The sequence below is a fragment of the Stappia sp. TSB10GB4 genome, from assembly GCF_900185745.1.
GTDB lineage: Bacteria > Pseudomonadota > Alphaproteobacteria > Rhizobiales > Stappiaceae > Stappia.
The window spans coordinates 56,171-111,346 of record NZ_FYAV01000041.1; the positions used below are offsets into that span (position 1 = coordinate 56,171).

Sequence of the window (55,176 nt, forward strand, 5' to 3'; positions counted from 1 at the left end):
ATCGAAGCGCGACAGGCGGCCAGGGTCGAGACGGCCGAGCGAGGTGCCGGTGGGCGTGACCAGCAAGCCGCCGTCGGAGAGGCGCAGCGAGATGTTTCCCGAGGCGCCGCCGGTCAGACCGCGGTCGAACAGAGAGCGGGCGAGCGTGCACAGAAGCTCGCGTTGCCGTGCTTCCTCGCTCATGCCGCGCCCTTTTCGGACAGGATCGCCAGCGCGCGCTCGAAGAAGTCCTCGCCGCCGAAATTGCCGGACTTCAGCGCCAGCGCCAACTCGGCCCCTTCGACGCGCAAGGCCGGCACGCCCGGATCGATCTCCGGCCCGATGCGCAGCGCCTCGCAGCCAAGGCCGCGCACCACCGCGCCCGAGGTCTCGCCGCCGGCAGACACGATGCGGCCGATGCCGGAGCGGGCGAGCTCGCCAGCAAGATCGGCGAACAGGGTTTCGATGGTACCTGCCAGCGTCTCCGTTCCGTAGACGCCCTGGGCGCGCCGCACCTCGTCAGGATCGGCCGAGGAATAGACCAGCGGCGCGGCGTCCCGGTTCTCCAGCACGAACGCGCGCAGGGTCGCGACGGTGGTCTTGCCGGACATGACATCATCGGCGGTGACTTCCAGCGCAGGATGGTTCGCCTTGTAGCGCGCCACCTGGGCGCGGGTCGCGCGCGAGCAGGAGCCCGACAGCACGACGCCCGGCCCGTCGACCCCGGCAAAGCTGTCGCTGCCGCCGGCAAGCTCTCCCGCACGACGGAAGTTCTCCGGCAGGCCGAGCGCAACGCCGGAGCCGCCGGTGATCAGCACCAACCCTTCCGCCGCCGCGCCGATGGCGTGAAGATCCGCATCCGTAATCGCATCGACGACCACCGGGCCGGCACCGGCCGCCAGCTCGCGGGCAAGACCCCTGGCTATGCCTTCCGCCCCCTTGGCGACATCGGCATGGGCGACATGGCCGACCTTGCGCGGCGTCTGCAGGGCTAGCCAGCGGCGGATGTCCGGATCGGTCATCGGCGTCAGCGGGTGATCCTGCATGCCGGACTCGCTGAGCAGCCGGTCGCCGACGAAAAGGTGCCCCTGGTAGAGCGTGCGGCCCGTACCGGGAAAGGCCGGGCAGACGATGGCGGTCTTCGCCCCGAGCCGGTCCATCAGCGCATCGATGACCGGGCCGATATTGCCTTGCGGCGTCGAATCGAAGGTCGAGCAGTATTTGAAGAAGATCTGCCGGCAGCCCTGCGCCAGCAGCCAGTCGAGCGCCGCCAGCGACTGTTCGACCGCCTCGGCAACCGGCACGCTGCGGATCTTCAGCGCGACGACGCCGGCCTCGACGCCCGGCGCGGCCGGACCTTCCGGCAGGCCGCAATACTGGGTCACCGCCATGCCGCCCTTGACGAGCGTGTTAGCCAGATCCGAGGAGCCGGTGAAATCGTCGCCGATGCAGCCGAGCAGCATGGTCAATCCTTGTCCCTGGAGGCTCCACCCGATGCCGGAACGCCCGGCAGGGCGATGTTGCCCTCACGGGCATAGATCTTGGCGACCGCCACGTCGCCCTCGCGGCCGAGACCGGCATCGTGCGCGGCCCGGAAGCGGGCGAGCGCCGTTTCCGTCAGCGGCACGGAGAGCCCGCCGGCGGAGGCCGCCTCGGCGACGATGCCGAGATCCTTGACGAAGATATCGACGGCCGAATGCGGGCGATAGTCGCCGCCCGCGATGAACGGCCCGCGGTTCTCGAACATCCAGGACGAGCCGGCGCAGCGGGAGATCACCTCCACCATGCGTGCCACCTCGATGCCCTGGCCGACGCCGAAGGTGAGCGCCTCGGCGGTGGCAGCGATGTGGACGCCGGCAAGCAACTGGTTGACCACCTTCATCGCCGAACCGGGGCCGGCGCGGTCGCCGAGCTCGAACACCGTCTCGGCCATCGCATCGAGCGCGGGCCGGGCCGCCGCCAAGGCCGCCGCGGTGCCGGAGGCCATGATCGACAGGCGCCCCTCGGCGGCGCGGACCGCACCGCCGGAGATCGGCGCGTCGAGATAGAGCAGGCCGGTTTCGGCCAGCTTCGCCTCGAAACGCACGGCGTGTTCAGGGGCGAAGGTTGCGCAGGAGACGACGACGGTGCCGGGGCGAAGATGCGGCGCGATGCCGTCCTCGCCGAAGAGCACGGCCTCGGTCTGGGCCGCATTGACGACGACGAGCACGACCGCCGAGGCGTTGCGTAGCGCTGCGTCGCGAGCCGCGCGATCGGAAGCGATGCGCCCGCCATCCGCCTCGAAGGCGGCCATGGCAGCCGGCTCCCGGTCGATGCCGGTGACGGCAAGGCCAGCGCGCAGCAGCGAGCGCGCCATGCCGAGCCCCATGGCGCCGAGGCCGATGACGACGATGGGACCGGTTTTGCTCATGACGCCGCTCCCGCGTCATCCTCAAGATAGGCGATGATGATCGCTTCGATAGAGGCATCGCCCGCAAAGCCGAGATCGCGCGCGCGGCGCGTGTCGAAGGCCTTCGGCCAGGTGGAGATGATCGCCTCGATGGCGGGATCGGGCTGGTGACGGATCAGCGCGACCGCCGCATCGCCCGCCACCTTGCGCAGCGCCTCGATCTGCTCGCCGACGGTCACCGAAACGCCGGGCAGCGTGATGTTGCGACGCCCGCCCATGGCGGCACTGTCGAGATCGCCGGCATGGACGAGATAGCCAACGGCCGCGCGCGGGCTGGCCAGCCAGTGGCGCACGTCGGTGCCGACCGGCAGCACGGCTTCCTTGCCGGCGAGCGGCTCGCGCAGGATGGAGGAGAAGAAGCCGGAGGCCGCCGCATTGGGCTTGCCCGGCCGGACGACGATGGTCGGCAGGCGCAGGCCGATGCCGTCGAAGAAGCCGCGGCGGCTGTAGTCGGCAAGCAGCAATTCGCCGATGGCTTTCTGCGTGCCGTAGCTCGACAGCGGGGTAACGACGTAGTCGTCGCCGATGACATCGGGCAGCGGAATGCCGAACACCGCCAGCGACGAGGTGAACACGACGCGAGGGCAATAGCCCGAACGCCCATGCTCGGCGCGAATCGCCTCGAACAGGTTGCGGGTGCCGTCGAGATTGATCCGGTAGCCCTTGTCGAAATCGCGCTCCGCCTCGCCGGAAACGATCGCGGCGAGATGGTAGATGACGTCGGGACGGGAGGCGACGAGACGCTCCGCCTCGCCGGGCGCGCTGAGGTCGCCGGTCTCGATCGCAACCGGGATGCCGCACTCCGGCGCGCGGGTCGGGACGACATCGAAAAGCGTCATCTGCGAGAGGGCGCCACCGGCGAGGGCTCCTCGCGCGGCCAGCGCCCCGGCCAGCCCCTGGCCGAGCATGCCGCCACCACCGATGATGAGGCAGGTCGTCATTGTCACTCTCTCCTTGCGGGCGGCAGGGCCGGACGCGACATCCGGCGCCGCACCCGATGCGGGCCGCGCCGGATGTCTTTCATGGGTGCATCAGATGCAGCGACCGCCGTCGACTTCGAGCAGCACGCCGGTGATGAATTCCGCCTCGTCGGAGGCGAGGAAGCCACAGGCCTTGGCAATGTCGAGCGGGCGAGACAGGCGGCCGAGCGGAATGCCGGCGATGATCTTCGCCCGCGTCTCCGGCGTGTCCTCGCCCGGCAGGAACTGGTCGGTCAGACCGGTCTCGCCCATCACCGGGTTGATGCCGCAGACGCGGATCTTGCGGTCGGCGAGTTCCACGGCCATGGAGCGCGTGATGGCGATCGCCGCACCCTTGGTGCCGTTGTACCAGGTCAGGCCGGGACGCGGACGCACGCCGGCGGTCGAGGCGATGTTGATGATGACGCCGCCGCCGTTCTTCTCCAGCACCGGCACCGCGTGGATCGCCGCGTGGTAGAGCGACTTGACGTTGACCGCATAGACCTTGTCGAAGGTGGCCTCGTCGACCAGCAGCATCGACTGGTTCTTGTGGGTGGTGCCGGCATTGTTGACGAGGATGTCGAGCTTGCCGAAAGCGTCGAGCGCCGCCTGCACCATCGCCTTGGTGGACTCGCCGCTGGTGACGTCGGCGGTGCAGGCAACGGCGGCGGCGCCGATGTCGCTTGCGACCTTCTGCGCCGCGTCGCCGCGGATGTCGGCGACGACGACCTTGGCGCCCTGCTCGGCGAAGTAATGGGCAATGCCCTCGCCATAGCCGCCGCCGGCGCCGGTGACGATGGCCACCTTGTCCTTCAGTTTCATTGCAGTCTCCCGAAAAGAGGCAGCGCCATCGCTACCTGTAGAACAGCTCGACAAGGCCGAGCGAAATGAACGGCACGTAGGTCACCAGCAGCACGCAGCCCATCACCACCAGCACCATCGGCACCAGGGCCGGAATGATCTTCTGGATGGAGATCTTCGCCACCGCGCAGGCGGCGAAGAGATTGACGCCGACCGGCGGCGTAAACATGCCGAGCGCCAGATTGACCACGATGATCAGGCCGAAATGCACCGGATCGACGCCATAGGCGATGGCAATCGGCGCGAGCAGCGGCGCCAGCACCAGGATGGCCGCGGACGTCTCGACGAACATGCCGACGATGAACAGGAAGACATTGACGGCGATCAGGAAGCTGACGCGGTCGGTGAACACCTGCTGCACCCACTCAGCGATGATCGCCGGAAGGCCAGAGCGGGTGACGAGGAAGGAAAAGAGGCCGGCGCCGGCGATGATCACCATGATCACCGCGCTGGAGATCACCGAGGTGCGCAGCGCCGCGTGGATCTTGGCAAGGCTCAGCGAGCGGTAGACGAAGAGGCCGACGAACAGCGCATAGACCACGGCGATGGAGGAGGCCTCGGTCGGCGTGAAGATGCCGCCATAGATGCCGCCGAGCACGATCACCGGCATCAGCAGGGCCCAGAGCGCATGGACCAAAGCGCCAAAAAACGGCTTACGCCCGTCGCCGTCCATCTTTCCGTAGCCCTTCACCCGGCACAGGATGATCAGGTAGACGAAGAGCGCGCTGGCCACCAGGATGCCGGGGCCGATGCCGGCCAGGAAGAGCTGGCCGATCGAGGTCTCCGTGGCAACGCCGTAGAGGATGAGCGGGATCGACGGCGGGATCAGCACGCCGAGCTCGGCCGAAGAGGCCTGGATCGCGGCGGCAGTGCCGACCGGATAGCCGTGCCGGACCATGGCTGGAATCAGAATCACGCCGATCGCGAAGGTCGTGGCGACCGAGGAGCCGGAAACCGAGGCGAAGATCATGCAGGTGACGACGCAGGTGCAGGCCAGCCCGCCCTGGATGCCGCCGACCATCGATTTCGCCAGTTCCACCAGTCGCTCGGAGATGCCGGCCGCCGCCATCAGATTGCCGGACAGGATGAACAGCGGCACGGCGAGCAGCGGGAACGAGTCGAGGCTGGCGAAGATCCGCTGCACGGCGAGCAGCAGCGGCACAGTCGAGAAGAACTGGATACCGAAGGCGCTGGCAAGGACCAGCGACACGCCGATCGGAACGGCGACGGCAAAGAGGATCAGCAGCGAGAAGGCAAGGGCCGCGTTCATACCTGGCCCTCCACGTCCTTGAGCTCGCCGGAGCGGGCATCATCCTGACCGGTGAAGCTGACGATGGTGCGCGCGATGACACCAGGGACGGCGAGCGCCGCGCCGACCGGCAGCGCCGCATAAACCCAGGCGATGCTGACATCAAGGCCGGCGAGGTTCTGCCGCTGCACCCTGAACGCCATGGCCGTGCCGTACCAGATCAGCAGGGCGAGGAAGATCAGCGACGCGGCGGCAATCACGATGGTGAGCACCTGGCGAAGCGGCTTCGGCCCGACATCCATCAGAAAATCGACGGCGATCATCGCGCCCTGGCGGAACGCGGCGGCGAGACCGAGGAAGACCATCCACATCATCGCGGAGCGGGCGGCGACTTCCGACCACGCGGAAGGATGCCCGAACACGAAGCGCGTCACGACCTGGTAGAAGGTGAGAGCGACGATCACCGCCAGGGCGACGATGGACAGCTCAAGAGCGACGCGGGTCACCCGGCGCTCGGCAGCGAAGAACCATTGCATGATCGAACTCCTGCCGGAGAACCGCTGGCGGCCGCGACGGCGGCGCCACCTGCGGCCGACCGGGGAACGCCATCAGGGGCGACCGCTCGCGGCCGCCCCAGGGACGCCGGTCGCGAGACGACCGTGACCAGTCGCCTCGCGGTGCCCGGCGGGCGGGGCCTTGGGAGGGCCTTACTGCTGGGCGGCCTGGATGCGCTTCAGCATCTCGTCGCCATACTTCGCCTTGAAGCTGTCATAGGCCGGGGCGACGGCCTGCTGGAAGGCAGCCTGATCGACCGTCTCCACCACGTTCATGCCGTTCTGGCGCAGCAGGGCGACGCCGTTGGCCTCGTCGGCCTCAACCTTGGCGCGGGTCGCCTCGACGGCCACCTTGGCGGCCTCCTCGAACCAGCCCTTTTCCTCGTCGGACAATCCGTCCCACAGGCTCGGCGAGGCGAGGATGATGGCCGGCGAATAGACGTGGCCGGTCAGGGTCAGGTTGCTCTGCACCTCCCAGAACTTCGAGGCGGTGATCACCGGGATCGGGTTCTCCTGGCCGTCGATGACGTTCTGCTGCAGGGCGGCGAAGACCTCCGGGAAGGCCATCGGCGTCGGCGAGGCGCCGGCCGCCCGGAAGGCTTCCATATGCACCGGGTTCTCCATGGTGCGAATCTTCAGGCCCTGCAGGTCGGCGGGCGTGTTGATCGGGCGGCTGGAGTTGGTCACGTGGCGGAAGCCGTTCTCCGACCAGGCAAGGGCGACAAGGTTGTTCTCGCTGACCTTGTCGAGCAGTTCCTGACCGATCTCGCCGTCGAGCACGCCGCGTGCCGAGGCATAGTCCTTGAAGAGGAAGGGCAGGTCGAGCACCAGCGCTTCCGGCACGAAATTGCCGAGCGGGCCGGTCGAGGAAATGGTCAGTTCGACCGAGCCGATCTGCAAGCCCTCGATCACGTCACGCTCGCCGCCGAGTGCGCCGGCGGCCTGCTCGCGGATCTCATACTTGCCGCCGCTGAGCTCGGACAGCTTCTTGCCGAACGCCTGGACGCCCATGCTGTAGTGGGAATTCTGCGCCGTGGAATGCGCGAAGTTCAGAACGGTCTGCGCCGTGGCGGCACCCCCCATCGCCATCGAAAGGGCGAGCGTGGACACGACAGTCAAGCTGCGGAAACGAAACATAGCGATATCCTCCCTGGTGTCTCCTGCACCGGTCGCGAAGTTTGGCGGCGATCGATCATCCAGTCAACACGTTTTACAACTTAACTCTAACTGGTATGATGATCACCCGCAAGCTGGGGCCTGGCAATTGCCGCAATAAAGCGTCGGCGCCCGGCGATATTGACCGGACGGCAGGATTGACCAATAAGTCGAGACATGGACAAGGCCGCACCGACATCGCGGTCGGGGGAGTTCACCTTCGCCGACCTCCAGCAGAGCAAGGCCGATCGGCTGGCCGACCGGGTCTATGAGAACCTGTTCCATGCCATCGTCACCGGCATGATCGCGGCAGGCACCAAGCTGCCGCCGGAGAACGTGCTTGCCGGAGAGTTCGACGTGTCGCGCCCCGTCCTGCGCGAGGCGCTGGACAAGCTGCGCGAGGACGGGCTGATCTCCTCGGTGCGCGGCTCGGGCAACTATGTGCAGAACGCCCTCGGCGCCAGCCCCGAGCGCGCCACCGGCGACGACGACCGCGACGCGCTGGAGCGTATCGGCGACATGCTGAACGGCATCGAACTGCGCCTGATCGTCGAGCCGCAAGCGGCCTATCTCGCCGCCAAGCGGCGCGGGCCGGCGGATATCGAGCGGCTGCGCGAGGCGCTCGATCGCTTCTCCGAGGCAATGCACACCAACGCGATCATGCACTATCACGACTATGCGTTCCACGAGGCGGTGGCCATCGCCACCTGCAATCCGCGCATCGTCAAGACGCTGAAATCGCTGGAATATGACGTCACCCGCTCAGTGACCCTGATGCGCTTTCTGGTGAAGTTCCAGCCGCTGGTGCGCGCCGAGGCGGTGCAGGCAGAGCACGAGGACATCTTCCGCCATATCGAGGCGGGCGCGGCGACCAAGGCCAAGCGCGCGATGCGCAATCATATCGAACACGCCCGCACGCGAATGATGAACAGCCGCCCCGGATTCTGACCCCTCATCGCTCTCGGCCAAACGAAACGGGCGGCACCCGAAGGCCCCGCCCGTCCGATCTTGTTGCGATATCCGCGGCTCAGCCGTGCTTCAACACCACGGTCTTGATCGTGGTGAAGCTGATCATGCCCTCGAAGGCCTTCTCGCGGCCGTAGCCGGAGCGCTTCATGCCGCCGAAGGGCAGTTCGATGCCGCCGCCGGCGCCGTAATTGTTGACGAAGACCTGGCCCGCCTCGATGGCATGGGCGCAGCGCATCTGCCGGCCGCCATCCTGGGTCCAGACCGAGGCGGTGAGCCCGTAGGGCGTGCCGTTGGCGAGGCGGATCGCCTCGGCCTCGTCATCGAAGGGAAAGGCCGCCAGCACGGGACCGAAGATCTCGTCGCAGGCGAGGCGGCTGTCGGGCGCCGCACCGTCCAGCAGCATCGGCGGGAAGTAGTAACCGCTTTCGGGCGCGTCGGGTTTCACCTGCCCCTTGGCAACGACCTGTGCGCCGTCGGCGAGCGCCGCCTCGACCAGTTCGGTGACCCGGCGCAACTGGCGGGCGCTGACGATGGGACCGCAGTCTGGATCGTCGATGCCGGGACCGACCTTCAGCGCGGCAAAGCGCTCGGCGAGCCGCGCCATCACCTCCGGATAGATCGAGCGCTCGATGAGCACGCGGCTGCCGGCCGCGCAAGTCTGGCCGGCATTCTGCACGATGGCGTTGACGACGACCGGCAGCGCCGCGTCGAGATCCGCATCGGCAAAGAGGATCTGCGGCGACTTTCCGCCGAGCTCCAGCGTTACCGGCACGTGGTTTTCCGCCGCCGCCTTCGCAACGGCGGTGCCCGTCTGGGGCGAGCCGGTGAAGGAGATGTGGTTGATCCCCGGATGACCGGCGAGCGCTGCACCCGCCTCCATGCCGAGGCCGCAGACGATGTTGAGCGCCCCGGCCGGAAGGCCCGCCTCCAGCGCCAGTTCGGCAAGGCGCAGCGGCGTCAGGCAGGCATCCTCGGCCGGCTTGACGACGCAGGCATTGCCGGCCGCCAGGGCGCCGCCGACCGAGCGGCCGAAGATCTGCGAGGGATAGTTCCACGGGATGATGTGGCCGGTGACGCCATGGGGCACCCGCAGCGCCAGAACGGTCATGCCCTTGGAATAGGGGATCGTCTCACCATGGTGCTTGTCGGCGGCCGAGCCGTAATATTCGAAATAGCGGGCGGTCGCGGCGATGTCGTTGCGCGCCTGGGTCAGCGGCTTGCCGGTATCGAGGCATTCCAGCTCGGCGAGCTCCTCGGCATGATCGAGGATCAGCGCGGAAAAGCGCATCAGGATGCGGCCGCGCTCCAGAGCGCTCTTGGCGCCCCATTCGCCCTCGAAAGCAGCGCGCGCCGCTTCCACGGCCCGGTCAACCTCGGCCGCGCCGCCGCGCGGCAGGCGGGCGAACACCCGGCCGTCGGCCGGGTCGACGACGTCGATGCCGCCCTTGTCCGCGCGGTCGACGACCTTGCCGTCGATGATGTGGCCGAAGGCCGTGATGGATGTCCTGTCGAGCATCGTACTTGCTCCTGAAAGTGGCTGAAACCGGGGAAAGGACCAGCCGACAACACGCACCGGCTGGTTCTGCCAAAGGATCAGGCGAGCGCCTCGGCGATGGCCTTGCCGGCCTCGATCGTGCCGGCGCTGCCGCCGAGATCGCGGGTGCGCGGACCACCCTGCGACAGCACCGTCTCGATCGCGGTCTCGATGGCGCGGGCGGCCTCCAGCTCGCCGAGATGCTCCAGCATCATGGCGCCGGCCCAGATCTGGCCGATGGGATTGGCAATGCCCTGGCCGGCAATGTCGGGGGCAGACCCGTGCACCGGCTCGAACATCGAGGGATTGGCGCGGGTCGGGTCGATATTGCCGGACGGTGCGATGCCGATGCTGCCCGCGACCGCGGGACCGAGATCGGAGAGGATGTCGCCAAACAGGTTGGAGCCGACGACCACGTCGAACCAGTCCGGATGGTTGACGAAGTGCGCGGTCAGGATGTCGATGTGGAACTTGTTCGCCGCAACATCGGGATAGTCGGCCGAAATCGCCGCGAAGCGCTCGTCCCAATAGGGCATGGCGATCTTGATGCCGTTCGACTTGGTGGCCAGCGAGACCTTGTTGCGGCGGGTGCGCGCCAGTTCGAACGCATAGCGCAGGATCCGGTCGGTGGCGCGGCGGGAGAACACCGATTCCTGAATCACCAGCTCTTCCGGCGTGCCCTGATAGAGAATACCGCCGGCGGAGGAATACTCGCCTTCCGAATTCTCGCGGACGATGACGAAGTCGATATCCTTGGCATCGCGGCCGGCGAGCGGCGAGGTGATGCCCTTGAGCAGGCGGGCCGGCCGCAGCGCGACATAGAGGTTGAGCTCGCGGCGCAGGCGCAGGATCAGGTCCCAGGTGGAGATGTGGTCCGGCACGGTGGGCCAGCCGACCGCTCCGAGGAAGATCGCATCGGCGCCGCGCACCTGGTCGACGCCGTCTTCCGGCATCATCCGCCCATGGCGGGCATAGTAGTCGCAGTTCCAGTCGTAGTCTTTCCAGTCGACCGTGAACCCGAAGCGCCGCGCGGCCGCCTCCACCAGCCGCTGGCCCTCGGGCACGACCTCCTTGCCGATGCCGTCGCCCGCAATCACCGCGATATCGTAATTCCTGCCCATGGAGCACCTCCCGAGACGTCTTTAATTCCGGCGGCGACCATGCGGCAAAGCGCCAGATGAGTCAATTGAGTTTACAACTATACAAAACGTCTCAGGCATCCTCGCGGTGCTGATAGAGAAGATCGCTGCGGTCGAGATGGATGCCCATGGCGGCGGCGGCGCCCTCCTGGTCGCCGGTGGCGAGCCGGTCGACAATCACCGCGTGCTCGGCCAGGGTCTTGGTCTCGCCGCCGGACCACAGCAGCAGCTCCGAATGATAGTTGAACAGCCAACTGAGCATGGCATCGCCGACGGCGGCGAAGATCGGGTTGCCCGACAGCGAGGCGATCTTGCGGTGGAAGGCGATATCGGCGGCGATGAAGGCCTCGGCATCGCCCAGTGCCTCGCGCTGGCGGTCGACGAGCCGGCGCAACTCGGCGATATCGTTCGCCGTGGCATTGGCCGCGGCAAGACGCACCATGCCCATTTCGAAAAAGCGGCGCGCCTGCTTCAGGTGCTCCAGATTGTCCGGCGAGGCCGACAGCATCAGGCGGGCCACCCCGTCGATCTGCCGGATCACCGTGTCGGCGGTGAGCGCGCTGACCCGGGCCCGCTCGCCGTGGGAGATGCTGATCAGGCCCATCGTGTCGAGCGATTGCAGCGCCTCGCGCACCGCCGGCCGGCCGACGCCGAAGCGCTCCATCAGATCGCGTTCGGACGGCATCAGCTCGCCGGGCAGCACCTCGCGGCGGGTGATCATCTCCAACAGCCGTTCCAGCACCTGGTCCGACAGCTTCCGCCTGACGATCTTGTCGCCCTCGTCCGTTTTCGTGCCGCGCTTGCGCATTCCAGCTCCCTCGCCCAGGCCATCCACCTCCTATAGCAATGCTGGAGTGCGGCTGCCTATATGGCAGCCGCAAACGTCGTCCCGAACGCCGTCAGGTGATGGCGCGGATGCTCGCCGCGATCTCCTGCGGCTCGAAGACGCCGCGCCAGTCGTCGCGCATCAGCCGCGGCTTGCCGTTGGCGATGGCCTTGTTGCAGGCATCGGAGAACGCGCCCTGCACCTCGCCCATGACGACGGCACCGAGGATGTTGAGATGGCCCAGCAGGAAGTCGCGGGCCGCGACCGGATCGACGCCGCGCGCAACGACCTCGTCCATCGCTTCCTTCATGACCACGAGCAGCGTGGCGCAGACCGTCTCCGACAGGCCCGGCTCGAGCAGCGCCATCTGCTCCACCGTGACCCGGTGCGAGCGCAGGATCGGGCCGTAGATGGTGCGGGCGATCTCCTCGCCGACCGCGTAGTGCTCCTCCGGTCCCTGCATCAGGGCGCTGACGATGGCCTGCTTGGCGGCGACGCCGCCGAAATAGTCGCGCTTGGCGGCCATCTCGGTCTCGTCGTTGAAGATCGGCGGATGGCAGGGATGCGAGACGAAATAGGTGACGTCCGCGCGCTCCGGGAAGTGGCCGGCAAAGGGCGCGGCCGCATCGAGCGCCATCACCAGCGTGCCGGGATTGAGCTTCGGCACGACGGTTGCCGCGACCGCCTGGATCGCCGTGTCCGGCACGGCGAGGATGACGGCGCCGGCCCCGGCAAGGGCCGCGTCCATGTCGACGCATTCGACGCCGAGGACCTCGCGCAGGCGGGCGCGCCCCGCCTCGCCGATTTCCACATGCGCGACCTCATAGCGCGAGCCCTTGAGGTTGGTGGCAAGACGCACGCCCATCTTTCCGCCGGCGCCAAGCAAAGCAATCTTCATCAGTCGACCTCCTGTTTGGCCGGGATCAAACCCGTCAAACATCATGTTGTCAACTGGTATGATGAGATGATATCGAACCTGCCACCGAATGCCGGCATGTGGCAGGGATGCGAGAGAGGACGCGGCAGATGGAACGGCTTTACGCACGCTACGAACTGGAGAGCCCGCTGCCGCTGGAGGATGCCGCGGCGGTGATTGCCGGCGAGCAGTCCTGCGGCACCTTCCTGCGTCTGCCGGGCGAGACCGACGAGCTGCGCGAGCGCTCCGGCGCGCGAATAGAGAGCATCATTGAGACGGGAAGCTCGTCGACCCCGGCCCTGCCCTGCCGGATCCGCTCGGACCGCTACCGGCGCGGCGAGATGGTGCTGTCCTGGCCGCTGGAGAATTTCGGCCCCTCGCTGACCAACGTTCTGGCGACGGTCGCCGGCAACCTGTTCGAGCTGGCGGAGGTCTCGGCGCTACGCCTTCTCGACATCACCTTCCCGCCGAGCTTTGCCGGCGCCTATCCGGGCCCGGCCTTCGGCGTTCAGGGCACGCGGCGTCTTGCCGGTGTTGAGGATCGGCCGATGATCGGCACGATCATCAAGCCGAGCGTCGGCCTTGCGCCCGACGAGACGGCGGCGATGGTCGAGCAACTGGTTGCCGGCGGCATCGACTTCATCAAGGACGACGAGCTGCAGGCCGACGGCCCGCATTGTCCGTTCGAAGCGCGCGTCGATGCGGTGATGCAGGTGGTCGAGGACCATGCGCAGCGCAACGGCCGCAAGGCGATGGTCGCCTTCAACATCACCGGCGAGATCGACGAGATGAAGCGGCGCGCCGATCATGTTGTGGCGCGCGGCGGCACCTGCATCATGGTCAGCCTGCATTCGATCGGGCTTGCCGGCCTTGGCGCCATTCGTCGCCATGCCAGCCTGCCGCTGCACTGCCACCGCAACGGCTGGGGCCTGTTCTCCCGCTCGCCCGACATCGGCATCTCATATGAAGCCTGGCAGAAGTTCTGGCGCATCGCCGGCGCCGACCACCTGCATGTCAACGGGCTGGCCAACAAGTTCTCCGAGAGCGATGCCTCCGTGATCGCCTCGGCGAGAGCCGTCGGCGCGCCGCTGTTCGGGAACGGGCTGCCGGGGTTCGAGGCGCTGCCGGTCTTCTCCTCCGGGCAGACGGCGGCCCAGGTCGCCGACACCCATGCGGCGGTCGGCTCGCCCGACTTCCTCTACTGCGCCGGCGGCGGCATCATGGGCCATCCGCATGGCATTGCCGGCGGTGTGGCGAGCCTGCGCCAGGCGGCGGATGCGGCGATGGCCGGCATCGACATCGACACCCACGCCCTGACCCATCCCGAGCTTGCCGCCGCCCTTTCCCTGTTCAAGGACAAGCGCTGATGGCCGGCGACCTGCTGCTCTCCTATTACGGCGACGACTTCACCGGCTCGACCGACGTGATGGAAGCGCTGACCTCCAACGGCATCGAGACGGTGCTGTTCACCCGCAAGCCGGACGATGCCCTGCTCGCGCGCTTCGCCGGCTGCCGCGCCATGGGCCTTGCCGGCACCAGCCGCAGCCGATCGCCCGACTGGATGGACGCGGAACTGCCGCAGGTGTTTGCCTGGCTGAAGTCGCTCGGCACACGCTTTTGCCATTACAAGGTGTGCTCGACCTTCGACAGCGCCCCTCATCGCGGCTCCATCGGCCGGGCGATGGAGATCGGCCTTGCCGCCTTCGGCCAGCACCGGCTGGCGCTCGTCGTCGGCGCGCCGCAATTGCGGCGCTACACGTTCTCCGGCCATCTCTTCGCCGCCTGGCGCGACACGCTGCACCGCATCGACCGGCACCCGGTGATGGCGAACCATCCGGCGACGCCGATGGGCGAAGCCGATCTGCTGCTGCATCTCGCCGCCCAGACGGCGCTTCCCTCCGCCCTGGTCGGCCCGACCGATCCGGCGCTGGGACAGGCGCCGCCGGACGAGGCCCGCATCGTCCTCCTTGATGTCTTCGACAAGGCCTCCCAGGTGGCCGCCGGCGCCTATCTCGAGGACGCCGGCCGGCAGAACGGCCCGCTGGTCTTCGGCTCGTCGGGCATCGAGTATGCCTTGCTCGAGGCATGGCGGCAGAGCGAGGCGGGGGTACGGCCTGCGCGGTTCGAGCCGCTGACGCGGCAGGAGCGGATGGCGATCGTCTCGGGCAGTTGCTCGCCGACGACCGAACGGCAGATCCGTACCGCGCTCGATGCCGGTTTTACCGGCATCGAGATCGACTATGCGGCGCTCGCCTCCGGTGAGGGTCGCGAGGCGGCGTTCGAGGCGGTGCTGGCCCGCGCTGAGGGCGTGCTCTCCTCCGGCGGCAGTCCGCTCGTCTATACCGCCCTCGGCCAGACCAGCGTGGTGGCGGCCGGTCACGACCAGGGAGGCGACGATGCGGTGGGCGAGGCGCTCGGCCGGCTGCTCGCCGCGCTGCTCGTGCGTCACGGGCTTGCCCGCGTGGCGGTGGCCGGCGGCGACACGTCGAGCCACGCGCTCGGCGCGCTCGACATTCACGCCCTGACCCTGCGCCATCCGATTCCCGACAGCCCCGGTTCGCCGGTCTGCAACGCCCATGGCGCCGACGGGGAGCCGGGTGTCGAGCTGATCCTCAAGGGCGGCCAGATCGGCAAGGACGACTATTTCGTACGCCTGCGCGACGGCACTCTGATCGGCTGAACCTCAGGTCGTCTCGCCGGGGATCAGCTCCAGATCGAGGCACAGGCTGGACGGCAGCCTCCCCTCGCTGCGCGGGTCCAGCCGGTCGACGATCATCTCGCCCGCATGGGTGCCCATGGCATGGCTGTCGAAGGAGATGGTCGACAGGCGCGGCGACAGCTCACCGGCCAGGTCGTTGTCGCCGAAGGTCAGCAGAGCGAGATCGTCGGGGATGCGCCGTCCCTGCTGGCGCGCCTCCAACAGCGTGCCGAGGCCGAGCAGGTCGTTGGCGCAGAAGATCGCATCGAAGCCACGCCCGCCCTCCACCAGGCTGCGGTAGGCCTGGCGCCCGTCAATGACACTGTCGACCTGTTCCACCCGGATCGTCTCGACGATCTCCGCCCCCAGCTCCGCCGCCCGCTCGGCAAAGCCGGAAAGGCGCAGGGCGCCGCGGCCGCCGCTGCGGCCCATGAAGGCAAGCCGCCGATAGCCGCGTTCGACCAGGTGGCTTGCCGCCAGCCGGCCGGCATCGGTGTTGGAGAAACCGACCAGCATGTCGAGCGGATCGGGCGGGTAGGCCCAGCTCTCGACGATCGGGATGTCGAGTTCGCGCAGCAGGCCGCGGTTTTCCTCCAGCTCGATAACACCGGTGAAGAAGACCGCGGCAGGCCGCAGCGAGCGCAGCGACTGGATGGCGCTGAGCTCGCGCGAATAGGAGTAGGAGGTCTGGCCGACCATCAACTGGTAGCCGTGCTGCTCCACCACCCGGGCGCAGGCGCGCACTGCCTGGCTGTATTGCTGGCTGAGCAGGTTGGACACGAAGGCCGCGACGATGCTGGAGCGGCCCGAGCGCAGGGCCGAGGCATGCGGATTGGACCAGTAGCCGGTCGCCTCCACCACCTGCAGGATGCGGTCGCGGGTCTTCGGCGAGACCATATCGGGCGTGCGCAGGGCGCGGGACACGGTGATCGGCGAGACGCCGGCCTGGCGGGCGACATCCTCGATGCGCGGCGGGCGGGCCGGGCGGGCGGCAGCCCCCTCCGGCCTGTCGGGTGCAAGGCGCAGCACGGCATCATGGGTGTGTGCCGTCAGATCGGTCGCTTTCGCCATGCTGCCCCGTTCTCCTGCGCCGTCAGGCCATTTCGTCCTCCCGCAGGGGACGCGCCGCCTGCATGAGACAATCGCCGGCCTGGCTGTCGCAATGCAACCGCCGCGACAGCACGATGCCCGCCCGAGCGAAGCGCAGCTCCTCCTCCGGCAGGTCGAGCCGTTCGAAATCGTGATACCAGCCGGCGAGATCGCCGGCCTCGACCCTGTCGCCCAGCGCCACCGCCGGCTCGAACCAGCCCCGCCGAACCGCATAGATCGCCTGTGCGTGGCTTTCAAGGGCCAGCACGGTCATTTCCTTGCGCGACAAGGGCTTACGGGACAGCAGGGGAGCATCGATGACGCCCAGCTCGATCAAGACGTTGTCGATGGCGCAGGCCGTCGCCTGCATGGACTCGGCCGTCACCGTGCCGCCGCCGCCGAACTCGCCGCTGAGGCCGATGGCCCCGGCCCGCGCGGCCGCCGCCATGGAAGTCGGTGCCGCCGCACCGTTCTCCGCGACGAAGCCGTAGGGGAGCCCGGTCGCCCGCATGAGCCGCAGGGCGGCGGCGAAGCGCTCCGGCGGGCCCTGGCGCTCGATCAGCGCGCAGTGCAGGTGCTCCATCGAAGTGCCGCCCGAATGCAGATCGAAGACCACGTCATGGACGGGGAACAGCTCGTGCTCGAGAAAATGCGCGATGCGGGCCGTCGGTGTGCCGAGCGGATCGCCGGGGAAGGCGCGGTTGAGATTGCCCTCGTCGAGCGGCGAGCGCCGCCGCGCCGCCATCACGGCGGGCGCATTGGCGAAAGGAATGATGGTGACCTCGCCGCGCATGCGCTCGGGCGCCAGCTCGCGCGCCAGCCGCGCCAGCAGGATCTCGCCTTCGTATTCGTCGCCGTGGTTGCCGGCCATCAGCAGGATGCGCGGTCCCTCGCCGTTGCGCAGGCGAACGACAGGGATCTTCGCCTGGAAGTAGGGCGAGCGGTCGATTGAGAACGGCACGGACAGGCGGGCAAGCCGCCGGCCCTGTGCCGTCAGGTCGAGATCGTGGAAAACGCCAGTGTGCATGGTCGCCCGGCCTGGGAGGGAAGGATCAGAGGGCGGCGATCGCGGTCATCTCGACGCGCAGGTCCGGATCGGCGAGGCGCGCCTCGTAGCAGGCCCGCGCCGGCGGGTTGGCCGGATCGATCCAGGCGTCGTAGACGGCGTTCATCGCGTCGAAGTCGATGATATGCGGCAGCAGGACGGTCACCGCGACGAGGCGCGAGCGGTCGCTGCCGGCCTCAGCCAAAAGCGCATCGATCTTGGCCAGGACCTCGCGGGTCTGCTCCTGAAGGCTGCCCTTGCGGTTGTCGGCCACCTGGCCGGCGATGTGGACATGGCCGCCCGAGACGACGGCCTGGGACATGCGCGGGCCGACCTGGAAACGCGTGATCATCGACTTTACTCCGTGACTGTCGAAATACTTGAACGCCCGGACGGACGAGACCACGCCACAGGGAACGCGATCCCGCCCGTCCGGGAGGAACTCACATGTTGGGAAGCGGCGTCGCTTCCTTGAACCACTTGACCTGCAGCGCCTCGAGCTTGCCGTTCATGCGGTTGAAGAACAGGTCCGTGTTCAGCCACTGCAGCAGGTTGTGCTCGCCGTGGCGGACGGCGGCATGGGCCGGCGACTGGCGGATCAGGAACTTCAGCTCCACGTCGGCAGAGCCGGAGGCGTTGAGCGCGATGGCGCTGTTCTCGGCGAAGTATTCGGTCTGGCCGGCGAAGAAGGCGGCGAGCGCGCTGGCCGCATCCTCGAAACGCACGAGATTGGCGCCCGTCGCGTTGTCAGTCAGCCAGACGTCGAGCGTGGTGCCGCGGGCAACGGCAATCGACTTGCCGGCAAGCTCTTCCGGGCTGGAATAGGCGGGCGTGCCGGCCTTGCCGTAGACGCCAAGCTGGACCGCGACATAGGGCGAGGTGAACATGACCTGCTGCGCGCGCTCAGGGGTGGCGCCAGCGGCCGCGACGAGCACGTCGATCTGGTCGGAGAGCAGGCTCGGCAGGCGGGCCGCGCCGGTCACCTCGACGATCTCCAGATTGACGCCGAGATCGGCGGCAACGAGGGCGGCGAGTTCCACGTCGAAGCCGGTGAGCTTGCCCTCGCCGTCGCGGAAGCCCCAGGGGGCGGAATCCGCAAGCACGCCGATGCGCACCTTGCCGGCATTGAGAATGTCTTGCAGCTTGTCGGCGAAGGCCGAGCCGGAGGTGAGCGAGACGGCAGCGATGGCTGCTGCCGCGAGAGCCGTCCTGAAGAAGTTCATGGGGGTTCCCCTTTCCTTTGGAAGAAGCCGGCCGTCAGCGGACCGAGCTTATGAAATTCGCCAACTCCGGCGTTGCGGGATTGGCGAAAAGATCGGCGGGCCGGCCTTCTTCATGGACCATGCCCGCATGCATGAAGACGAGCTTCGAGGCGACGTTGCGCGCGAAGTTCATCTCGTGGGTGACGAGGATCATCGTCATGCCCTGGGTGGCGAGGTCCTCCATGACCTTCAGCACTTCGCCGACCAATTCCGGGTCGAGCGCCGAGGTGACCTCGTCGAACAGCATCAGATTGGGCGACATGGCCAGGCACCGGGCGATCGCCACGCGCTGCTGCTGGCCGCCGGAAAGCTGGCCGGGATAGGCATCGATCTTCTCCTCCAGCCCGACCTGGGCGAGGACCTTGAGCGCCAGCTCGCGCGCCGCATCGCCCTTGGCGACCCTGCCGGTCAGCACCGGTGCTAGGGTGATGTTGCGCGCCACCGTCATATGCGGAAACAGGTTGAACTGCTGGAAGACGATGCCGACATGCTCGCGCAGCTTGCGCAGGTCGGTGGAGCGGGAATGGACGCGCTCGCCGGCGACGAGGATCTCGCCACCGTTGATCTGCTCCAGGCCGTTGATGCAGCGCAGCAGCGTCGACTTGCCGGAGCCGCTGCGGCCGATGATGGTGACGATCTCGCCCTTCTCGACGGCAAGATCGATGCCGCGCAGCACCTCGACCTCGCCGAAGGACTTGTGGACGTTGCGGATCTCAACGAGCGCCATTGAGCTTGTCCTCCAGGGAACGGGACCAGAGCGTGAGCGGGAAGCACAGGGCGAAATAGATCGCCGCCACGCAGGCATAGGAAAGAAGCGGCTGGAACGTCGCCGCGCTGGCGAGCTGCCCGGCACGGGCCAGCTCGACGAAGCCGACCACCGAGGCGAGCGACGTGTTCTTGATGAGCTGGACCAGGAAGCCGACCGTCGCCGGCAGCGCGATGCGGAACGCCTGCGGCGCGATCACATGGCGGAAGGTCTGCCAGCGGGTCAGGCCGAGACAGGCCGCCGCCTCGCCTTGTGCGACATGCACCGCCTGAATGCCGCCGCGCCAGATCTCGCCGAGAAAGGCGGCGGTGAAGATGGTGAAGGCCGCGCCGACCGAGACCAGCGCCGGAACCTTGATGCCGAGGAACACCGGCATGCCGAAATAGAAGAACATCAGCAGGCCGAGCACTGGCACGCCCTGCACGAGTTGCAGGATGCCGGTGGCGAGGAGCCGCGCGAGGCGGCTGCGCCCGGTGCACATGCGGGCGAGCAGCAGGGCCAGCGGCGCGCCGAAGGCCAGCGCCAGGACCACCAGCGTCGCCGTCCACTGCACGGCGGCCAGCATGGTGAGGACGTCGGAAATCGTGAAACCGCGCATCGTCCCGCCTCCTATCGACCGGTCGGCCAGCGGAAGGCGATCCGGCCGATGCCCGCGAAAGCCAGCCGGAATGCCAGGACCAGGGTGAAGTAGATCGCGCAGACGACCGCATAGACCTCGAAGCTGCGGAAGGTGCGGCTCTCGACAAAGGCGGCGGCATGGAACAGTTCCGGCGCCGAGACCTGCGAGGCCAGCGAGGTTCCGAGCAGCAGCAGCACGATCTGGCTGGTGATCGAGGGATAGATGTTGCGCAGGGCCGGCGGCAGGATCACATGGCGAAACACCTGCCAGCGGGTCAGCCCGAGGCATTGCCCGGCCTCGATCTGGCTGCGCGGGATCGAGGCGAGACCGCCGCGAATGATCTCCGACGCATAAGCGCCCATGTAGATGGAGAGCGCGGCGGCGGCGGCATAGACCGGTGGCAGCCGCAAGCCGGCATAGGGCAGCACGAAGAAGATCAGGAAGAGCTGGATCAGCGCCGGCGTGTTGCGGATCACCTCGACATAGCTGCGCACGAACAGCCGCAGCGCGGCGAAGCGGCTGCCGGCGGCAGCGGCGCCGGCAAGACCGATCGCCAGACCCGCCAGCGTCGCCACGAGGGTGAGCAGCAGGGTCAGCGACATGCCGTGCAGGAACTCGTCCTGATAGCGCCAGAGCTGGTTGAAATTGAGCTGGAGCATGTGCCTTCCGGCGTCCTAGCTGAAATGGGTGGGATAGGCGGCGGCGATCCGGCCATCGGTGCCGCGCCCGAGGATCACCCGCCAGCGGTCCAGGCAGGTGCAGGGATGGGAGATGCCGAAGGCGACGATGTCGCCGATGCCAAGATCGCTGCCTTCCGGCAACCGCAGGAAGGCGTGCTGGTCGTTGAGCTTCACCACCTTGCCCAGGGCATCGCGGCTTGCTGTTTGCACCCCCTCGCGCCAGGCCGCAAGCGGTACCGGCAGATCCTGGTCATAGGAGACGTCGCGCATGCCCATGCCGCAGATCGCGAGCCCCGGCTCGGGCCGCGACAGCACCTCGGCCCAGACGGTCAGCGCCGGACGGAAGGCGTCGAGCGCAGCGACGCCCGTCACCGCGGCAAAGCCGGCCCGCGCATCCATCGCGGCGAGCGAGCGCTCATAGACCCCGTGGTCGTGAAAGAAGATCGCGCCGCTGCGCAGCACCAGTTCGGTGTTGCCGTCCCGGCGCGCCAGCGGCTTGAGATCACCGACGACGAGATCAAAGAAGGAGGACCCGCCGGCGCTGAGGATCAGCGGACGGCCCGGCGCGGCAGCGCGCAGCAGGGCATGCACCTCGCCGACCAGCGCATCAAGCGCGGAAATCGCCCTCATCGTTTCCTGCGGATCGGCGGTTGCAGCAGCCCCCTCATAGGCGGCGACGCCGGCAAGCTCGACATGGGACAGGCGGGATGCGGCGTCGATCACGGCGCAGGCGGCGTCGAGGCTGCGCGCACCGGCACGGCCCGCCCCGACCTCCACCAACACCGGCACGGTGCGTCCGGCGGTGCGGCCGACATGATCGACCGCCTCCAGGCTCTCGGGCGCGTCAGCGAAGAAGACGAGCGTCGCGTCGGGAAAGCGCTGCAGGAGCGCGGCGAACCGTTCGGCCGAGCGAAGGCCGCCGATCTGGTTGGCGACGAGCAGGCGGCGGGCGCCACTCTCGAGGAACACGCGTGCCTGCTGCAGGTTGGCGACGGACAAGCCCCAGGCACCGCGATCCAGCAGGCGCTGCGACAGTTCGGGGGACATCGGCGTCTTGGCATGCGGGGCGATGGAGACGCCGGCCTTCTCCACATAGGCGAACATCGCCTCGACATTCGCGTCGAAGGCCGCCTCGTCCAGGGTCAGGACCGGCAGGGCGAGCTCTCCGCGCTCCGGCGACAGGCCGAGGTCCGGACCGCCGGCGCCTTGTGCAGCACTTGCCTTGAGGATCCCGTCTTCCCGCATCGTTCCGTCCCTCGCGCGGCTCCCGCCACGCCCTCCCGCCTGGATTTCGCTGCCGGGCCTCCGGTCGGCTGGCCTTTCACCACCCACCGGCGCACCGAACCGATCCGTTCCATCGGCCCGTTAATCACCGCATGACAACGTTGTCATTGCCACTAACATTCGAATGACAACGTTGTCAAGAACACCAAGAGCAGGAGATCCGGCTAAATGTTCGGCCCTCCGCCCGCAGCAGAAGGACGGCGGAAAGGACAGCCTTCCTGCAAGGCCTCGCGCCTCGCTATCGGCACAGCCGACATCTTGAGGGAATCGCAGCCAGAGGGCAGGAGGCCCCGGCGAGGCGCCCGAGGACAGCGCCCAGGGAGGATCTCCTATCCGGCAGGTGCCGACCGCGCCCGCACGGCCTCAAAGGCCCTGGTGAGTTCCGCGAGAACCGGCGAGACAATGGCTCCGCTGGCGCCGGCGACGGGGTCGTCCAGATGCAGGCGGCGCAGGTCATCCATGAAGGCGGTCCACATCGGCTCGCCGCCCTCTTCCAGAAGCTGCGCGCGGATCGACAAGTCCTCGCTGACCGGCAGGTGCCGGCGCCCCCAGGCGCCAAGCATCGCCAGCACCGGCACCAGTTGGATCGCCGGTTCGGCCAAGCTGTAGATCGCCTTCTGGCTGTGGCTCGGATCGTCCCGCCTCGTGACGAGGCCGAGCGCGACCAAACGCTTCAGCCGGGCCGCCAGGATGTTGGAGGCGATGCCTTCCTCCGAACGGGTCAGCAACTCGCGGAAATGCCGGCGGTTGCCGAACATCATGTCGCGGATGACGACGAGGCTCCAGCGATCCCCCAGCACTTCCATCGCCAGATTGATCGGGCATCCCGACCGGCGCTCGATGTCCTGCATGCCGCCTCCGTCAAAACCGGTTGCAATCTAGGAGCAGTCGTGACACAAGACAACTGCTTTCGGTTTGCAATCGGTTTGGAGGAACCCATGCCCAAGCTCCGCGTTCACTGCTTCAGCCTGTCGCTCGACGGCTTTGGCGCCGGCCCCGACCAGAGCGAGACGGAGCCGATGGGCGTCGGCACCGAGGCCCTGCGCGAGTGGGTGTTCGACACGCCAAGCTTCCGCCGCCGGGTGCTGGGCGAGAGCGGCGGCACCCCCGGCATCAACGAGGATTTCGTCGCCCGCAGCTTCGAGACGGTCGGCGCCTGGATCATCGGGCGGAACATGTTCGGCCCCGTGCGCGGTCCCTGGCCGGATGAGAGCTGGACCGGCTGGTGGGGCGACAGCCCGCCCTTTCACACCGAGGTCTTCGTGCTGACGCACCACCCGCGCCCCAGTTTCGAACTGGCCGGCGGCACCGTGTTCCACTTCGTCACCGACGGCATCCATGCGGCGCTGGAGCGCGCAAGGGCCGCGACCGCGACGTGCGGGTCGGCGGCGGCGTCTCGACCTTGCGCCAATATCTTGAGGCCGGCCTCGTCGACGAGATGCACCTTGCGGTCGTGCCCGCGGTGTTCGGCAAGGGCGAAAACCTGCTGCAGGGGCTGGACCTGCCGGCCTGCGGGCTCGGCAGCGTGACGGTTACCGCCGGCGAACACGGCATCGTGCATTACACGCTCCAGCGCTCCGCCACCTGAGCGGATCGGCGCGCGGAGGCGCCTTCCCTCAATGAAAGTTCCTCCCCTTCGGCAGGACGCGGGTGTCGCGCGGGTGCCGCCACAGGCTCGCCCCCGAAAGCTTCGGCCCCTCCTGCGGCGGCGGCTCCTTCGACAGCGCGGCCATCAGCTCCGGCGTGATGTCGGTGAGCTGCCGCGCCACCAGATGGATGACGCCGTCCTCCTTCTGGATCGCACCATCCACCAGGACGGCGCGCGCGCCCATGACGATCCGCCGGCTGCGCTCGAAGAGCCGGCTCCAGACGACGACATTGGCGATGCCCGTCTCGTCCTCCAGCGTCAGGAAGGTGACGTTCCTGGCGGTCTGCGGCCGCTGGCGCACCAGCACGAGACCGGCGACGCGGACGAACCGGCCATTACCCTGCGACGCGAGATCGGCCGCGCGCAAGCTGCGGCAGGCATCAAGGCGGGCGCGCAGGAAGGCGAAGGGATGCGCCTTCAGCGACAGGTGCAGGCTAGAGTAGTCTTCCACCACATGCTCGCCGGGGCGCATGCGCGGCAGCTCCACCTGCTCTTCCCGCGCGGCAAGCAAGGCCAGTCCCTGCCGCCCGCCGAACAGCGGCAGGTCGTCCTGGCGGCCCGCGCGCCCGAGCCGGCCGGCCAGTCCCTTGATCTCCCACAAGGCCTGGCGCCGGTCGAGGCCGAGCGAGCGGAAGGCATCGGCATTGGCCAGCGCCACCTGCGCCCGGCTGTCGAGACCGGCCCGGCCATGCAGGTCGGCGAGATCCGCAAAGCCCATGCCGCGGGCGGCCGCCAGCGCCTCTCCCGCTTCCTCGCCCAACCCGTCGACCTGACGCAGGCCGAGCCGCAGGGCGAAGGCATTGCCGCCCTCGCCCGTCTGCGCTCCGGGTCGCTCCGCCGCCTCCAGCGTGTGGTCCCAGTCGCTGTGGTTGACATCGACCGGCAGCACGCGGCCGCCATGGGCACGCAGGTCCCGCACGATGGAGGCGGAGGAATAAAAACCCATCGGCTGCGAGTTGAGCAGAGCGCAGGCGAAAACCTCCGGATAGTGGCACTTGAGCCATGAGGAGGCATAGGCGAGCAGGGCGAAGCTTGCCGAATGGCTTTCGGGAAAGCCGTAATCGCTGAAGCCCTTGATCTGCTCGAAGCAGCGGGCGGCGAAGTCGGGCTGATAGCCCTTCGCGATCATGCCGGCGACGAATTTCTCGCGGAACTGCTCGATCGTGCCGATGTTGCGGAAGGAGGCCATCGCCCGGCGCAGCCGGTCCGCCTCGTCCGGCGAAAAGCCGGCCCCGACAATGGCGATCTTCATCGCCTGTTCCTGGAACAGCGGCACGCCCAGGGTCTTCTTCAGCACCGCCGCAAGCTCGGGCGAGGGATAGTCGACCTGCTCCAGCCCCTTGCGCCGGCGCAGATAGGGATTGACCATGTCGCCCTGGATCGGTCCGGGGCGGACGATGGCAATCTGGATGACGAGATCGTAGAAGTTTTCAGGTCTAAGGCGCGGCAGCATCGACATCTGCGCCCGGCTCTCGATCTGGAAGACGCCGACCGTGTCGGCCCGCTGGATCATCGCATAGGTCGCCGGATCGTCGCGCGGCACGCTCGCCAGCCCCATGTCGCGGCCGTAATGGCCGCGCAGCAGGTCGAAGCTCTTGCGCAGGCAGGTCAGCATGCCGAGCGCCAGCACATCGACCTTGAGGATGCCGAGCGCGTCGAGGTCGTCCTTGTCCCATTCCACCACGGTGCGGTCCTCCATCGCCGCATTGGCGATCGGGACCACCTCGTCGAGGCGCTCGCGGGTGATGACGAAACCGCCGACATGCTGCGACAGGTGGCGGGGAAAGTCGATCAACTGGCGGACGAGGCGGATCGTCTGCGTCAGGCGGGGATCGCGGGCATCGAGCCCGGCCTGGCGGATCTCGCCTTCCGCCGGCGCGCTGCCCGACCAGCCCCAGATCAGGCCGGACATGGCGCCGACCACGTCGGTCGACAGACCCATCGCCTTGCCGACGTCATTGACAGCGCTGCGGGCGCGGTAGCGGATCACCGTCGCGGCAAGGCCGGCGCGTTCGCGGCCATAGCGCCGATAGATGTACTGGATCACCTCCTCGCGCCGCTCATGCTCGAAATCGACGTCGATATCCGGCGGCTCGCCCCGCGCCGCCGAGACGAAGCGCTCGAACAACAGGTCGATCTCGGTCGGATTGACCGAGGTGATGCCGAGACAGTAGCAGACGACGGAATTGGCCGAGGAGCCGCGCCCCTGGCAGAGGATCGGCGGATCCTGGCTGCGGGCGAAGCGGACAATGTCCTGCACCGTGAGGAAATAGGAGGCGAAGCCGAGTTCGCCGATCAGCCGCAGTTCGCGCGCGATGTTCGCCTGCACATCCGGTGGGATGCCTTGCGGAAACCGGTTTTCGGCCCCCAGCCAGGTCAGCCGCTCCAGCTCCTGCTGCGGCGTCGCGCTCTCGCCGGCCGGCTCGTCCGGATAATGCGGTGACAGCTCGTCGAGGCTGAACCGGCAGCGCTCGGCGATCTCCAGGCTGCGCTCCAGCGCCCGCTCATGGCCGGACAGCAGCCGCGCCATTTCCCGCGGCGGCTTCAGGTGTCGCTCCGCATTCGGCTCCAGCAGAAAGCCGGCCGCGTCGATGGTCACATGCGCGCGGATGCAGGTGAGCACATCCTGCAAGGGGCGGCGCTCGGGCGCATGATAGAGCACGTCGTTGGTGGCAACCAGCGGCGTGCGGCAGACCCCGGCAAGCTCCGCCAGACGGTCGAAACGGGCCCTGTCGTCGCTGCGATGGGCGGGCGACAGGGCCAGCGAGACGGATCCGGCATAGCCCTGCCCCAACTCGGCAAGGCGCGCGGCGAAGGCGGCGTCAAGGCTGCGCGGCGGGATGACGATGAGCTGCTGCCCCTCCCTGAGCCCGCCGAGATCGGCGAAATCGAGATGGCACTCGCCCTTCGGCGCGCGCCGGTTGCCGAGGGTGAGCAGCCGGCTCAGCCCGCCATAGGCCTCCCGGTCCTGCGGATGGACGACCAGCTCGAACCCGTCGCGCAGCACCAGCCGCGCGCCGACGATCAGGCGAATGGGATGCTCGCGCGCGGCCACATGCGCCCGCACGACGCCGGCCAGCGTGTTGCGGTCGGCGATGCCGATGGCGGCGAGCCCCAGCCGGGCCGCCGTTTCCACCAGCTCCGCCGCATGCGAGGCGCCGCGCAGAAAGCTGAAATTGCTGGTCGCCACCAGCTCCGCGAAGGTCGCGCTCATGCGAACAGCCCATGGACGAACCAGCGCACCGTGTCGCCGGGCCGGTCGTAGAGCCCTTCGCGGAACAGCCAGAAGCGCCGGCCGTCCGTGTCCTCGACACGGTAATAGTCGCGGGTCAGGCGATTGGCCTCGCCGCCCACCCACCATTCCGGCGCGATCCGCTCCGGCCCTTCCGCCCGCACGATGCGGTGCGCGGTGCGCCGCCACTCGAAGCGCGCCGGCGGCTTGTCCGGCATCTCCACCAGCACCTCCACCGGCTCGGGCCGGGCGAACAGCAGCGGCGGGCGGGCAAGCGCGGCACCGCCATGCAGGGCCCGGCCATGCGCCGCCCAGTCGTGGCGCACCGCCTGAGCAAGCGCCGAGACCGGATGGCAGGCGCGCTCCGGCACATGACTTTCGCGCGGTACGAAACGAGAGACGCGCTCCGCTCCGAAGCGGTTGACCAGCCGGTCGAGCAGCCGGTCGAGATCGCCCGGCGGGGGGACGATACGCTCGCGCCCCGACAGCGCCGTCTGCACCGCCTCGGCCCGCTCCACCTCGAAGGCGGAGAGCACGGCTGCCTCAAAACCGAAGCCGGCATGATCGCGCAGCCGGTCGAGCCGCTCGCCGAGCAGGCGCAGCAGATGCGCTGCATCGTTGCTCGGCCGGGTGATGCGCAGCTCCAGCGCCTCGCGCCAGCCGTCGACGCGATAGAACGCCAGCTCCAGCCGCCGCGCCGCCTTGCCGAGGCCCTGCAGCATCGCGGCAAGCTCGCCGACAAGCCGCGCCGCCACCTCGCCGATGGCCTCCAGCGTCGATATCGGCTCGGCGAAATTGCGGGCGATGCGGTGGACGGGCGCGGCCTCGACGGGGTCGAAGCGCTCGCCCTCGCGCCCCAGCGCCTGATCGAGCCGCAGCACCAGCAGCGGGCCGAAGCGGCTGGCGAGCGGCGCCCGTGGTTTGCCGGCTAATAGTTCGATCCGGTCGAGGCCGAGCCGGGCCAGGGCACGCGCCGTCTCCACCTCGATGCGCAGGGCGGCGACGGGAAGCGGCGCCAGTCGCTCGCCCGTCTCGCCGGGGGCGGCTCGCGTCATCTCCGTCTCGCCATAGCGGGCGAGCGCCCAAGCGGCCCCGAGCGTCGGCGCCAGCGCAAGCCGGGCGGTGAGGCCGAAACCATGCAGCCGGTCGGCAAGATCCGCCATCAGCGCCTCTTCGCCGCCGAACAGATGGGCGCAGCCGGCAATGTCGATGGTCACCCCGTCCGGCGCGTCGATGCGAGTGAGCGGGCTGTAGCGCTGGCACCACAGGGCAAGCCGGCGCAGGCCTTGCGCATCGCCGTCCGGATCGGCAGGTGCGACAGCGAGGGCGGGATGGATCGCCCGCGCATCGGCCAGCGGCATGCCCGGCGCAAGGCCGAGCGCGGCGGCGGGCGCATTGACCGCGCTGACCCTTGCCCCGTTCTGTTCCAGCACGGAGAGCACGAGAGGTCCGGCCTCGTCAGGCGGCAGTCGGCCGCCGCGAGAGCCGGCCGGCCCGGCGGAGCGGCGCTCGGTCGGCCAGCGGGGCAGCCAGACGGAAAGACAGCGTGTCATGGTTCCACTCGAGATCCCAGGCGTCCAGAAGACCCTTGCGCGATTTCACCAGCCGGGCCTGCCAGCGCGGCGGGCCGAGCCCCGGCACCGCCTGGCCGGCATGGGGCACGGGCCGGCTTGCCGCAGCGGCAATCGACCAGCGGGTCGAGGCGGCCGTTGCCATGTCGAAGACAGGCGCCGCCCCCAGCAGCAGCACCGTCGCCCCGTGGCGGGCGGCGCGCATCGCCAGGCGGCGGCTCGCGGTGAAGTCGTAGAGCCGGTCGCCTTCGGGCAGCAGGCCGACGACGACGGCGAGCGAGGGGTGGTCCAGCGCCTCCTCCAGGCTCCACAGGAGATCGGCGGTCTTCTTCACCTCGACCTGGATCAGCCGGTCCGGATCGATCCCGAAGGCGGCAAGGCCGACCGGATAGAGCCGGCCCTCGCGCCAGCCCCGCGTCGACGGCAGCCCCCACAGGAGCGGGCCGGGACGGCGCGCCAGCAGCCGCGCGGCAAGGCCCAGGGCAAACCCGGTCGCCGCGCCGATATCGGCCGGCGTCGCCGGCTGCAGCTCGTGCAGCGCGCCGCTCGCCAGCCCGCCGGGCAGTTCGGCCTCCTCCGCTCCCAAACCGACCAGCGGCCAGGCCGGAGCCTCGTCCAGCCCGCCCGCCAGCCCGCCCGCTGCCATGCGGGCGCGCAGCGCCGTCAGCGTCTCCCTGTCCTTCATGCCCGCCCCTCCGGCACCGACCGGCAGAGACGGCACAACGGGCAGTCCGCGCAGACCGGCCGGCGGTGACGGCAATGACTGCGGCCCAGCCCCTGCATCAGAAAATGGTGGGTTTCCGTATCATCGGCGGTCCAGGCTGCAGGTAGCTGCCGATTGAGCAGCCGCGTGGCGCGGGCAATGTCGGCGCGCGCCGGCACGAGACCCAGCCGGCCGGCGACCCGGTTGTGGGCCGTGTCGACCATCAGCGCCCGGCGGCGCAGCGTGCTGAGGCCGAGCACCGCCATGCTGGTCTTGGGACCGACCCCGGTCAGGCTCTCCAGCCAGACCCGGCCCTCCTCCACCGGCCAGCCGGCAAGGAACTCCAGGTCGAGCCGCCCGCGCCGGGCTGCGATCTCGCGCAGGGCGGCCGGGATCTGCCGCGCCTTGCGCTCGGCGAAGGTCACCCCGGCGATCATGCCCTCCAGATCGCTCGCCGCCGTTTCCGCCAACCGCTCCCAGGCACCCATCCGGCGGGCCAGCGCTGCAAAGACCTCCATGGCAACCGCGTCCCGTGTCCGGCCACTCAGCATCGCGAAGACGAGCTGGCTCACCGGGTCGAGCCGGTAGCACTCCGGCACCGGACCGAACCGGGCAAGCAGCAGTCCGTGAACCCGCGCAAGGCGGGTGTCGGCAACGAGCGGCAACGTGTATTGCATGCCCGAATGAAAGAACAAAATGAGAACAAACGCAACAGGAGTCTGCGGGCCGCCGGCAGCTTTCAGCCACGGCGTTGATTCAGAAAGCTGAATCCTTCGACGGCATCGACGCCCTCTCTTGCAGGCGCCGTGCAACGATCCGGCCGCTGACGCGTTGCCCTTCCGACACGATGGAGGGACACATGCTCAAGTTCATCGGCGGAACCGTCGGTTTCATCTTTCTCGTCGGCCTGGTGGTGGTGATCGGCATCCTGATGCTGATCTTCTGACCGGAGGCGGGACGACAGCCGGACAGGTGTGACGCGCGAGCGGTCGACAGGGCCGGGCGATACCCTATTGCGCCGCCTCTTCGGACAGCGCACGGCGCAGCCGGCGGATCACCACGTTGCGGCTCTTCTCGTCGGGCTCGGTGGCGAGCTGGTCGCTGATGTCGAGCAGCAGGCGGGTGACGTCATTGTGCCAGTCGAGATGAGCCACCTCCTCGCGCGGCAGCCGCGGCGGCGCCGTGCCGGCAAGGCGAACCGCGCCGGTCGGCGTCAGCTCGAAGGTCTCGTCGAGACCGGGCTTGAGAACGTGCTCCGCCTCGACGAGGCCGGGCAGGCGGGCGGCCAGCCCGTCGATCGCCTCGGGCTCGCCATGGACCAGGAAAATGTCGTTGGCAAGCGGCAGGCGTTCGGCGATCCAGCTCACCAGTTCCGGGCCGTCGGCATGGCCGGAATAGAGGTCGATGGAGCGGATTCTGGCGCGAACGCTGAATTCCTCGCCCTGGATACGGACAGAAGGCGCGCCGTCCTGGAGGATGCGGCCGAGCGTGCCAGTCGCCTGGTAGCCGACCAAGAGGACCGTCGCTTCGTCGCGCCAGAGCCAGTTTTTCAGCCGGTGGCGGATGCGGCCGGCCTCGCACATGCCGCTGGCGGCGATGACGATGTGGAAGCCGCGGACGCGGTCGAGCGCCTTGCTCTGCTCGACCGTCTCGGTCATGTGCAGGTTGCGGGCGGCAAGGCCCTTGAGCAGAACCTCGCCGCCTTCCAGCTCGCGGGCGTGGCGGGCGAAGACGCGGGTCGCGGCGGCGGCGAGCGGCGAATCGACATAGATCGGGATCTGCGGCAGGGCGCCCTCGGCCATCAGCCGGGCAAGGTCGCTGATCAGCTCCTGGGCCCGCTCGACCGCGAAGGAGGGGATCAGGAGGACGCCGTCCGGATGCATCGCCGCCTTCACCTCGGCGCGCAACTGGCCGCGCCGGTGGGCGGGGGTAGCGTCCTCCCGGTCGGTGTCGCCATAGGTGCTCTCGCAGACGAGATAGTCGATGCCGCTCGGGCCTTCCGGCTCTGGATGCATCAGCTTGTAGTCGGGGCCGATATCGCCGGAAAACAGCAGTTTCATTGGCGGTTCGGCGATCTCCAGCTCGACCGAGGCGGAGCCGAGCAGATGGCCGGCGTTCCAGAACCGAGCGCGCAGGCCGGGCAGGACCTGGAACCAGTGGCCATAGGCAAAGGGGTGGAAAAGCGCCAGCGTCGCCTGCGCGTCCGCGCCGGTATAGATCGGCTCGACGGCATCGCGGCGCGACCGCCGGCGGTTGCGGCGGTTGAGCTGCTCGACCTCGATCTCCTGGATGTGGGCGCTGTCGGGAAGCATGACGCTGCACAGTTCGAAGGTGGCGCCGGTGGCGAAAATCGGCCCGGAATAGCCGTCCCGAACGAGCTTCGGCAGCAGGCCGGAATGGTCGATATGGGCGTGGCTGAGAATGACCGCGTCGACGTCGCCAACGGAAAACGGGAAGGGCCGGTAGTTCAGTTCCTTCTCGGTCTTGGAGCCCTGGAACAGGCCGCAATCGAGCAGCAGCGTGCCGCCCGCCGTTTCCAGCCGGTAGCACGACCCGGTGACGCTGCCCGCCGCCCCGTGAAATGTCAGCCTGGGTACAAGGGTCATCGCAGCCTCCTTCGCGCGACCGCGGCAGGCGGCGCAAATCGCAACAAGACCGGCAGGTTAGCACGAAATTGCCGCCGGCAAGGAGCATGACGACGGGCGGGGACAAACGGCGACAAGACCGCCGCCGGACGCTTGGAAAATTTCGAGACGGATTTTGCAAAATTCCGTCTCAATATCGGCGAATTTCGAGACGGCGTTCTCAAAACCGGCAAAATGGGCCGTCGACGGCGAAAAACGGCGGCCGATGGCCGCACGGAGTCGGTTATCCCCGCCCGGCGCGCGCCTTATCCCCTCGCGCCGGCCTTGCCGGCCGGGCGGCGGGCGGCCTCCTCCTGCGCCATCTGGCGGACGCAGCGATCCCAGGCCGGGGTGCCGCCGAAATGGCGCAGCAGGGCCTCGGTCAGCGCCCTGACCTTGCCGGGAGCATGGGGGCCAGGCGGGCGAACGACATACATGCCGAATTCGGGGGTCGGGTGGTCGAGCAGCAGGGGCACCAGGGCGCCGGTGTCGAGCGTGTCGCCGAGCAGGAAGGACGGGAGCTGGGCGATGCCGAGGCCGGCGACCGCCCAGGCGACCAGCGTCTCGCCGCTGTCGCTGCGCAGCCGGCCGCGCGGGCGCACCGAGACGACCCCCTCGCCGCGCGTGAAGACCCAGTCGGGCGAGCGGCTGCCGGTATAGATCAGGCAGTCATGGTCGCCGGCAAGGTCTTCCGGCCGGGTCGGCCGGCCCTTGCGGGCGAGATAGGCGGGGCTGGCGACGACGAGGGAGCGGATCGGCGCGATGCGGCGGGCGACATGGCTGGAATCTTCCAGCTTGCCGATGCGGATCGCCGCGTCGATCCGCTCGCCGATCAGATCGACCAGCCGGTCGGTGAGCGAGACGTCGAGCTCCAGACGCGGATGGGCGGCGGCAAGCTCGGCCAGCACCGGCGCCAGATGGTGGATGCCGAAGGAGAGCGGCGCGGAGATGCGCAGCCGGCCGACCACCTCGCCGCCATGGACGGCGACCGCGTCGAGCGCCTCGTCATAGTCGGCAAGCAGCCGCTCGGCCCGCGCCTTGAACTCCAGCCCGGCATCGGTGGCGGTGACGCCGCGCGTCGTGCGGTTGAGCAGGCGGGCGCCGAGATGCTCCTCGATGCGGGCGATTCGCCGGCTGACGATGGACTTGGAGACGCCGAGGCGGGCGGCGGCACGGCTGAAGCCGCCGCTGTCGGCGATCTCGACGAAATAGCGCATGTCTTCCAGTTCGATCATCCGGCGTTCCTGCTGGCGCAACAGTGTGGTGCGGATTTCGGCAATTCTGATGCCGGGCAAGGGCGACTACCTCTGCGATACCACATTATCGAAAGGATCAGGGCATGCCCTCGACTTTGAAGGTTCTCGCCGTCACCAGCAGCGCGCTGGGCGATGCGTCCGCTTCCAACAAGCTGGTGAACGACACGATCGCCCAGCTCACCGCCCGCAACCCCGGCCTGCAGCTCGTCAGCCGCGACCTCGGCAACGGCCAGGTGCCGCATCTCGACCTCGACGGCGCCACCGCCATTCGCGGCGGCGAGCCGGCGAACGCGGCGCAGGCCGCCGCCCAGAAGCTTTCCGACGAGCTGATCGCCGAGGTCAAGGCCGCCGACGTGCTGGTGATCGGCGCGCCGATGTACAATTTCGGCATTCCCTCGACTCTGAAGGCGTGGTTCGACTACGTGCTGCGCGCCGGCGTGACGTTCCGCTACACCGAGGCCGGGCCGGAAGGCCTGATGACCGGCAAGCGCGCCATCGTTGTTGCGACCCGCGGCGGCCTCTACAGCGAAGGCCCGGCCAAGGCGATGGATTCGCAGGAGCCGCATCTGCGGACCATGCTGAGCTTCATCGGCATCACCGACATCACCTTCGTCTACGCCGAGAAGCTGGCCTTCGGCCCGGAAGCGCGCGAAGCCTCGATCGACGAGGCCAAGGGCAAGCTGGAAGAGTTGGTCGCGGCCTGACGCAAAGCCCGCGCGACGAAACGCAAAACCCGCCGGGACGACCGTCCCGGCGGGTTTTTCATGTGGAGTTTGCCAATCAGGCGCCTCAGCCGAGCGCCTCGTCGATGCTGCGGCGCAGGATCGCCACGAGGTCGTCGACCTCGGCATGGGAGATCACCAGCGGCGGCGAGAAGACCAGGCAATCGCGCACCGCGCGGGTGGCAAGGCCATTGGCGAAACAGGCATTGCGCACCGGCGTCGACATGGACCCGACCGGCTGGACCTCCGACCGGCCGGCCTTGTCGCGGGTCAGCTCCACCGCCGCCATCAGGCCGACGCCGCGCACCTCGCCGACCAGCGGATGGTCGAGCAGGGTGGCGAGCTGCTGCTGGAAATAGGGGCCGATATCGGCGCCGACCCGCTCGACGATGCCTTCCCGGCGCAGGATCGCAAGGTTCTCGCGGGCAACGGCGGCGGCGACCGGGTGGCCGGAATAGGTGTAGCCGTGCGGGAAGCGGCCCGGCGTGTCGAACACCACCTCGGCGACCCGGTCATGGACGATGCTGGCCGAGATCGGCTGGTAGCCGGAGGACAGGCCCTTGGCGACCGTCATGATGTCCGGGGCGATGCCGAAGGTCTGGCTGCCGAACCACTCGCCCGTGCGCCCGAAGCCGCAGATCACTTCGTCGGCGATCAGCAGGATGCCGTATTTGCGGCAGATCCGCTGGACTTCCGGCCAGTAGCTGGAGGGCGGCACGAGGACGCCGCCGGCGCCCTGCACCGGCTCGCCGATGAAGGCTGCAACGCGCTCCGGCCCGACGGCGAGGATCGTCTCCTCCACCCCTCGCGCGGCCTTCAGGCCGAACTCTTCCGGGCTCATGTCGCCGCCCTCGCCCCACCAGTTGGGGGCCGGCGCATGATGGATGTCGGGGATCGGGATGCCGGGGATATCGTGCATGCTGGCAAGGCCGGTGAGGCTTGCCGCCGCGATGGTGCTGCCGTGATAGGCGAGCTTTCGCGAGACGATGACGGTGCGCTGCGGCTCGCCGCGCTTCTGCCAGTAGCTGCGGACGATGCGGATGTTGGTGTCGTTCGCCTCCGACCCGGAGGCGGCGAAGAAGACGCGGTTGAGCCCCTCGGGCGCGAGTTCGGCCAGCTCCTCGGCGAGCAGGGTGGTGACCGGCATCGTCGTCTTGAAGAAGGTGTTGTAATAGGGCAGCTCGCGCATCTGCCGCGCCGCCGCCTCCGCCAGTTCCGTCCGGCCATAGCCGATATTGACGCACCACAGCCCGCCCATGCCGTCGAGCAGGCGGTCGCCGTCGCTGTCGGTCAGGTAGCAGCCCTTGGCCGAGACGATGACCCGCGCGCCGCCCTCGCCGGCCAGTTCGCCATGGTCGGTGAAGGGATGCAGGTGATGGGCAAGGTCAGCGGCCTTGAGCGTGGCCGTCGACGGGGAGGGATCGTTCCTCAGGTCCGGATTGGGTGTCGAAGACATGGATAGCGTCCAGGTTGGAGAAGTGCTCGACGGGATCGAGCGGCCAGAGCGGCCGTCTGATCCGACTATAGGGGATCTGCGACAGGCGCATGGTGGCGATGCCGCCGGCATCGACCAGCAGAATGTCGCGGGCAATCGGCCCGAAGGCGGCGCGCAGATGGTTGCGGCTCTTCAGGCCGATGACGGAGAGCGAGGCGGGCTCGATGCCGAGCGCGCGGAACAGGTTGAGATCGGTGACGGAGAGCGCCCGGCTGGCGACGACGATACGAAGGCCCGCCGCCTCCAGCAAGGCCATCGGCCCCATGTCGACGGAGAGCCCGCGCAGCACCGGACCTTCGCAGCGGAAGGTGCCGGGATGCAGCCGCAGGACGCGGGCCCTGAGCGCCAGCGGCGGGGTGATCTCCGGCGCAAGGCGGCCGCCGAGCACAAGGTCGAGCATGGCGCCCTCCCCCGCCTCGCCGGCAAGGGCGACGGCGGCGGGATCGCAGATCGTCGCGAAGGCGGCGTTGTCCAGCCCCGCCTCCAGCATGGCGCGCAGCAGGTTGGGCGAATCGCCATAGGCCCCGCCCGCCGGATTGTCGGCGAAATCGGCCAGCACCAGCGGCCGGGGGTCGTCGCCCGGCGCGCGCGCGGCGGCGATCGCGGTCTCGATGTCGGCAAAGTCGAGTTGCGTTTCCGTGCGGCTGTCCCAGAGCCTTTCGCCGAGGTCGAGCGCCAGCGCGCGCGGGTCGATCGCAGCGTCCGCCATCACCGACACCATCGCGGCCGGCCCGACATCGGGCACATCGGCCCAGGGAAAGCCGATGGTGAGCCCGGCCGAGACGACGCCCGGCCGCGCGGCAAGGGCGGCGGCATGGGCAAGCAGCGCGTTCATCGGCCCCGGCGGGCCGGTGCGGCCATGGTCGGCGGCATCGATCATCGGCGGACGGGCGAGCACGGCGCGGGTGAGCCGGCCGTCCCCGCCCCTGTCCGCCCCGCCCCTGTCCGCCTCCTGCATCAGCCGCGCCAGCGCGCCGGCGGCCTCCACCGCGCAGTCGACATGATCGACATGGGGATAGGTGCGATAGGGGAAGACGGCATCGGCGGCGGCGACCATGCGGGGCGAGACATTGGCGTGCATATCGAGCGTCGCGACGATGGGCACCCGCTCGCCGTGGCGGGCGCGCAGGGCGGCGAGCAGATCGCCCTCCGGATCGAGGCAGTCTTCACTGACCATCGCCCCGTGCAGGGCGAGCAGCACCCCGTCGAAGCTCCCCCTTGCCGACAGCATCGCTTGCCTGAGGGTGGCCCAGTCGGCGGCGGCGAGCGGACCGGAGGGACCGCAGGCGGCGGCGACCGGCAGCACGATCTCCCAGCCATGGGCGGCGGCGGCCGCCAGGAAGCCGCCGACTTCCGTGCCGGTGCCGGCGAGCCGGGCGCGGGCCTCCTCCTCGCCGAAGACGAGATAGCGGCCGGCGAAATCGGCGAGCCGGGTCGGCACCACGTTGAACGTGTTGGTCTCGTGCAGGATCGCACCGACGAGGACGCGCTTTGCCATGGCGCTCACGAACTCGCCGAGAGGTCGACCCAGACGCTCTTGCGATGGGTGACGCTGTCGAAGGCATGGAAGGACTTGTCGCGGCCGCTGCCGGAGGCCTTCACCCCGCCGAAGGGGACGGTGATGTCGCCGACGCGCAGGGTGTTGATCCAGACGAAGCCGGTATCCAGGCGGCGCTCGGCCTCCAGCGCCCGGGCAAGGCTGCCGGTCCACACGGCGGCGGCCAGCCCGTAGGGACTGTCATTGGCGATGGCGACGGCCTCGTCGAGGCTGCCGGCATCGATGACCGAGAGGACGGGACCGAAGATCTCCTCGCGGGCGATGGTCATGCCGGTGTCGACATCGGCAAAGACGGTGGGGCGGACGCAGGTTTCCGGCGCAAGGCCGGGGGCGGGCGGCCCCTCGCCGGTGAGGCGGGTCGCGCCGTCCGCAAGGCCGCTCGCGATATAGCCGCGCACCCGGTCGGCATGGGCCGCAGACACCAGCGCGCCGAAGCGGGTCTCCGGCAGCAGGGGGTCGCCGGGCTCGAAGGTCCGCACCAGCGCCACCAGCTTTTCCAGGAACGCGTCGCGGATGGGGCGCTCGAGGATCAGCCGGGTGCCGGCATTGCAGATCTGGCCCTGGTTCTGGAAGACGCCCATGGCGGCGGCCTGCACCGCCCGGTCGAGGTCCGGGCAGTCGGCAAGCACGATATTGGCGGACTTGCCGCCGCATTCCAGGCCGACCTTCTTCATGTTGGACTGGCCGGCATAGGTCATCAGCAGCTTGCCGACGGCGGTGGAGCCGGTGAAGGCGAGCGAGGCGACGCCGTCATGCAGGGCGAGCGCGCGGCCGGCATCCGCGCCGATGCCCGGCAGCACGTTGAAGACGCCGTCGGGAAGGCCGGCCTCGGCGGCGAGCCGGCCGAGCCGCAGGGCAGAGAGCGGCGACAGTTCGGACGGCTTCAACACCACGCTGTTGCCGGCGGCGAGCGCCGGGGCGATCTTGGTCATCGCCGTGACCAGCGGGAAGTTCCAGGGGACGATGGCGGCGACGACGCCGACCGGCACGCGGCGGATCATGGCGAGCACGTCGCCGCGGGTCGGCGCGATCTCGTCATAGAGCTTGTCGGCGGCTTCCGCGAACCAGCGCAGGCAGCGCACCGCCGCCGGCACGTCGATCGTCAGGCTGTCGCGGATCGGCTTGCCCATGTCGAGCGTCTCAAGAAGCGCGAAGGCGTCGGCATCCGCCTCGATGAGATCCGCAAGATGCAACAGCACCGCCTTGCGCGCCGCCGGGGCGGCCCTGGACCAGGCGCCCTTCTTAAAGGCGCGGGCGGCGGCCGCGACCGCCGCGTCCGCATCGGCCTCGCCGCAGGCGGCGACATCGGCGAGGATGCGGCCGGTCGCCGGGTTGAGCGTGGCGAAGGTGGCGCCGGACAGCGCCGGGCGATAGCGGCCGTCGATGAAGGCCTCGGCTTCCGGCGACAGGTCGCGGGCGGCGGCGTGCCAGTCCTTGACGTGAGTGGGGACGGAAGTGGGGGGAGTGGGGGACAGGGTCATTTCGCTTCACCAGGGGAGACGGCGCCGGAACCGGGACCAGGGCGGGCCGCGAGGGAGGGCGGCTGGCGGCGGTCGCCGGACAGAAGATGCTCGGCCAGCTTGAAGGCGCGGGTGACGATGAAGGTCATCGTCAGGTAGATCAGCGCCGCCATGGAGAGGAGCTCGACCGGCATGTAGTTGACCGAGCTGATGGTGCGGGCGACGCCGGTGAGGTCGAGCAGGGTGACGGTGCTGGCGAGCGAACTCGCCTTGATCAGGAGGATCACCTCGTTGCCATAGGCCGGCAGGCCGATGCGCAGCGCCTGCGGCAGGACGATGCGGCGCATGCGGGTCAGCCGCGACATGCCGATGGCCTTGGCCGCCTCGACCTGGCCGCGCGGCACCGCCTGGATGGCGCCGCGCACGATCTCCGCCGTATAGGCGGCGGTGTTCAGCGAGAAGGCGATCAGCGCGCACCAGAACGGCTCGCGCAGGATCACCCAGACCGGGCTGGCACGCACGGCGGCGAATTGCGACAGGCCGTAATAGACGAGGAAGATCTGCACCAGGAGCGGCGTGCCGCGGAAGAAGAAGACGAAGCCGTAGGCCGGCATCCACGCGAACGGGCTGCGGGCAAGGCGGGCGAGCGCCACGGCAAGCGCCATGACGAAGCCGGCGACAAGGGCAAGGCCGACCAGCCGCAGCGTCAGGCCTGCGCCGCCGAGCAGCGCAGGCAGAGCGTCGATCATCACCTGGAGGTTCATGCCGCACCCGCCGGTTCGAGGCCGCGCGAGGCCCGGCGCTCCAGCACCTGGATGGCGAGCATGCTGACGATGGTCAGCGCGAGATAGATGAAGGCGGCCGCGAGGAAGAAGGTGAAGGGCTGGCGGGTGAAGCCGACCGCGTATTCGGTCTTGCGCATCAGTTCCTCCAGACCGATGACGGAGACGAGCGCCGTCTCCTTGAGGATGACGAGGAAGATGTTGCCGAGACCGGGCAGCGCGATGCGCCAGACCTGCGGCAGCGACACCCGGCGGAAGGTCAGCCAGCGGCCCATGCCGAGCGCCCGCGCCGCCTCGATCTGGCCCTTGGGGATCGCCTGGAAGGCGCCACGAAAGACCTCGGTCGCATAGGCACCGAAGGCCAGCGACAGGGCGAAGACGCCGGCGACGAAGGCGTTGATGTCGACATGCTCGCTATGGCCGAGCCAGCGGGCGAGGCCGTTCACCGCGCGCACGCCGCCGAAATAGATCAGCAGGATCAGCACCAGGGCCGGCACGCCGCGCACGATGGTGGTGTAGACGTCGCCGGCGATGCGGGCCGTGCGGCTCGACGACAGTTTCATCATGGCGACGGCGATGCCGATGAGAATGCCGAAGAGCGTGCTGAGAAGGGCGACCTGGACGGTCATCAGCGTGCCGACGGCCAGCATCGGGCCGAAGCCTTGCAAGTCGGGCATCAGGCGGGGTCCTGCGATTGGCTGGAAAAAGCGGAAGGCGCGGCCGGGGGTCGGGCCCGGCCGCGCCGCGACGTCGCAGGCGCGATCAGTCGGCCGGCTTCATGCTGAAGGGGAAGAAGCGGTCGTTGATCTCGTCATAGACGCCGTTCGCCTTGATGGTGGCGAGCGCCGCGTCGAGGCTGGCGAGCAGGTCGGTGTCGTCCTTGCGCACGGCGATGCCGGCGCCGAGGCCGAGGATTTCAGGGTCGAGCATCGCCTCGCCCTTCATCTCGAAGGCGGCGCCGTCATCGGACTCCAGCCACTTCGACATGGCGATGCGCTGGGCGATGACGCCGTCGATGCGGCCCGTGACGAGGTCGAGATTGTGGTTCTCGACCTTGTCGTAGAGGCGCACGTCCGCATTCGGGAAGCGGGCCTCGATCAGCGCGGCATAGGTGCTGGCGCGCTGCACACCGAGCGACTTGCCGGCAAGGCTCTCGGCGGTCGGGGCAATGTCGGAGGCCTTCGGCGCGACCAGCACGGCGCCGGCCTGGTAATAGGGCTTGGTGAAGTTCACCGCCTCGAGCCGCGCCGGGGTGATCGACATGCTGGCGACGATGGCGTCGTACTGGCCGGCATTGAGGCCGGGGATGATGCCGTCCCAGGCCTGGGCCGAGATGGTGCACTCGACCTTCATCTCAGTGCAGAGCGCCTTGGCGATCTCCACGTCGAAGCCCTGCAGCTCGCCCTTGGCGTCGACGAAGTTGAACGGGGGATAGGCGCCCTCGGTGGCGATGCGCAGGGTCTGGGCCTGCGCCGCCGAAGCGGCAAGGCCGAGGCCGCAGGCGGCGAGCAGCGTGGCGAGTTTCATGCGCAGTGGTGTCATTGTCTTGTTCTTCCTCTGGTTGGTCGGTCGATGGGGCGGCCGTGGATGCGAGGTCAGGCGGCCTCGAAGGACTGCCGGACGAATTGCCGGCAGCGGTCGGAGGCGGGGTCGCCGAAGACCTGTGCCGGGGTTCCCTCCTCCTCGACGCGGCCCTGGTGCAGGAACACGACCTTCGAGGAGACGTCGCGCGCGAAGCGCATCTCATGGGTGACGATGATCATCGTCCGGTGCTCCTCGGCGAGCGCGCGCATGACGCGCAGCACCTCGCCGACGAGTTCGGGATCGAGCGCCGAGGTGGGCTCGTCGAACAGCAGCACGTCCGGGTCCATGGCGAGGGCGCGGGCGATCGCCGCGCGCTGCTGCTGGCCGCCGGACAGATGCGCGGGATAGTGGCCGCGCTTGTCGTGGATGCCGACCTTGTCGAGCAGGGCTTCCGCCTGTTCCACCGCCTCGGCGCGCGGCCGGCCGAGCACATGCACCGGGCCCTCGATGAGGTTTTCCAGGATGGTGCGGTGGCTCCACAGGTTGAAGTCCTGGAACACCATGCCGACGCGGCGGCGGACCCGGTCCGCCTGGCGGTTGTCGACGCGGCCCTTGCGTCCGAGCTTCAGTTCCTCGCCGAAGACGCGGATCGAGCCGCTGTCGTAGCGCTCCAAAAGGTTGATGCAGCGCAGGAAGGTGCTCTTGCCCGAACCGCTCGCGCCGATGATCGAGATGACGTCGCCCTTTTCCGCCCGCAGCGAAATGCCCCTCAGCACCTCCAACTGGTTGAAGCGCTTGTGCAGGTCGTCAACGACGATCGGCGTCCCGTCGGTCATGCAGCCCTCCCGGTGCGACCGCCTTGCGATCGGTTTTGTTCGCTTGGCGGTCATACGTTCACTGTGCGCACACGTTAGGAAGGAATGACGAGGCTGTCAAGCGCCCGAACAAACGGGCGACAGGCGAACACGGAGATGCAGGCGAACACGGGCAGGCGCAGGCCGGGGCCGCGCGCCGACGGCGCGGCCCGGTGGGAGACGGCAGGAAAGGGGAAAAGGTGGGGGACGCGCGGCTCAGGGCCGCGAGCGGATCGCGAACTCAATCTCGGAAGCGGCCGAGCGCAGCACCGGCAGGAGCTGCGAGACGAGGCTTTCCATGGTGTGGCGGGTCGCCGGCACGCCCATGTTGATCGCCGCGATGACGCGTCCGTCGCGGCCGCGCACCGGCACGGCGATGGAGCGGATGCCGACCTCGAGCTGGCCCTCGGCGGTGCAATAGCCGTCGGAGCGGCCCTTGAGGATCATCTCGCGCAGCGCATGGCGGTCGGTGACGGTGAGCGGCGTGACCTGGCGGATCTCAGAGCGGGCAAGCAGCGCGTCGAGCTCGGCATCGGGCAGGCCGCCGAGCAGCACCCGGCCGAGCGAGGTCGAGGTGGCCGGGTAGCGGTTGCCCAGCGCGATGCTGATCGACATCATCCGGTTGGCGGTGTGGCGGGCGACATAGACCACCTCGGCGCCGTCGAGCACACCCATGGAGCACGGCTCCTCGGCCTGCTTGGCCGCCGCCTCGAGGATCGGATTGGCGATCTCGATGAAGGAGAAGGAGCTGAAATAGGCCATGCCCAGCTCCAGCACCCGCGGCCGCAGGCGATAGTCGCGCCCGTCGAAGCTGGCATATTCGAGCGTCACCAGCGTCTTCAGGAAGCGGCCGGCGGCAGCGCGCGGCAGGCCGGTCTTGCGCGCCACGTCGCTCAAGGTCATCGCCGGGGTGAAACGGTCGAACGCCTTGATGACGGCAAGGCCGCGGGCCAGCGAGCGCACGAAATCGGAGCTGTTGTCCGCCTGCGCGTCCGCAAGGTCCTCGACATCGTCCTGCGCCATGGCGGCCCTTTCCAAGAATCATCCCGTGCGACCCTCGTTAGCATGACGCACGGGTGTTCGCTAGACGAACTCCCGGCGGCGCTTGAGGATCTCCCGCGCCGCGTTGCGCCCCGGCAGGCCGGTGACGCCGCCGCCGGGATGGGTGCCGGATCCGCACTGGAACAGGCCCTTCACCGGGCTGGTATAGGCGGCATGGCCGGCGGCCGGGCGCAGGCTGAACAACTGGTCGAGATGCATCTCGCCATGGAAGATGTCGCCGCCGACAAGGCCGTATTCGGTCTCAAGATCGAGCGGCGTCAGCGCGCTGTAGCCGAGCACCGAGGCGGGGAAATTCGGCGCGTAGTCGCCGATCGTGTCGATCACCAGCTTCGCCACCTCGTCGCGGTGATCGTCCCAGGAGGCGCCTTCGGGGAGGTCCGGGCTGAAATGCTGGCAGAACAGGCCGGCGATGTGCTGCCCCTTCGGCGCCAGCTCCGGTTCGACGGCGGTCGGGATGCACATGGAGACGACCGGCCGGCGCGACCAGCCGCGATGGCGGGCATCGTCATAGGCTGTCTCCAGATAGCCGAGCGAGGGGGCGATGGCGATGGTGCCGGCGTGATGGCGCTGCATCTGGCGCCCCGGGCGGGCGATGAAGTCCGGCAGCTCGGAGAGCGCCACGTTCATGCGGAAGGTGCCAGAGCGGCAGCGCCAGTTGCGCAGCCGGCGCAGGAAGGCGCTGTCGAGCAGGCTGCTGTCCAGCATCTTCAGGAACAGCAGGCGCGGATTGACGCTGGAGGCAATGATGCGCGCGCGCAGCACGGTGCCGTCGTCCAGCGCGACGCCGGCCGCGCGGCCCTTCTCGACGATCACCTCGCGCACGCCGCGCCCCAGATGAACGACGCCGCCGCGCGCCTCCAGCGACTTCTGCATCGCCTGTGTGATGCCGCCCATGCCGCCGCGCGGCTGGCCCCACTTGCCGCGCTTGCCGTTGACCTCGCCGAAAACGTGATGGAGCAGGACATAGGCGGAGCCGAGCGCGGAGGGGCTGACCATGTTGCCGACCAGCCCCTTGAAGCCGTAGATGCCCTTGAACGCCTCGCTGTCGAACCGCTCATCGAGGAAATCGGCAAGGCTCTTCAGCATGAGGTCGGCAAAGCCGGCGCGCTGCTCGCGGCTCAAATGCCGCAGGTGCCAGCCGACCCGGCCGCTCTGCAGCAGCTCGCCCCAGCCGCCGGTCAGTTCCGGCGGCCGCTCGCGGGCGATCGCCCGCATCACCGTCGCCGAGACGTCGAGCAGGGCGGAAAGCTCCGCATAGGCCCTGGCGTCGGACGGGCTTTCGGCAGCCAGTTGCTGCATCACCGCCGCCTTGTCGCCGAGCAGCTCGATCGAGCGCCCGTCGGGCAGCACGCTCAAGGTGCCGCCCTCGCGCTCCAGGATCTCCAGCCCGTGCCGGTGCAGCTCCAGATCGGCGATCACCTCCGGCGCCAGCAGGCCGACCAGATAGGCGCAGGAGGAATTGCGGAAACCGGGATGAAACTCCTCGGTGACGCAGGCGCCGCCGACGATGGAACGGCGCTCGACCACCGCGACCCGCAGGCCGGCGCGGGCAAGATAGCCGGCGCAGGTGAGGCCGTTATGGCCGCCGCCGACAATGACGGCGTCGAAGGAAGACGAAGCATTCATGACAGGATCCAGCACTCAGGTGGGGCGTTGGGGCGGAGTTATTGCGCGGGGCGGAGGAAGCTCGCCGGCACATGGCGATAGGGCAGGCTGGTCAGATCCGCCGGGGCGGGCCCTGGCGTGTCGACATCGATGATGGCGCCGCAAAACGTGCCGAAGGCGGCGCGGAAATGGTTCTTGGCCTTGGTGCAGAACAGGGCGACCTCTCCAAGGTCGATGCCGTGCAGGGCGGCCCAGGCCGGATCGTTGACGCTCTGGGCGGTCTCGGCGACCACCACCTGCAGGGCGCCGGCGCGCAGCAGCACGGTGCGGCCGACCGCCTCCGGCCGGCCGCGCTCCATCGGCCCGGTGTTGACGAAGCGCCCGTCGGTGAGGCGGACGATCTCGCCCGAAAACGGCACGGGCGGGCCGAAGGACGTGCCGAGCCGCCCGCCGAGAGCGGCCTCCAGCCGCGCCCCCGGCCCGAGCTCATGGGCGCGGGCAACGAGATCGGGATCGCAGAAACTGGCGAACAGCGCCGGCCAGGGCGGGGCCGCCTCGACAAGGGCGCGGAACAGGCCCGGCGTGTCGCCGGCGCCGCCCGACAGCGGATTGTCGGAATTTTCCAGCACCGCGACCGGCCAGCGGGTGCCGGTCTCCAGCAGGCGGACGGCGCGCGCCAGGCCTTCGTCCGCTCCCGGCAGATCGGGCAGGAAGGCGCCATGGCGGCGCAGCAGCTCGGCCGCCATCCCTTGCGCCACGGCACGGGCGCGGGCGCCCTCCCCCTCGCCCTCGTCGCGGTGGCAGACGGTGATGGCGGCCGAGGTCCAGGGCGTGTCGGCATAGGCGAAACCGCCGAAGACGGTGACATCGGCAAGGCCGGCCTCCGCCTCGCGCTCGGCCGCCAGGCGGACGAGCCCGCCCATCGGCTCGCCGTCGGTGCGCATGGAATGGCTGGGGGGAAGCATCGGCACCGGCAGGATCAGCGAGCGGAAGCGCTCGCCCTGCACCATCCGCTCGAGGAGGCCGAGCGCCTTTTCCGCCGTCTCCGTCATGTCGACATGGGGATAGGTCTTGTAGCCGACGACGATGTCGGCGCTTTCGGCGCTGCGCGGATCGAGGCAGGCATGCAGGTCGAAACTGACGGCGAGCGGAACGTGCGGGCCGATCGCGGCGCGGATGCGGGCAAGCAGCGTGCGGTCGGGGCCAGGGTCGCGCGTGCCGGCAAGGGCGCCGTGCAGGCAGACATAGACAGCATCGAGCGGCGCCTGTGCCATCTCGCGGACAAGGCCCGCGACGATCTCGTCATGGATGGCATCGAGCGCTGCCTGCTCGACAAGGCCGCCGGGCGGGGCCGAGGTGCAGCGCAGGAAGACGCCCTGCCAGTCGGGCCGGGCGTCGAGAAAGGCGACCGTCCCGCCCATCTCCGTCGCCGTGCCGCGATAGGCGTCGCGCGCTTGCGGCCCCGCCTGCCATTCGCGCCGGCGAAAGCTCTCAAGGCCGGTGGGAACGGGGGAAAAGGCATTGGCCTCATGCCACAGCCGCGCAATCGCCAGACGCCGCATCACGCTCTCATTCTGGTCGGGTGGAGGGGATCGGGAGAAAATCGGAGCTCTCGCGTCACAGGCTTGTCCGTTTAGCGGATTTATGTTCACTATGCGGATGATCCTAGGGGCGAATCCGGACCGCTGTCAATCGACGGCCGCATCGCCCCGGCCGATCCGCCTGCCGCTTTCCGCCTGCCGCCTGCCAGCCTGCCGCTTTCCGCAAAGGTCCCGCGATGAGCCACGTCTTCCACCGATCCGCCCGCGCCACCCCGCCGCTCGCCGTCGCCGGCGAGGGCAGCTACATCCTGGGGAGCGACGGGCGGCGCTATCTCGACGCCTGCGGCGGCGCTGCCGTCTCCTGCCTCGGCCACAGCCAGCAGGAAGTGGCGGAGGCCATCGCCGCGCAGGCCGGGCGGCTCGCCTATGCCCATAGCGGCTTCTTCACCAGCGAGCCGGCCGAAGAGCTGGCCGACCTGCTGGTCGAGGGGGCGCCGCGCGGGCTCGACAAGGTCTATTTCGTGCTGAGCGGCTCGGAGGCGGTGGAGACCGCGCTGAAGATGGCGCATCAGTATCACCGCGAGCGCGGCGAGCCGGCGCGCCGGCACGTGATCAGCCGCTGGCAGAGCTATCACGGCAACACGCTCGGCGCCCTGTCGGCGGGGGGCAACCGGGCGCGCCGCGCCGCCTATGCCGACCTGCTGATCGACATGCATCACATCTCGCCGTGCCATGCCTATCGCGGCCAGCGGGAGGGCGAGAGCGCGGAAGACTACGGGTTGCGCGCCGCCGACGAGCTGGAGGCGAAGATCCTGGAGCTCGGGCCGGGCACCGTCTCGGCCTTCATCGCCGAGACCGTGTCGGGGGCAACGCTCGGCGCGGTGCCGCCGGCGCCCGGCTATTTCCGCCGGATCCGCGAGATCTGCGACCGGCATGGCGTCTTGCTGATCCTCGACGAGGTGATGTGCGGCATGGGCCGCACCGGCTCCTTGCATGCCTGTCTTGCCGAAGGCATCGCGCCGGACCTGATGACGGTCGCCAAGGGTCTGGGCGCGGGCTTCCTGCCGCTCGGCGCGGTGCTGGTCGGCGGGCATGTCCATGCCGCTTTCGAAGGCGGGTCGGGCGCGTTCCAGCACGGGCACACGTTCGTCGGCCATCCGGTCGCCTGCGCCGGGGCGCTGGCGACGCAGAAGATCATCCGCCGCGAGAAGCTGGTGGAGAAGGTCCATGCCGAGGAGGCGGTGGTGCGGGCGCTGCTGGAGGCGCGCTTCGGCCAGCATCCGCATGTCGGCGACATTCGCGGGCGCGGCTTCTTCTTCGCGCTGGAACTGGTCGCCGACCGCGACAGCAAGGCGCCGTTCGCGCCCGAGCGGCAGCTTGCCGCTACAATCAAGCGCGAGGCGCAGGCGCGCGGGCTCTTATGCTATCCCGGCGCCGGCACGGTGGACGGGGAGGCCGGCGACCATGTGCTGCTGGCCCCGCCCTATACGGCGACGGGCGCGGAACTGGCCGAGATGGTGCGCCTGCTCGGCGAGACGCTCGACGCGCTGCTCGGCTGACGGGCGGCGCTCAGGCAAGGACGGGACGGGTGGGCGCGGGCGCGCCGAGATTGCCGAGAAGGCCGGCAATGGCGCGCAGGGCCGCCTCCAGATCGTCCGGCGCCGGACCGCCGATGCACAGGCGCACGCCGGAGGCGGCCGGATCCGGCGCGGTGAGGGTTGAGGTGGCCCGAGTGGACTCGGGCGGGGTGACCAGCACTCCGAGCGCCCGCGCCGCCACTTCCAGCGCCGCCGCCAGCGGCGGGGCGAGCGGCAGCCAGACATGATAGCCGACATGGCGGGCCTCGCGCAGGGCCGGGCCGAGGATCGCGGACGCCAGCGCCCGGCGGCGGCGCGCCTCCTCGCGGATCGCCGCGCCGATCGCCTCCGCCGTGCCGTCCAGCACCCATTGCTCCATCACCGCGCAGCCGAGCGGCGAGATCATCAGGCCGCTGGCATGGAGCGCCGCCTCCGCCCGCTCGAACCAGGCCGGCGGCACCACCAGCCCGCCGATGCGCAGCGCCGGGTTGAGCGTCTTCGACAGGCTGTTGACATAGAAGACCCGCTCGGGCGCGAGGCTGGCGAGCGGGGGGAAGTCCGGCTCCGGCACCAGCCGGTAGACATCGTCCTCGATCAGCACGACGTCGCGGGCGCGGCACAGCGCGACGATCGCGTCGCGGCGGCCCCGGTCCATCGAGCCGGTGGTCGGGTTCTGCATGGTCGGCGTCAGATAGACGGCGGTGCCGCCTCCCCCTGCGTCCTTCAGAGCCCGCCCCAGTGCTTCGTCGAGAGCCTCGTCCAGGGCATCGGGCCGCATGCCCTGCCCGTCCATCGCGACGCCGACGACGCGCAGGCCGAGATGCCGGGCGAGCGCCAGCACGCCGGGATAGGTCTGCGCCTCCACCACCAGCGTGCCGCCGGGGCCGCAGACGGTGGTGAGGGCGACCGCCAGCGCATGCTGGGCGCCGCCGGTCAGAAGCAGGCAGGCGGGATCGGCCTCCATGCCGAGGCGGCGGAACCAGCGGGCCAGCTCGTTGCGGAAGCGGGGATGGCCGGCGACCGGCGGATAGGTGCTGAGCATCTCGGCATCGATGCGCCTTGCCAGCGCCGCAAGGGTGCGCCCCGGCAGCCTCTCGCCGACGGCCGACGGCGGCACGTTGCGCGACAGGTCGATGAAGTCGCCGTGCCGCGCCGCCGTCGCGGCGACAAAGGTCCCGGCGCCGCGCTCGGAGCGCAGCAGCCCGCGCCGCTCCAGCATGGCATAGGCCTTGGTCACCGTGCCGAGGCCGATGCCGAGGCGCCAGGCGAGATCGCGCTGCGCCGGCAGGCGGGCGCCGACCGGCAGGGCCCCGGACAGGATGTCCTGCGACAGGGCGGCATCGAGCCGTTCGGCGGGCGAGCCGTCGATCTCGGCCAGACGCGGGTGCCAGGGCGATTGCAGGCGCATGCGAACTCCCGGAGTGTAACGTGACACTTTTGCTGTTTTAACGAAGTGTCACTGCCCATAGCATGGCCCGTCATGAAAGTCCCGCTTTCCCCCGCAGCCGACCGGACCCCCGCCATGCGCCAGGACGCGCACTCCGCCTTTGCCGCCCCGACCCTGGTCCCGCCGCGCCCGGTGGACAGGATTTCGCCGGAAAGGGCGATGCGGCTTGCCGCGCCGCTCACGGCGCTGCGCGCCTTCGAGGCGGCGGCGCGGCACCTGTCGATCAAGGCGGCGGCGGGGGAGATCGGCGTGACGCCCTCCGCCATCAGCCATCAGTTGCGGGCGCTGGAAACCGTGCTGGGGGTCGAACTGATGCGGCGGGTCGGGCCGCGGCTGGAACTGACCGAGACCGGCCAGGCGCTGTCGCCCGAACTCACCGCCGGCTTCGGCCGCATCGCCGAGGCGGTGGGGCTGCTGAAGAGCGAGCGCAAGCTCGGGCCGCTGCGGCTGTCGATGCTGCCGACCTTCGCGGCGCACTGGCTGTCGCCGCGCCTGACGCGCTATCCCTTCGCGCGGGCCGGCTTCGAGCTGCTGATTTCGACCGGCCAGGCCAGCGTCGACCTGCCGGCGGGCGCCGCCGACGCCGCCGTCCGCCACGGGCGCGGCTCCTGGCCGGGAGTGATCTCGGACCTGCTGTTCGAGGAGAGCCTCGGCCTGCTCGGCGCCCCCGGCCTTGTCCGGCCGGACGAGGAGAGCGCCCGGCGGCAGATCGGCCGCAGCATCCTGTTCCTGTCGCAGAACCGGCGCGAGGCGTTCGAGCGCTGGAACGCCGGACTGCCGGGCGGGCCGCTGCGCCCGGCGGCGGTGACGCTGGTCGATTCCTCCGCGCTCGGGCTGAAGGCGGCGATCGACGGGGCCGGCGTGACGCTGGCGGGCCTCGAGATCGCCGGCCAGGACATGGCCGCCGGACGTCTCGCCCGGCTGTTCGACCACACGCTCGCCGCCGATGCCGGCTATCATCTGTGCTATCCGCCGGCGCTGCAGCGCGACCGGCGCATCCGCAACCTGCGGAGCTGGCTGCTGGCCGAGGCTGCCGGTCAGCCGCCCTCGCCTCTTTCCGCCTCTGCCTCCGCCTCTCCTTCTGCCTCCCCTTCTCCGGCCCAGTAGTCGACGACGGCGTCCCGGCGCAGCACGACCTCCAGCCGCCGGGCCGCCTTGTCGCCGCCCGGCGCCGCCCCGGCGAAGGCGACCAGCTTGCCGCTGTCGGGATATTCCATCACGTCCGGCTCATGCATGCTGCTGACGGCGAGATAGCGCAGCGGCCCGTCGTCGCCGGCGATCAACTGATGCGCGGTGTCCGGCCCGCCGGCCGGGCAGACGACGACATCGCCGGCGCGCAGCGCATGCACCTCCCCGCCATAGCGCAGCCGGCCGGTGCCGGAGAGAATCACGAACATCTCGTCATTGGCGTGGTGGCAATGGTACGGCCAGGCCCGCTTGCCGGCCGGCACTTCCACATAGCGGGCGCCGAGCCGGCGGGCGCCGAACGGGGCGGCGATCGAGGCCATGCGCGCCTCGAAGCTCTCGCCATGGCGCTGGGTCTGCAGCGACAGGTTTTCGGGTCGAACGATCGGGGTCATCGGTTTTCACCTTCTGCCGTTTGCGGATGCGAGGGGAGCGTGGGCACCGGCCAGCCGGCAGGGTCGACCGGCAGCCGGTCGCCGGCGGTCGAGGGCGCCGAGACGAGGAGGAAAACCAGGTCGGCCGCACCGTCGTTGCGGACCCAGTGCGGCTGTCCGGGCGGCACATGCAGCCCCTGGCGCGGGCCGGCGCGCAGCACCGCCTGCGGCGTGACCAGGGTCATTTCTCCCTCCAGCACATAGAACACCTGGCGGGCGCGGCGATGCTCATGCGGCTCTTCCCGCGCTCCCGGCGGCATCCGTTCCTGACGCAATTGCAGCCCGTCCAGCTCCAGCAGGCGCCAGCCGAGGCAGGCGTCGCCCCAAGTATAGACCGTGTCCGCGTCCGCTTCGACCACCTCCATGACAGCGCTCACAGCCAGAACAGGCCGGCGGTCAGCGCGGCGAGGCCGGCCATCGTCCGGTTGACCATGAGCAGCTTGCGGGGATCGCGCAGCACCTTCCTCAGGCCCGCCCCGAACGCCGCCCAGACCGACATGCAGGGAATGCCGACCACCGCGAAGACAAGACACACCAGCGCCAGCCGCCCGACATAGCCCTCGCCCGGCGCGACGAAGGCGGCGATGACGGTGACGGCGATCAGCCAGGCCTTGGGATTGACGAACTGGAAGGCGGCGGCCTGGAAAAAGCTGATGGGCGCGGCCATCGAGGCATCGCTGAGTTCGGCCGCGCGCCAGAGCTTGGCCGCCAGCCAGAGCAGGTACAGGGTGCCGACCAGCTTCAAGGCGACCTGCAGCCGCGGCTCGAGCGCGAAGACCGCGCCAAGGCCGGCGCCGACGGCGGAAAGCTGCACCGCGACGCCGAAGGGAATGCCGAGAATATGCGGCCAGGTCCGCGCCATGCCGAAGATCAGGCCGGAGGTCGTCAGCATCAGGTTGTTGGGGCCCGGCGTGATCGACATCACGAAGGCATAGATGGCGAGCGCCGCCAGTGTCGTGGGTTCCATTGCCTCGCTCGTGCTTCCGGTTCGCCCGCGTGGTGCGACCGCCGGGACACTTGACCACAGAAGCTCGATCCGTTCTGCTGAGTTTTCATCACGCCGGGCTGAGCTTTGCTCCATCGTGCCGGACGCGCGGGCGAGCGCGGGGCGCCCCAGCGGTCCTCTGGCATCGCGATGCCGGGCAACGGCGAAAGGCGGAACGGATGATCGTCGACGACCAGAGCGCAGCGATGGCCCTGCTGGCCGGCATGCCGGGACCGGTCGAGGTCATCGAGACCCATATCTCGCATGTGGTGCTGGCCGGCGAGCGGGCCTGGAAGATGAAGCGGGCGGTGAAGCTGCCCTATGTCGACTTTTCGACGCCGGAGTTGCGCCTCGCCGCCTGCGCCGCCGAAGTGGAGCTGAATTCCAGGACCGCGCCGGGGCTCTACCTCGGCTGCCATCGGATCACCGAGGAGACCGACGGGCGGCTGGCGCTGGACGGCGCCGGGCGGCTGGTCGACGCGGTGGTGGAGATGGCGCGCTTCGACCAGGACTGCCTGCTGGACCGGATGGCCCGCGCCGGCCGGCTGACCCCGGCCCTGGTGCGCGAGACGGCGCGGATGATCGCCCGCTTCCACCGCGAGGCGCCGGCGGCGCGGGGGCGCGGCGGCAGCGCCCTGATGGCCGGGGTGCTCGACATCAACGAGGCGGGCTTCGCCACCAGCCATGTCTTCGGCGAGGCGGAGACGGCGACCCTCACCCAGGCCTTCCGCGCGGCGCTGGCCGGCCAGGCCGAGCTGCTCGACGCCCGCGCGCGGGAGGGCCGGGTCCGGCGCTGCCACGGCGACCTGCACCTGCGCAACATCTGCCTGATCGACGGCACGCCGCAGCTCTTCGACTGTATCGAGTTCAGCGAGGACATCGCCACCATCGACGTGCTCTACGACCTCGCCTTCCTGCTGATGGACCTGTGGCATCACGGCTTCGCCGACCTCGCCAATCTCGTCATGAACCAGTATCTCGACGAGACCGGCGACGACGAGGGCTTTGCCCTGCTGCCCTTCTTCATGGCGGTGCGGGCGGCGGTGCGGGCGCATGTCACCGCGACCCAGATCGAGGAGGGCGGCGGGGCGGAAGGGCTCACTGAGGCGGCACGCGGCTATTTCGAGCTGGCGGGCGCGCTGCTGCGCCCGCAGCCGCCGCGCTGTGTCGCCATCGCCGGCCTCAGCGGCTCCGGCAAGACCACCGTGACGGAAGCGCTCGCCGCCCATCTCGGCGCGCCGCCGGGGGCGCGCATTGTCGAGAGCGACAGGATCCGCAAGGCGATGCATGGGGTGCCGGCGGAAACGCGCCTGCCGGCCGAGGCCTATCGGCCGGAGGTGTCGGACAGGGTCTACCGGGAGATGGAGCGGCGCGCCGCGCTGGTCCTGCGCCAGGGCGGCGCGGCGATCGCCGAGGCGGTGTTCGAGCGGCCGGCCGACCGGGCGGGGATCGAGGCGGTCGCGCGCGCGGCCGGCGCGCCGTTTCTCGGCCTGTGGCTCGATGCCGATGCGCAAACCCTGCGGCAGCGGGTCGAGAGCCGGACGGGCGGCCCCTCCGACGCGACCGGCGACATCCTGGCGCGGCAGTTGCAGCGGCGGATCGCCTATCCGGGCTGGCTGCGGGTCGCGGCCGGGCGCGACGTGGCGACGACGGTCGCCGACATCCTCGCCCAGCTTGCGGCGAGCGCCGGCGAGGACGCGCCCTCCGGCGCATGAGACCCGCCCAAACAAAACCCGCCGAAACCGGCGGGTTCGTCAGCGATCTTTCGATGATCTGTCAGAGAGCGGTGGGCCGGACGCGAGGTCCGGCCCGTATCGCTTTGTCGTGGAGACGGGCCGGGGCCCGCCCGCGAAGGCTCAGTCCTCCGCGGCGAGCTCCTTGCCGGTCTCCTGGTCGACGACCTTCATCGACAGGCGGACCTTGCCGCGCTCGTCGAAGCCCATCAGCTTGACCCAGACCTTGTCGCCTTCCTTGACCACGTCGGTGGTCTTGGCGACCTTCTGCGGGGCAAGCTGCGAGATGTGGACGAGGCCGTCCTTGGCGCCGAAGAAGTTGACGAAGGCGCCGAAGTCGACGGTCTTGACGACGCGGCCCTCGTAGATCATGCCGACTTCCGGCTCGGCGGCGATGGAGTTGATCCAGTTGATCGCCGCCTTGATCGCCTTGCCGTCGGCCGAGGCGACCTTGACGGTGCCGTCGTCCTCGATGTTGACCTTGGCACCGGTCTTCTCGACGATCTCGCGGATGACCTTGCCGCCGGAGCCGATGACTTCACGGATCTTGTCGACCGGGATCTTCAGCACCTCGATGCGCGGGGCATGCTCGCCGAGCTCGGCGCGGGCCTCGGACAGGGCCTGCGACATCTCGCCGAGGATGTGGATGCGGCCGTCGCGCGCCTGGCCGAGCGCGACACGCATGATCTCCTCGGTGATGCCGTCGATCTTGATGTCCATCTGCAGCGAGGTGATGCCGTTGGTGGTGCCGGCCACCTTGAAGTCCATATCGCCGAGGTGATCCTCATCGCCGAGAATGTCGGAGAGCACCGCGAAACGGTCGCCTTCCTTGATCAAACCCATGGCGATGCCGGCCACCGGCGCCTTCAGCGGCACGCCGGCATCCATCAGGGCCAGCGAGGTGCCGCAGACGGTCGCCATCGACGAGGAGCCGTTGGACTCGGTGACCTCGGACACGACGCGCAGCGTGTAGGGGAACTCGTGATGCGCCGGCAGGAGCGGGCGCACGGCGCGCCAGGCCAGCTTGCCATGGCCGATCTCGCGGCGGCCGGGCGAACCCATGCGGCCGGTCTCGCCGACCGAGTAGGGCGGGAAGTTGTAGTGCAGCATGAAGGCGGACTTGTAGGTCCCCTCCAGCGCGTCGACGAACTGCTCGTCGTCGTTGGTGCCGAGCGTCGCGACGACCAGCGCCTGGGTCTCGCCGCGGGTGAACAGCGCCGAGCCATGGGTGCGCGGCAGGATGCCGGCCTCCGAGACGATCGGGCGGACCGTCTTCAGGTCGCGGCCGTCGATGCGCTCGCCCTTGTCGAGGATGGCGCCGCGGACGATCTCCGCCTCCAGGTCCTTGAACAGGCCGCCGATGACGACCTTGTCGATGCCGGCGTCCCCGGCCTCGCCGGCCAGGGTCTCGACCGTTTTGGCCTTGACCGCGTCGATGGCGTTGCGGCGCTCGGTCTTCTCGCGGATGGCATAGGCGGCCGTCAGGTCGCCGGCCGCCAGCTCCTTGATGCGGGCGGCAAGCGCCGAGTGATCCGGCAGGTTGAGATCGCGCGGCTCGCGGGCAGCGGTCTCGGCCAGCTTGATGATCGCGTCGATCACCGGCTGGAAGCCCTTGAAGCCGAACATCACGGCCTTCAGCATGTCGTCCTCGGAGAGCTCCTTGGCCTCCGATTCCACCATCAGCACCGCTTCGCCGGTGCCGGCGACGATCAGGTCGAGGGCGGATTCCGGCATGTCGTCGATCAGCGGATTGAGCACGAACTCGCCGTTGATCATGCCGACGCGGGCGCCGCCGATCGGGCCCATGAAGGGAACGCCGGAGATCGTCAGCGCAGCCGACGCGGCGACCATCGCCAGAATGTCCGGCGCGTTCTCCATGTCATGCGACAGGACGGTGGCGATCACCTGGGTGTCGCACTTGAAGCCGTCGACGAAGAGCGGGCGGATCGGCCGGTCGATCAGGCGCGAGGTCAGCGTCTCGTGCTCGGACGGACGGCCCTCGCGCTTGAAGAAGCCGCCCGGGATCTTGCCGGCGGCGAAGGCCTTTTCCTGGTAGTTCACGGTCAGCGGGAAGAAATCCTGGCCGGGCTTCGGCTCCTTGGCGGCGACCACGGTGGCCAGCACCTTGGTCTCGCCATAGGTGGC

General features: G+C 69.3%; 49 protein-coding genes and 1 pseudogene (2 of these 50 only partly in view). 8 read left to right on the top strand and 42 right to left on the bottom strand.

The annotated features are described in order from the left end of the window. The 8 genes from TSB10GB4_RS08495 to TSB10GB4_RS08530 form a co-directional block, all read right to left on the bottom strand. Positions 1–183, bottom strand: the 5' end (the start) of a protein-coding gene (locus TSB10GB4_RS08495) for an aldolase (protein ID WP_186395388.1). 468 nt of this gene lie to the left of the window's left edge; 183 of the gene's 651 nt are visible here — the first part of the coding sequence; the start codon lies at positions 181–183; its stop codon lies beyond the left edge, outside the window. Next, the gene (gene otnK, locus TSB10GB4_RS08500) at positions 180–1,442 is read right to left on the bottom strand and encodes a 3-oxo-tetronate kinase (RefSeq protein ID WP_186395468.1); all 1,263 of its coding nucleotides are present in this window, start codon (positions 1,440–1,442) and stop codon (positions 180–182) included. Before otnK ends, TSB10GB4_RS08495 begins: the two co-directional genes overlap by 4 nt. Positions 1,443–1,444: 2 nt before the next feature. Beyond that, complete coding sequence (gene ltnD / locus TSB10GB4_RS08505) at positions 1,445–2,389, bottom strand: L-threonate dehydrogenase (protein WP_186395389.1); 945 nt, start codon at positions 2,387–2,389, stop codon at positions 1,445–1,447. Continuing rightward, the gene (denD, locus tag TSB10GB4_RS08510; RefSeq protein ID WP_186395390.1) at positions 2,386–3,369 is read right to left on the bottom strand and encodes a D-erythronate dehydrogenase; all 984 of its coding nucleotides are present in this window, start codon (positions 3,367–3,369) and stop codon (positions 2,386–2,388) included. The genes ltnD and denD overlap by 4 nt, the downstream gene beginning before the upstream one ends. 90 nt (positions 3,370–3,459) lie before the next feature. Further along, entirely contained in the window at positions 3,460–4,209 is a 750-nt protein-coding gene (locus TSB10GB4_RS08515) for a glucose 1-dehydrogenase (RefSeq protein ID WP_186395391.1), read from the bottom strand. Between the two features lie 31 nt (positions 4,210–4,240). Further along, the gene (locus TSB10GB4_RS08520; RefSeq protein ID WP_186395392.1) at positions 4,241–5,518 is read right to left on the bottom strand and encodes a TRAP transporter large permease; all 1,278 of its coding nucleotides are present in this window, start codon (positions 5,516–5,518) and stop codon (positions 4,241–4,243) included. Further along, positions 5,515–6,033, bottom strand: a complete 519-nt coding sequence (locus tag TSB10GB4_RS08525) for a TRAP transporter small permease (RefSeq protein WP_186395393.1) — start codon at positions 6,031–6,033, stop codon at positions 5,515–5,517. Before TSB10GB4_RS08525 ends, TSB10GB4_RS08520 begins: the two co-directional genes overlap by 4 nt. 171 nt (positions 6,034–6,204) lie before the next feature. Continuing rightward, positions 6,205–7,188 (bottom strand): TRAP transporter substrate-binding protein, encoded by a 984-nt coding sequence (locus TSB10GB4_RS08530; protein ID WP_186388623.1) that lies wholly within the window; start codon positions 7,186–7,188, stop codon positions 6,205–6,207. Between the two features lie 195 nt (positions 7,189–7,383). On the opposite strand from TSB10GB4_RS08530, the gene TSB10GB4_RS08535 reads away from it, so the two are divergent. Further along, positions 7,384–8,154 carry a FadR/GntR family transcriptional regulator gene (locus TSB10GB4_RS08535; RefSeq protein ID WP_186388622.1) on the top strand — a complete coding sequence of 257 codons (771 nt, stop codon included), beginning with the start codon at positions 7,384–7,386 and terminating at the stop codon, positions 8,152–8,154. Positions 8,155–8,233: 79 nt separating this feature from the next. Here TSB10GB4_RS08535 and TSB10GB4_RS08540 read toward each other — a convergent pair whose 3' ends face one another. The 4 genes from TSB10GB4_RS08540 to TSB10GB4_RS08555 form a co-directional block, all read right to left on the bottom strand. Continuing rightward, on the bottom strand, positions 8,234–9,691 hold the full coding sequence (locus TSB10GB4_RS08540) for an aldehyde dehydrogenase family protein (RefSeq protein ID WP_186395394.1): 1,458 nt from the start codon (positions 9,689–9,691) through the stop codon (positions 8,234–8,236). Between the two features lie 77 nt (positions 9,692–9,768). After that, complete coding sequence (locus tag TSB10GB4_RS08545; protein ID WP_186395395.1) at positions 9,769–10,830, bottom strand: tartrate dehydrogenase; 1,062 nt, start codon at positions 10,828–10,830, stop codon at positions 9,769–9,771. A gap of 91 nt (positions 10,831–10,921) precedes the next feature. After that, entirely contained in the window at positions 10,922–11,656 is a 735-nt protein-coding gene (locus TSB10GB4_RS08550) for a transcriptional regulator NanR (RefSeq protein WP_186395396.1), read from the bottom strand. A 91-nt stretch (positions 11,657–11,747) separates the two neighbouring features. Next, complete coding sequence (locus TSB10GB4_RS08555) at positions 11,748–12,575, bottom strand: phosphogluconate dehydrogenase C-terminal domain-containing protein (RefSeq protein WP_305849839.1); 828 nt, start codon at positions 12,573–12,575, stop codon at positions 11,748–11,750. 125 nt (positions 12,576–12,700) lie between these two features. On the opposite strand from TSB10GB4_RS08555, the gene TSB10GB4_RS08560 reads away from it, so the two are divergent. Both TSB10GB4_RS08560 and TSB10GB4_RS08565 read left to right on the top strand, forming a co-directional pair. After that, positions 12,701–13,957, top strand: coding sequence for a ribulose-bisphosphate carboxylase large subunit family protein (locus TSB10GB4_RS08560; RefSeq protein ID WP_186395398.1), 1,257 nt, complete (start codon positions 12,701–12,703; stop codon positions 13,955–13,957). Next, entirely contained in the window at positions 13,957–15,270 is a 1,314-nt protein-coding gene (locus tag TSB10GB4_RS08565) for a four-carbon acid sugar kinase family protein (protein ID WP_186395399.1), read from the top strand. The genes TSB10GB4_RS08560 and TSB10GB4_RS08565 overlap by 1 nt, the downstream gene beginning before the upstream one ends. 3 nt (positions 15,271–15,273) lie before the next feature. Here the strand turns inward: TSB10GB4_RS08565 and TSB10GB4_RS08570 are convergent, their stop codons facing one another. The 9 genes from TSB10GB4_RS08570 to TSB10GB4_RS08610 all read right to left on the bottom strand — a co-directional run bounded on the left by TSB10GB4_RS08570 (position 15,274) and on the right by TSB10GB4_RS08610 (position 22,884). Next, a complete protein-coding gene (locus TSB10GB4_RS08570) occupies positions 15,274–16,359 on the bottom strand; it encodes a LacI family DNA-binding transcriptional regulator (RefSeq protein ID WP_186388615.1) in 1,086 nt (361 codons plus the stop codon). 22 nt (positions 16,360–16,381) lie between these two features. Further along, complete coding sequence (locus tag TSB10GB4_RS08575) at positions 16,382–17,404, bottom strand: succinylglutamate desuccinylase/aspartoacylase family protein (RefSeq protein WP_186395400.1); 1,023 nt, start codon at positions 17,402–17,404, stop codon at positions 16,382–16,384. 25 nt (positions 17,405–17,429) lie between these two features. Continuing rightward, complete coding sequence (locus TSB10GB4_RS08580; protein WP_186388613.1) at positions 17,430–17,774, bottom strand: RidA family protein; 345 nt, start codon at positions 17,772–17,774, stop codon at positions 17,430–17,432. Between the two features lie 91 nt (positions 17,775–17,865). Then, positions 17,866–18,645, bottom strand: coding sequence for a transporter substrate-binding domain-containing protein (locus TSB10GB4_RS08585; protein WP_186388612.1), 780 nt, complete (start codon positions 18,643–18,645; stop codon positions 17,866–17,868). Positions 18,646–18,679: 34 nt separating this feature from the next. Next, positions 18,680–19,411, bottom strand: a complete 732-nt coding sequence (locus TSB10GB4_RS08590; RefSeq protein WP_186395401.1) for an amino acid ABC transporter ATP-binding protein — start codon at positions 19,409–19,411, stop codon at positions 18,680–18,682. After that, entirely contained in the window at positions 19,398–20,048 is a 651-nt protein-coding gene (locus TSB10GB4_RS08595; RefSeq protein WP_186388610.1) for an amino acid ABC transporter permease, read from the bottom strand. Before TSB10GB4_RS08595 ends, TSB10GB4_RS08590 begins: the two co-directional genes overlap by 14 nt. An 11-nt stretch (positions 20,049–20,059) precedes the next feature. Then, on the bottom strand, positions 20,060–20,728 hold the full coding sequence (locus TSB10GB4_RS08600) for an amino acid ABC transporter permease (RefSeq protein ID WP_186388609.1): 669 nt from the start codon (positions 20,726–20,728) through the stop codon (positions 20,060–20,062). Between the two features lie 15 nt (positions 20,729–20,743). Beyond that, positions 20,744–21,994 carry an alanine racemase gene (locus tag TSB10GB4_RS08605; protein WP_186395402.1) on the bottom strand — a complete coding sequence of 417 codons (1,251 nt, stop codon included), beginning with the start codon at positions 21,992–21,994 and terminating at the stop codon, positions 20,744–20,746. A 368-nt stretch (positions 21,995–22,362) separates the two neighbouring features. Beyond that, positions 22,363–22,884, bottom strand: a complete 522-nt coding sequence (locus tag TSB10GB4_RS08610; RefSeq protein ID WP_186395403.1) for a helix-turn-helix domain-containing protein — start codon at positions 22,882–22,884, stop codon at positions 22,363–22,365. 87 nt (positions 22,885–22,971) lie between these two features. Between TSB10GB4_RS08610 and TSB10GB4_RS08615 the strand changes: the two are divergent. Next, a pseudogene (locus TSB10GB4_RS08615) lies at positions 22,972–23,621 on the top strand (dihydrofolate reductase family protein). 28 nt (positions 23,622–23,649) lie between these two features. On the opposite strand, the gene TSB10GB4_RS08620 reads toward TSB10GB4_RS08615, so the two are convergent. The 6 genes from TSB10GB4_RS08620 to TSB10GB4_RS08645 all read right to left on the bottom strand — a co-directional run bounded on the left by TSB10GB4_RS08620 (position 23,650) and on the right by TSB10GB4_RS08645 (position 33,046). After that, on the bottom strand, positions 23,650–26,895 hold the full coding sequence (locus TSB10GB4_RS08620; RefSeq protein ID WP_186395404.1) for an error-prone DNA polymerase: 3,246 nt from the start codon (positions 26,893–26,895) through the stop codon (positions 23,650–23,652). Further along, positions 26,892–28,466 carry a DNA polymerase Y family protein gene (locus tag TSB10GB4_RS08625; RefSeq protein ID WP_186395405.1) on the bottom strand — a complete coding sequence of 525 codons (1,575 nt, stop codon included), beginning with the start codon at positions 28,464–28,466 and terminating at the stop codon, positions 26,892–26,894. The genes TSB10GB4_RS08620 and TSB10GB4_RS08625 overlap by 4 nt, the downstream gene beginning before the upstream one ends. Next, entirely contained in the window at positions 28,372–29,169 is a 798-nt protein-coding gene (locus TSB10GB4_RS08630; protein ID WP_186395406.1) for an ImuA family protein, read from the bottom strand. The genes TSB10GB4_RS08625 and TSB10GB4_RS08630 overlap by 95 nt, the downstream gene beginning before the upstream one ends. Continuing rightward, positions 29,166–29,864, bottom strand: coding sequence for an endonuclease III (gene nth / locus TSB10GB4_RS08635; RefSeq protein ID WP_186395407.1), 699 nt, complete (start codon positions 29,862–29,864; stop codon positions 29,166–29,168). The genes TSB10GB4_RS08630 and nth overlap by 4 nt, the downstream gene beginning before the upstream one ends. 333 nt (positions 29,865–30,197) lie before the next feature. Continuing rightward, positions 30,198–31,793 carry an MBL fold metallo-hydrolase RNA specificity domain-containing protein gene (locus TSB10GB4_RS08640; RefSeq protein WP_186395408.1) on the bottom strand — a complete coding sequence of 532 codons (1,596 nt, stop codon included), beginning with the start codon at positions 31,791–31,793 and terminating at the stop codon, positions 30,198–30,200. Between the two features lie 284 nt (positions 31,794–32,077). After that, entirely contained in the window at positions 32,078–33,046 is a 969-nt protein-coding gene (locus tag TSB10GB4_RS08645) for a LysR family transcriptional regulator (RefSeq protein WP_186395409.1), read from the bottom strand. Positions 33,047–33,150: 104 nt separating this feature from the next. On the opposite strand from TSB10GB4_RS08645, the gene TSB10GB4_RS08650 reads away from it, so the two are divergent. Continuing rightward, positions 33,151–33,771, top strand: coding sequence for an FMN-dependent NADH-azoreductase (locus tag TSB10GB4_RS08650; protein WP_186395410.1), 621 nt, complete (start codon positions 33,151–33,153; stop codon positions 33,769–33,771). Between the two features lie 85 nt (positions 33,772–33,856). On the opposite strand, the gene TSB10GB4_RS08655 is transcribed toward TSB10GB4_RS08650, so the two are convergent. The 10 genes from TSB10GB4_RS08655 to TSB10GB4_RS08700 all read right to left on the bottom strand — a co-directional run bounded on the left by TSB10GB4_RS08655 (position 33,857) and on the right by TSB10GB4_RS08700 (position 45,691). Continuing rightward, a complete protein-coding gene (locus tag TSB10GB4_RS08655) occupies positions 33,857–35,245 on the bottom strand; it encodes an aspartate aminotransferase family protein (protein ID WP_186395411.1) in 1,389 nt (462 codons plus the stop codon). Next, complete coding sequence (locus tag TSB10GB4_RS08660) at positions 35,175–36,782, bottom strand: M81 family metallopeptidase (RefSeq protein WP_208984595.1); 1,608 nt, start codon at positions 36,780–36,782, stop codon at positions 35,175–35,177. Before TSB10GB4_RS08660 ends, TSB10GB4_RS08655 begins: the two co-directional genes overlap by 71 nt. Positions 36,783–36,787: 5 nt before the next feature. Beyond that, positions 36,788–38,323: an aldehyde dehydrogenase family protein gene (locus tag TSB10GB4_RS08665; RefSeq protein ID WP_186395413.1), complete on the bottom strand. Its 1,536-nt coding sequence runs from the start codon at positions 38,321–38,323 to the stop codon at positions 36,788–36,790. Beyond that, positions 38,320–39,066, bottom strand: coding sequence for an ABC transporter permease (locus tag TSB10GB4_RS08670; RefSeq protein WP_186395414.1), 747 nt, complete (start codon positions 39,064–39,066; stop codon positions 38,320–38,322). The genes TSB10GB4_RS08665 and TSB10GB4_RS08670 overlap by 4 nt, the downstream gene beginning before the upstream one ends. Then, positions 39,063–39,761: an ABC transporter permease gene (locus TSB10GB4_RS08675; protein ID WP_186388595.1), complete on the bottom strand. Its 699-nt coding sequence runs from the start codon at positions 39,759–39,761 to the stop codon at positions 39,063–39,065. The genes TSB10GB4_RS08670 and TSB10GB4_RS08675 overlap by 4 nt, the downstream gene beginning before the upstream one ends. Before the next feature lie 85 nt (positions 39,762–39,846). Further along, entirely contained in the window at positions 39,847–40,626 is a 780-nt protein-coding gene (locus tag TSB10GB4_RS08680) for a transporter substrate-binding domain-containing protein (RefSeq protein WP_244570858.1), read from the bottom strand. Between the two features lie 53 nt (positions 40,627–40,679). After that, the gene (locus tag TSB10GB4_RS08685) at positions 40,680–41,444 is read right to left on the bottom strand and encodes an ABC transporter ATP-binding protein (RefSeq protein WP_186395415.1); all 765 of its coding nucleotides are present in this window, start codon (positions 41,442–41,444) and stop codon (positions 40,680–40,682) included. 234 nt (positions 41,445–41,678) lie between these two features. Continuing rightward, the gene (locus tag TSB10GB4_RS08690) at positions 41,679–42,485 is read right to left on the bottom strand and encodes an IclR family transcriptional regulator C-terminal domain-containing protein (protein WP_186395416.1); all 807 of its coding nucleotides are present in this window, start codon (positions 42,483–42,485) and stop codon (positions 41,679–41,681) included. A gap of 60 nt (positions 42,486–42,545) precedes the next feature. Beyond that, positions 42,546–44,150 (bottom strand): NAD(P)/FAD-dependent oxidoreductase, encoded by a 1,605-nt coding sequence (locus tag TSB10GB4_RS08695; protein ID WP_186395417.1) that lies wholly within the window; start codon positions 44,148–44,150, stop codon positions 42,546–42,548. A 38-nt stretch (positions 44,151–44,188) separates the two neighbouring features. Beyond that, entirely contained in the window at positions 44,189–45,691 is a 1,503-nt protein-coding gene (locus TSB10GB4_RS08700) for a M81 family metallopeptidase (protein ID WP_186395418.1), read from the bottom strand. Positions 45,692–45,906: 215 nt separating this feature from the next. Between TSB10GB4_RS08700 and TSB10GB4_RS08705 the strand changes: the two genes are divergently transcribed. Beyond that, a complete protein-coding gene (locus TSB10GB4_RS08705) occupies positions 45,907–47,229 on the top strand; it encodes an aspartate aminotransferase family protein (protein WP_186395419.1) in 1,323 nt (440 codons plus the stop codon). Between the two features lie 10 nt (positions 47,230–47,239). Here TSB10GB4_RS08705 and TSB10GB4_RS08710 read toward each other — a convergent pair whose 3' ends face one another. Beyond that, positions 47,240–48,655, bottom strand: a complete 1,416-nt coding sequence (locus TSB10GB4_RS08710) for a PLP-dependent aminotransferase family protein (protein ID WP_186395420.1) — start codon at positions 48,653–48,655, stop codon at positions 47,240–47,242. A 114-nt stretch (positions 48,656–48,769) separates the two neighbouring features. Here TSB10GB4_RS08710 and TSB10GB4_RS08715 point away from each other — a divergent pair, with 114 nt between their 5' ends. Continuing rightward, complete coding sequence (locus tag TSB10GB4_RS08715; protein ID WP_244570859.1) at positions 48,770–49,801, top strand: LysR substrate-binding domain-containing protein; 1,032 nt, start codon at positions 48,770–48,772, stop codon at positions 49,799–49,801. On the opposite strand, the gene TSB10GB4_RS08720 is transcribed toward TSB10GB4_RS08715, so the two are convergent. From TSB10GB4_RS08720 to TSB10GB4_RS08730, 3 genes are read right to left on the bottom strand one after another with little or no spacing between them, the layout of a single operon-like run. Further along, complete coding sequence (locus TSB10GB4_RS08720; RefSeq protein ID WP_186395421.1) at positions 49,732–50,274, bottom strand: cupin domain-containing protein; 543 nt, start codon at positions 50,272–50,274, stop codon at positions 49,732–49,734. The genes TSB10GB4_RS08715 and TSB10GB4_RS08720 overlap by 70 nt on opposite strands. Continuing rightward, positions 50,271–50,690: a cupin domain-containing protein gene (locus TSB10GB4_RS08725; protein ID WP_244570860.1), complete on the bottom strand. Its 420-nt coding sequence runs from the start codon at positions 50,688–50,690 to the stop codon at positions 50,271–50,273. Before TSB10GB4_RS08725 ends, TSB10GB4_RS08720 begins: the two co-directional genes overlap by 4 nt. Further along, positions 50,687–51,280 carry a LysE family translocator gene (locus TSB10GB4_RS08730; RefSeq protein WP_186388585.1) on the bottom strand — a complete coding sequence of 198 codons (594 nt, stop codon included), beginning with the start codon at positions 51,278–51,280 and terminating at the stop codon, positions 50,687–50,689. The genes TSB10GB4_RS08725 and TSB10GB4_RS08730 overlap by 4 nt, the downstream gene beginning before the upstream one ends. Positions 51,281–51,477: 197 nt before the next feature. On the opposite strand from TSB10GB4_RS08730, the gene TSB10GB4_RS08735 reads away from it, so the two are divergent. After that, entirely contained in the window at positions 51,478–53,013 is a 1,536-nt protein-coding gene (locus tag TSB10GB4_RS08735; RefSeq protein WP_186395423.1) for a bifunctional aminoglycoside phosphotransferase/ATP-binding protein, read from the top strand. Between the two features lie 141 nt (positions 53,014–53,154). Here the strand turns inward: TSB10GB4_RS08735 and pnp are convergent, their stop codons facing one another. Beyond that, positions 53,155–55,176: the 3' portion of a polyribonucleotide nucleotidyltransferase gene (pnp, locus tag TSB10GB4_RS08740; protein ID WP_186395424.1), read on the bottom strand. 96 nt of this gene lie beyond the right edge of the window; the window shows 2,022 of its 2,118 coding nt (coding positions 97–2,118); its start codon lies beyond the right edge, outside the window — the gene reads right to left on this strand; it ends in the stop codon at positions 53,155–53,157.

What these genes read in the sequence shown, in the direction of transcription:
- otnK (WP_186395468.1), bottom strand. Translation starts at nt 1,442, where the DNA reads ATGCTGCTCGGCTGCATCGGCGACGATTTCACCGGCTCCTCGGATCTG.
- ltnD (WP_186395389.1), bottom strand. Translation starts at nt 2,389, where the DNA reads ATGAGCAAAACCGGTCCCATCGTCGTCATCGGCCTCGGCGCCATGGGG.
- denD (WP_186395390.1), bottom strand. Translation starts at nt 3,369, where the DNA reads ATGACGACCTGCCTCATCATCGGTGGTGGCGGCATGCTCGGCCAGGGG.
- TSB10GB4_RS08515 (WP_186395391.1), bottom strand. Translation starts at nt 4,209, where the DNA reads ATGAAACTGAAGGACAAGGTGGCCATCGTCACCGGCGCCGGCGGCGGC.
- TSB10GB4_RS08520 (WP_186395392.1), bottom strand. Translation starts at nt 5,518, where the DNA reads ATGAACGCGGCCCTTGCCTTCTCGCTGCTGATCCTCTTTGCCGTCGCC.
- TSB10GB4_RS08525 (WP_186395393.1), bottom strand. Translation starts at nt 6,033, where the DNA reads ATGCAATGGTTCTTCGCTGCCGAGCGCCGGGTGACCCGCGTCGCTCTT.
- TSB10GB4_RS08530 (WP_186388623.1), bottom strand. Translation starts at nt 7,188, where the DNA reads ATGTTTCGTTTCCGCAGCTTGACTGTCGTGTCCACGCTCGCCCTTTCG.
- TSB10GB4_RS08535 (WP_186388622.1), top strand. Translation starts at nt 7,384, where the DNA reads ATGGACAAGGCCGCACCGACATCGCGGTCGGGGGAGTTCACCTTCGCC.
- TSB10GB4_RS08540 (WP_186395394.1), bottom strand. Translation starts at nt 9,691, where the DNA reads ATGCTCGACAGGACATCCATCACGGCCTTCGGCCACATCATCGACGGC.
- TSB10GB4_RS08545 (WP_186395395.1), bottom strand. Translation starts at nt 10,830, where the DNA reads ATGGGCAGGAATTACGATATCGCGGTGATTGCGGGCGACGGCATCGGC.
- TSB10GB4_RS08550 (WP_186395396.1), bottom strand. Translation starts at nt 11,656, where the DNA reads ATGCGCAAGCGCGGCACGAAAACGGACGAGGGCGACAAGATCGTCAGG.
- TSB10GB4_RS08560 (WP_186395398.1), top strand. Translation starts at nt 12,701, where the DNA reads ATGGAACGGCTTTACGCACGCTACGAACTGGAGAGCCCGCTGCCGCTG.
- TSB10GB4_RS08565 (WP_186395399.1), top strand. Translation starts at nt 13,957, where the DNA reads ATGGCCGGCGACCTGCTGCTCTCCTATTACGGCGACGACTTCACCGGC.
- TSB10GB4_RS08570 (WP_186388615.1), bottom strand. Translation starts at nt 16,359, where the DNA reads ATGGCGAAAGCGACCGATCTGACGGCACACACCCATGATGCCGTGCTG.
- TSB10GB4_RS08575 (WP_186395400.1), bottom strand. Translation starts at nt 17,404, where the DNA reads ATGCACACTGGCGTTTTCCACGATCTCGACCTGACGGCACAGGGCCGG.
- TSB10GB4_RS08580 (WP_186388613.1), bottom strand. Translation starts at nt 17,774, where the DNA reads ATGATCACGCGTTTCCAGGTCGGCCCGCGCATGTCCCAGGCCGTCGTC.
- TSB10GB4_RS08585 (WP_186388612.1), bottom strand. Translation starts at nt 18,645, where the DNA reads ATGAACTTCTTCAGGACGGCTCTCGCGGCAGCAGCCATCGCTGCCGTC.
- TSB10GB4_RS08590 (WP_186395401.1), bottom strand. Translation starts at nt 19,411, where the DNA reads ATGGCGCTCGTTGAGATCCGCAACGTCCACAAGTCCTTCGGCGAGGTC.
- TSB10GB4_RS08595 (WP_186388610.1), bottom strand. Translation starts at nt 20,048, where the DNA reads ATGCGCGGTTTCACGATTTCCGACGTCCTCACCATGCTGGCCGCCGTG.
- TSB10GB4_RS08600 (WP_186388609.1), bottom strand. Translation starts at nt 20,728, where the DNA reads ATGCTCCAGCTCAATTTCAACCAGCTCTGGCGCTATCAGGACGAGTTC.
- TSB10GB4_RS08605 (WP_186395402.1), bottom strand. Translation starts at nt 21,994, where the DNA reads ATGCGGGAAGACGGGATCCTCAAGGCAAGTGCTGCACAAGGCGCCGGC.
- TSB10GB4_RS08610 (WP_186395403.1), bottom strand. Translation starts at nt 22,884, where the DNA reads ATGCAGGACATCGAGCGCCGGTCGGGATGCCCGATCAATCTGGCGATG.
- TSB10GB4_RS08620 (WP_186395404.1), bottom strand. Translation starts at nt 26,895, where the DNA reads ATGAGCGCGACCTTCGCGGAGCTGGTGGCGACCAGCAATTTCAGCTTT.
- TSB10GB4_RS08625 (WP_186395405.1), bottom strand. Translation starts at nt 28,466, where the DNA reads ATGACACGCTGTCTTTCCGTCTGGCTGCCCCGCTGGCCGACCGAGCGC.
- TSB10GB4_RS08630 (WP_186395406.1), bottom strand. Translation starts at nt 29,169, where the DNA reads ATGAAGGACAGGGAGACGCTGACGGCGCTGCGCGCCCGCATGGCAGCG.
- nth (WP_186395407.1), bottom strand. Translation starts at nt 29,864, where the DNA reads ATGCAATACACGTTGCCGCTCGTTGCCGACACCCGCCTTGCGCGGGTT.
- TSB10GB4_RS08640 (WP_186395408.1), bottom strand. Translation starts at nt 31,793, where the DNA reads ATGACCCTTGTACCCAGGCTGACATTTCACGGGGCGGCGGGCAGCGTC.
- TSB10GB4_RS08645 (WP_186395409.1), bottom strand. Translation starts at nt 33,046, where the DNA reads ATGATCGAACTGGAAGACATGCGCTATTTCGTCGAGATCGCCGACAGC.
- TSB10GB4_RS08650 (WP_186395410.1), top strand. Translation starts at nt 33,151, where the DNA reads ATGCCCTCGACTTTGAAGGTTCTCGCCGTCACCAGCAGCGCGCTGGGC.
- TSB10GB4_RS08655 (WP_186395411.1), bottom strand. Translation starts at nt 35,245, where the DNA reads ATGTCTTCGACACCCAATCCGGACCTGAGGAACGATCCCTCCCCGTCG.
- TSB10GB4_RS08660 (WP_208984595.1), bottom strand. Translation starts at nt 36,782, where the DNA reads ATGGCAAAGCGCGTCCTCGTCGGTGCGATCCTGCACGAGACCAACACG.
- TSB10GB4_RS08665 (WP_186395413.1), bottom strand. Translation starts at nt 38,323, where the DNA reads ATGACCCTGTCCCCCACTCCCCCCACTTCCGTCCCCACTCACGTCAAG.
- TSB10GB4_RS08670 (WP_186395414.1), bottom strand. Translation starts at nt 39,066, where the DNA reads ATGAACCTCCAGGTGATGATCGACGCTCTGCCTGCGCTGCTCGGCGGC.
- TSB10GB4_RS08675 (WP_186388595.1), bottom strand. Translation starts at nt 39,761, where the DNA reads ATGCCCGACTTGCAAGGCTTCGGCCCGATGCTGGCCGTCGGCACGCTG.
- TSB10GB4_RS08680 (WP_244570858.1), bottom strand. Translation starts at nt 40,626, where the DNA reads ATGACACCACTGCGCATGAAACTCGCCACGCTGCTCGCCGCCTGCGGC.
- TSB10GB4_RS08685 (WP_186395415.1), bottom strand. Translation starts at nt 41,444, where the DNA reads ATGACCGACGGGACGCCGATCGTCGTTGACGACCTGCACAAGCGCTTC.
- TSB10GB4_RS08690 (WP_186395416.1), bottom strand. Translation starts at nt 42,485, where the DNA reads ATGGCGCAGGACGATGTCGAGGACCTTGCGGACGCGCAGGCGGACAAC.
- TSB10GB4_RS08695 (WP_186395417.1), bottom strand. Translation starts at nt 44,150, where the DNA reads ATGAATGCTTCGTCTTCCTTCGACGCCGTCATTGTCGGCGGCGGCCAT.
- TSB10GB4_RS08700 (WP_186395418.1), bottom strand. Translation starts at nt 45,691, where the DNA reads ATGCGGCGTCTGGCGATTGCGCGGCTGTGGCATGAGGCCAATGCCTTT.
- TSB10GB4_RS08705 (WP_186395419.1), top strand. Translation starts at nt 45,907, where the DNA reads ATGAGCCACGTCTTCCACCGATCCGCCCGCGCCACCCCGCCGCTCGCC.
- TSB10GB4_RS08710 (WP_186395420.1), bottom strand. Translation starts at nt 48,655, where the DNA reads ATGCGCCTGCAATCGCCCTGGCACCCGCGTCTGGCCGAGATCGACGGC.
- TSB10GB4_RS08715 (WP_244570859.1), top strand. Translation starts at nt 48,770, where the DNA reads ATGCGCCAGGACGCGCACTCCGCCTTTGCCGCCCCGACCCTGGTCCCG.
- TSB10GB4_RS08720 (WP_186395421.1), bottom strand. Translation starts at nt 50,274, where the DNA reads ATGACCCCGATCGTTCGACCCGAAAACCTGTCGCTGCAGACCCAGCGC.
- TSB10GB4_RS08730 (WP_186388585.1), bottom strand. Translation starts at nt 51,280, where the DNA reads ATGGAACCCACGACACTGGCGGCGCTCGCCATCTATGCCTTCGTGATG.
- TSB10GB4_RS08735 (WP_186395423.1), top strand. Translation starts at nt 51,478, where the DNA reads ATGATCGTCGACGACCAGAGCGCAGCGATGGCCCTGCTGGCCGGCATG.